This window comes from Chryseobacterium sp. HNCC26DJ240, assembly GCF_057180485.1.
Genome location: NZ_JBXUGK010000001.1, coordinates 346,029 through 403,009, shown reverse-complemented (window position 1 = coordinate 403,009; position 56,981 = coordinate 346,029). Strand labels below are relative to the sequence as shown.

Below are 56,981 nucleotides of genomic sequence, written 5' to 3'. Positions count from 1 at the left end.
ATTCTAAAAGTTTAAAGAAATGGCAGATTGAAAACATTAAAAATGAATATTGTAAAGGTTTAGTTTACGCCAATCATATCGGCTATATAACTCCACTTCAAACTTGGAAAAAATGGAATTTGGCGGGTCTTTCCTATGAAAAATCTATCCATGAAATTGTAAAGAATATTCAAAAGTTTGTACTCCCAATTTTTGAAATCTTTGATTCTAAAGAAACTGCGATAGAATTTTTAAAAAACAAAGGGACAAAATTTAATCCTTATTGTGAAAATTCTTTAGGTTCACTTGATTTTCTTTTGTGCCATTCCGATCACGAAACTTCCGAGTTATTTTTTAACAATTACATTGAAAAAAGCAATTATAAAGAAAAACTCATCAGCTTTTTTGAAAAATTAAAAACCGAAAAAGAAATTGATCTTAATCATTCTGAATTCGTTGGTGCTTCTCAAATAAAATTGGCTTTTATTAATAAACTTTCCATAAAATAATTATTAAGCCTGAAAAAGTTTTTAAGATTACATCAAATTACAGATAACCATTATACTTCCTTATCATAATAATGATGAAAAACCAAAAGCCTTTACTGTATAAACTTCATTTAAAAATTTTTAAAGACAGCATTTTTTCAATATTTTAGATTGACAAAATTCTAAAAATGGTTTTAAAAAAGGCTTTAGCAATGGTTTTCTTTGCTCAGATTGTTTTTGCACAGGAAAAACCACAATACCTGTTCGACGATTTGTACTTCGCAGATCCTTCGGTACATATCTTCGACAAAAAAATTTACATCTATCCTTCTCATGATATTCAGACGGAAGTGACCGATGCTGCAAACGGAGGTCATTTTAACATGAAAGATTATCATGTTTTAACTTTAAATTCACCAACTGAAAAAGCTAAAGATGAAGGAATTGCTTTAAAATTAGAAGACATTCCCTGGGCAGAAAAGCAACTTTGGGCTCCCGACATGGCAAAAAAAGGCAAGAATTATTACCTTTATTTTCCGGCAAAAGACAAAAACGGAATTTTCAGAGTTGGCGTTGCGATGTCAAAAAATCCCGCAGGTCCTTTTAAAGCAGAAAAAAATCCAATCAAGGGAACATACAGTATCGATCCTAAAATTTTGGAAGACAAAGGAAAATATTACATCTATTTTGGTGGTTTAAAAGGCGGACAACTTCAGCAGTACCGAAATAATATTCATTCAGAAAATTATCCTGAATTAAATAAAGAGGAAAACGCTTTGCTACCCAAAATTGCTTTATTGAAAAACAATATGAAAGAACTCGCAGAAGCTCCGAAAGACATCAAAATATTTGATGAAAACGGTAATCTTCTGAAAGCAGGAGACCAAAACCGAAGATTTTTTGAAGGTGTCTGGGTTCACCAATATCAAAACAAATATTACCTCTCCTATTCTACCGGAGAAACGCACAAACTGGTGTATGCAACCGGAGACAATCCTTACGGACCATTTACTTTTCGAGGAGATATTTTGAGTCCGGTAGTTGGCTGGACGACTCACCATAGCATCGTAGAAATCGACAATAAATGGTATCTTTTTTATCACGACAGCAAACCTTCCGGCGGAAAAAGCTATCTCAGAAGTTTAAAAGTGAGAGAACTGAAATATGATGAAAACGGCAAGATAATCCCGATGAATGGGCAGGATTAGAGAAATCTGCATTTAACTTTGATCGTTAAAAACAATCATAAAAGAGGCATTTTTTGTCTCTTTTTTTGTTTTAAAAATTATTCTATGAAGTTTTTCTATTTTCTTGTTACTTTAAGTTTTTTCAATTTTTCCACAGCTCAAAACAAATACATTTTAGTACTTTCAAAGGCAGATCACCAAATGGTTGTTTTGGATTATGAAAATTTAAATATTATTAAAAAAATCCCTGTTGGTGAAGATCCTCATGAGGTAATTACTACCGAAAACGGAGAAAAAGCCTTTGTCGCAAATACTTCCAACGGAACAGCCCATGAAATCAACATCATTGATTTAAAAAATTTAAAACCTGAAAAAAATTTAGACATCAGACCCTTATACGGTTCTCATGGTTTGGCTTTAATTAAAAACAAACTTTGGTTTACAGCACAAGGTTCAAAAGCCGTCGGAAGATTTGATCTCGCAACAGAAAAACTCGAATGGTCGATGGGAACGGGGCAAAATGTAACGCATCTTCTTCACGTAACTTCCGATGCAGACCATTTTTACACTACAAACATAGAATCTGGAACGGTGAGTATTTTTGACCATGTTTTGTTGCAGCCCACCGTTCCGCCAACGGGAGTTTTACCAGCGAATGCAAAACCAAGATGGGACTGGATTCAGACTTTAATTCCTGCAGGAAAAGGCGTTGAAGGTTTCGATGTTTCGCCAGACGGAAAAGAAATTTGGGCAGTAAGACCAGACGGACATATCATCATCATCGATCCAGAAAAAAAGACAATTTTAAACGATGTAAACACAAAAGTTTTGGGGCTTCACCGTTTGAAATTCAGTGCTGATGGAAAAACCGTTTTTGCTGTTAGTGTAAAAACCGGCGAATTAATTTTTATCGATACGAAAACAAGAAAAGAAACAAAGCGAATTCAATCAGGACAAGGTGCAGCAATGTTGGTTGATGCCGAGAAAAACAGACTTTTCGTATCATGTACACCCAATAATTTTATTGCTGTAATCGACCTTCAAACGCAGGAAGTCATCAAAAAACTTGAAATCGGGGGAAGACCTGATGGAATGGCTATTTCAAAGTAAATATTTCAGTTTTTTATTCATTAAAACTAAAATTAAACTCGAGGCAATAAGCGAACTTAAAAAAATAATATCCTCAAATTCTCTGATAAAAATATTTGACGATTTGTAAATATAAAACATCAGCAAAGGATGAATGAAATAGATTGCTGTAGAAATACTCGCAAGAATTTTTGAGTCTGTTTTAAAACTTAAATTTTTAAAGTAAATAAACAAAACCGGACACGCAAAAAGCAAAGAAAAAAGCAAATCTACACTGTCTTTTTTGGGTAAATGTAAAACTTCAATATTGCAATAAGCCTCCAAAACAACTGCCAAAACGGAAATTAAAACCATCCAAACTGACGGATTTCTTTTCACATCAAGTTCGAGTTTTTTAATTAAAAATCCAATCGCAAGGAACGGGAAACAGTCAAAAAGAAAATTTCTGTACATTGGATATTTATTAAACAGAACATCAGTTTCGCCTTCAAAAATGTGCGAATTTCCGAGATACTGAATACTGTATCCACAAAAGAAAAACAGAAGTACAAGAGAAAAAATAAGTTTCGGGCTTTTATTTTTCAGAAAAAACAACAGAATTCCGGCAAACAAAGTTCCGTTGAGATACCATAAATGATGATAACCGAAGATTATATTAGGAAAGGCATCACCCTCTTTCCACAAAGGAATATAAACAACCGTCCAGATTGCATACAAAATAAAAATTCTGAAAAGCCATTTTTTAAGCTTCGCAAAATCATTAATGAAGAAAAAGTAATATCCGCTGATCATCAGAAAAACTGGAACTCCCAAACGGAAAAGTCCATTCACCAAAACATAACTGAGCGTTGGAAAGCTGTCTCTGAGAAAATGAATATGCAACCCGACCACAAATAGAGCGAGTACAATTTTCATAAGATCAATAGCTAAACTTCTCATTGTAAACGAAAAAGTTTACGAATCTGCCCGAAGACTTTTCCGTAAACTTTAATTTTTTATTTAATAGTCTGTTTTATTTTTTAGCAACAAGACTGTATGCTTTTTTTCCTGCTGTGAATAAAACCACACCAATCAAGCCGCCGGCTATGCCGAATACAACCTGTTTAAGTTTTTCGTGCCATGTTGGTAAACTGTGGTGAAGAAAATCAATGTTGTGATCGAAGATTCCTCCCGCAACAAGAATTAAAGCAAGTGTACCTATCACTCCCAAAGATTTAATTACCCAAGGAAGCGCATCAACCAAAAGTTGCCCCAATTTTGAAACAAACCCTCTTCCTTTGCTTTTTTTGATTAATTTAAAACCAGCGTCATCCATCCTAACAATTAAGGCTACAATCCCGTAAACGCCCACTGTAGCGATAATCGAAACTACAGAAACTGTTACCACTTCTACAAGAAAAGGATTAAATTCTGATTTCAAAGCTTCATAACCGTCTTTTGCCGCTGCCAAGGCAATAATTACAATTTCTAACGACAAAATAAAATCGGTTGTAACGGCAGATTTCACTTTAGCCTTTTCAGCTTCCTCGCCATCCTCTACTACATCATTAGCTTCTTCTATAACCTCATGCCCTTTTTTTTCTCTGTGAAAAAGAAATTCAATAATTTTTTCAACTCCCTCAAAAGCCAAATACAAACCACCAATAATCAAAATAAATTTAATTGCCGGCGAGTAAAGCCATTCTAAAAGAAAAACAAAAGGAACAATAATCAATTTGTTGACAAAAGAACCTTTCATAATTTTCATCAACACCGGAATTTCTCTTGAAGAAAGGAAACCTGTTGCCTTTTCGGCATTTACCGCAAGATCGTCACCTAAAATACCAGCAGTTTTTTGAGTAGCAATTTTACTTGTCACCGCCACATCGTCCATCAAAGCAGCAATATCGTCAAGAATTGCAAAAAAGCCTGAAGCCATAAATTTTAATGTATTTTTAAGTTTTGTTAAAATAAAACCAAAGCAAAAATAATTATTTAATTTGGGTTTTAAACATTAAAGAGGTTTAAAAAAATGTAAACTTAAAATTGAACACAAAATATTAGTTTCATAAACTATTGAAAGATAATTTATATGTAGAAAAACTTAAATTTGATCTTTAAGAAATTAAATTCAGATTCAAAAACAGTGTAGAATATGACTGGTAAAACGATACAAATTCGTCCTGAAAAGCATGATTTTATAACATTCACAGAGCATTTGACTGACGGATGGCTTAGTACATTTATTAAACGTGATTCGGAGACTGTAAAAATGATCGACTTCAATGTTACACAAGATTGTGCCGCAAGTATTTTTGCACAAACTGATTTTGAATTAAAGCTAAAGAAATGTATTGATTTTTATCTTCAAAATGAAAAAATTATATTGAATATGGCAATTAGATTTCTTGAACAGTTGCTTTTGATTAATAAAGATTATAAAGGAGAAGATATATTTGAAGAAATAATCAAAGATGATTTACGGCAAGTTACTGTAAAAATTATGAATCTTTACGAATATAAATTTGCTTTGAATTTCAGTTTATATAACGGTTACATAGAGTGTGATGTTATGCTTAATCATTTGAGTGAAAACCGTTTTCTGATAACAGGTCATGAATACAATTGGGCTTATCACAGATTTTAAGAGTTAAAAAATAAATGTTTGCGAAAGGTAATTTCTGAGTATAAAATCATGTTTTTGCAATTTATTTCACACCATCTTTTCATTAATTTTATCTTATGAAAAATCTTATTTTCATCTTCTTAATTCCGGTTTTCGGTTTTGGTCAAGAAGATATTTCAGGAATTGAATGTACCGTAAAATCTTTTAAAACAACTTGTCTTGGAAGTTCAAAACCCATTTCCGAAATACAGTACAAAGTTGAATATTCTCAATATGGAAATGCAAAAATTGGCAGAATTTATGGCAGATTTGAAGATTTGAAACAGGTTTTATCGTTCAGAAATTTCAAGAAAAACACAGTAGAATTTACCTGCAATGAAAAATTGGTTGAGCTGAATAATCCGCCGGTCTATTTTGCACAGAAAAGTGATGATAACAGAACATTTTATTTTCTTCAAAATTATTCTGGCTCTGAGATTTACAGAGGAACAGAAAATTTAGCTAAAACCAAAACCATCAGCCTTACTGACCCCAAAAAGTATCTTCATCTCTACAATCAAGAGCATGAAAATAATGCTGACTTTGAAGCAACTTTTAATTATTATGATGAAAGCGGAAGACTCAATTACAAATTCCACCAAAGAGGCAATGAGTTTGATGAATTCAAATACGAATATGAAAACGGCTCCTTAAATTATTCAGTTTTAAAGAATGAAATCCTTTGGGAAGAACATTCATTTTACTATAATCCTGAAGATGGAATTGAGGAAATCACTATCACTCAATACAATGTTTTTGAATCTTATCAGTTTGATCTGAAGAATCGTGTTTTATTAAAAAAATCAAAGTTTATATCTGATAAAAAGAGTTGCAATTGCGAAGAAGGATATTATACAAAAATAGAATACTGGACCGATAATAAATGTAAAGAACAGATAATTTTAGAGTAAAAAATCATGTTTTTGCGATTGAATTCCAACCATCTTTTCATTAACTTTATCTAATGAAAAAGCTGATTTTCAATTACCATTTTTTTGTTCTCGGTTTAATCAGCTGTGTGCTTAACTCCTGCAACACAAAATTTCGGGTTTGGGTTGGAAATAATTCTCAAAAAGTCTACAATCTTAAATATGGCGAGCATAAACGCCAAAAAATGGATATTTTTCTGCCAGCTGATTATCCGCAAAATTCCCCTGTTGTTTTGATTGTTCACGGTGGTGCCTGGAAATATGGAAATAAAGAGCACATGATTCAAATACAGAAGATGCTTTTTGCTAATAATATTCCGAGTGTGAATATGAATTACCGTCTTGTAAAGAAAGGTATTACTTATCGTGAACAGCTTGAGGATATTGACTTGGCGATTCAAAAATTTAATTCCCTTTCCGAGAAATCAGAATTACTGCCTGACAATTATATCCTCTTGGGCGAAAGTGCTGGTGGGCATTTGGCTTTATTGTACGGTTATAAAAATCCTGATAGAATTAAGAAAATAATTTCTTTGAGTGGCCCGACAGATTTTTATTCTGATGAATATTTAAAATCATTTTACTCAAAATACACCTCCGGAAGTATTCAGAAAATGGTGGGAACGAAATTTAAAAGAAAAAACCTGTCTGAAGAATTTAAAACAGCAAGTCCGATTGCCAATGTTTCTTCGGTTCCAACGCTACTATTTCAGGGAAATACTGATTTTTTGGTGAATCAAAAACAAGGATTGGCATTAGATTCAGTTTTAACGGAGATGAAAATTCCCCATAAACTGGTTTTTATGAAAAACACGGGTCACGCTCCAAGGTTTTTCAACAAAACTAAAAGAGACAGTATTATTTACCCGAATATTTTGGAGTGGATTAGAAATGAGTAATGGGTGATAAGTAATAGGTAATGAATGATGAATGATGAATGATGAATGGCAAATTAAGAAAACGTTTGAACCCTCTTCAAAAAATCTAAAGTTTGCAACCTTAACCTTAACCTTAACCTTAACCTTAACCACTCAAAGCAAAAAAAACCTGCCGAAGCAGGTTGATAATTTATTTTTCTTTGTCTATTAAGTCTTCTAAAACTTCATCTTCCAATTTCGGATTTTCTTTTGGTGCTCCGAATACGAATTTTAAAATTACAGGAACAGTCGTTACCAAAACAATGATAATAATGATGAACTCCAGTTTTTCTTTTAAATTAATTCCAAACTGATCCATAAACAATTTATCCAAATAATGACCTGCAAAGATCAAACTGAAAGACCAAAGTACACCTCCAATAATATTGTCTCTCAGAAATGCTTTTTTGTCCATATTTACAATACCTGCAACAATCGGCATAAATGTTCTTACCACTGGTAAGAATCTCGCCATGATTACTGCCAAAGCACCATTTTTTTCAAAGAAATCATGAGCCTGATAAAGGTATTTTTTCTTGAATAAAAAAGTATCCTGTTTTTTGTATAAAGCCGGACCTGTTTTGCTTCCAAACCAGTATCCAACCTGATTTCCAATGATTGCTGCAATCGCAACAGCGGAGGCAAGGAAAGTTGTATCTAAAAAGTCACTTCCTGTAGAACCAAATGTTTTAGAAATAATATCTACTGCATAAATTCCGGAAACGAAAAGAAGTGAATCTCCCGGCAGGAAAAATCCTACAAATAAGCCTGTTTCGGCAAAAATAATGAACAAGATTACCCAGAATCCACCCATGTTGATGTAAAATTCGGGATTTAATAAATCTCTCCAGCTATTGTATTCCATATATAATGATGATGAACAAAAATAAGCTTAATAAAATTATGCTGAAAATATATTAGCATATTTTAACGTAAATGTAAACATGATATTTTATAGGTCGAGATCGTCATCTGAAACCGCCGTTCCGTCTGCCATTAAAAATGCTTTTAAGAAAGGGGTAAGATTTCCGTTCATGACGCCGTCAACATCTGAAGTTTCATGTCCGGAGCGAACGTCTTTTACCAGTTTATAAGGATGCATCACGTAGTTTCTGATCTGGCTTCCCCACTCGATTTTCATTTTCCCGGCTTCAATTTCGTTTCTCGCTTTCAGTCTTTCTTCCAGTTCCATTTCGTACAATCTGGATTTCAAAAGCTGCATTGCTTTTTCTTTATTCTGAAGTTGGGAACGTGATTCTGAGTTTTCGATGATAATTCCTGTTGGTGCGTGACGGAGACGAACAGCGGTTTCTACTTTGTTAACATTCTGCCCACCAGCACCTGAAGACCTCATCGTTTCAAATGAAATATCGGCAGGGTTGATATTAATTTCGATTGTGTCATCCACCAAAGGATAAACGTATACTGAAACAAAACTCGTGTGTCTCTTGGCATTAGAATCAAAGGGTGAAATTCTTACAAGTCTGTGAACACCGTTTTCGCCACGAAGATACCCGAAAGCAAACTCTCCGTCAATTTCCATGGTCACGGTTTTTACACCCGCAACTTCCCCTTCCTGATAATTGAGTTCACGAATCTTGTAGCCCTGTTTTTCTGCCCACATATTATACATTCTCATCAACATCGCAGCCCAGTCGCAACTTTCTGTACCACCCGCTCCCGCAGTGATTTGAAGTACTGCTGAAAGCTCGTCGCCTTCATTAGACAACATATTTTTAAACTCAATATTTTCTATTTTTTCTACCAGAAGAGGGAAAGTTTCGTCTAATTCTTTTTCAGAATCAGGGTCTTCTCTGGCAAATTCAAGTAAGACCTGCAAATCTTCAAACTGAGTATTGATTTCTTCATAATCTTCCACCCATTTTTTCTTGGAACGAAGCTGTTTCAGGAACACCTCAGCAGTTTTAGGATTATCCCAAAACTCAGGAGAGGCCGTTTTTTCGTCATCGTTGGCGATTTCGATTTTCTTTTTATCAATCTGAAGATATTTCTGAAGATCTTCTATTCTGGACTGAATTTCTTTTATCTGGTCGTTGTTGATCAAAGCTTAAAAATTTGAACTGCAAATTTACGGATAATATCATCACGTTTTGTAATGGTTCAGATATAAAAAATCAGACCTGTATCAATACAAATCTGATTATAAAATCTAACATTAATTCTTATGAAAAATATCTTTTAAAACATTTTACTTCTTGATTACTTTTTTTGAAGTCTGTTTTCCGTTTTTATCTTTAATAATTAGGGTGTAAACGCCGCTTTCAAGAGAAGACAGATTCAGCTGAGATTCCGGTTTAATATCTTTCAGAAGCGTTTTTCCGGAAAGATCAACGATACTCACCGAAGCAACATCAGAAATATCATTAAAATTCAAATACTCAGAGAAAGGATTTGGATAAATTCCTGCTTTTTTCAGTGCTTTTGCATCATCTACAGAAAGAACCAGACCTTGAGCAGAAATTGCAAAAACATTAATCACCGTAACATCCGTAGACGTTTTTTTTACTGTAACCGAAGTAATTACTTTGGCTTGATTTGCCGCAGAAATCGCTAATGGAATCTGATAAATTCTTGGATTCGTTCCACCTCCGTTTTCCAGTGCACTGGAAGATCTGTTGATTCTCCCAATTCCCTGAATCGCAAAATTAGTCCCTCCATACCAATCCTGAAAATTGGTATTAGCAAAAACCTGCGTTGTCGTATCTGCAAAGTTCACCGTAATCTCACCTGTAGAAGGTCCGCTTCCGCTCACAGCCAAAACATAAAGTGTATTTGCAGATCCCGGAGTAGCAAGAGTGAGTGTACCGGTATCATTGGCATTGGGAAGCCTGAGTGAATTATTTGCATCATAAGACGCCAGCTGATAGGTTAAGCCATTTGTGGATGCAACTGCAGAAGTAATCAAGCCGGTTTCCGGCAAGCCGTATGTAAGAGCTGTAGATGTAGCAGTAAGTTTGTAGTCTTTAGACATGTATGCAAAGTTGTCCGTAGGCTTATCCAGACTTGCATTTGTAGAGGCAGACGCAGCGCCAGTTCCGTTAGCAATAACATCAGCATTGAAACCTGATAAAGATAAAGTCTGGTAAGTTTGAGCATTTGCTGCAACAAAAGCTAAGACCAAACCTAAAGAAAGGAGTTGTTTTTTCATAGATTACAGTATTTGTTTAGTGTTTAAAAAACTATTTTTATTTCATTTAAAATTTGATTAAAATTTAGACCGATATTTAAAATTTAGACAATATGAATGTTAATTACTTATCTAAAACCTATTTGAAAATCATATTGCTTAAAAAATAAATATTCACCAATAAAAGATGTTTTACCTTTCAAATATAGATGTAAATCAAATAAATATGGGTACTCACCAGATACTCTATCTTGATCAAAATGCATAAAAAGGGATTTTACTGAAAAAAAATGGTGAAATTTCTTAATTCTGATGTAACCTAATATTTATAAAGAATTTTCTGAGAAAAGAAAAAGATCAGAGCTTGAACCCTGATCTTTTATAATGTATTAAGAAATTTTAGACTTAAACGAAAATTGATGAAATTTAAAAACTATCCCTGACTGTCTTTAACCTCCTCATCTGCACTATGCTGAAAACCAATTGCTCTTCTCGGTTCTTCAACCGCTCTGTAAGACTCCAATTCGTCTTTTAAAGCTTTAATTCTGAATTGAAAATCTTCAAGATTGTTTACGATAGCGTCATGAAGAAATTGAGCAACTTGACCGAGATACTCTTCGGTAAGTTTGGATGCCGCTTCACGCAGAGCCCCGTTGATGAGATTTTGATCAATTACCAACTTCTCATTTCTGGTTTTTTGATACAGATTTTTAATTCTCTTTTTCAAACTCTGACTAAAATCAATGATCATGGTGTTGCTGAACGTCTTCATCTGCGAAGATACACTGTGCCAAAACGGAATTTTATCTGCTTTGTTATTTTTTAAAATTTTAAATAATAAAGAATCAGTATCAAGACCTTTTAACATAGAATAGAGAATGATTTCCGCTCTCTCAGCCGCATTGGGAGGAAAAACCGGAACAAGAACATCAAATCTTCCAGGCGCCAGAACCTCTTCATCAATTTCTGAAACCGAATTGGCAGAACCAAGCATCAAAACGTTGGCAGATGTGAATTTGCTGATGTGGTGCAAAATAACTTCCTGAGTTTCGAGATTGCAGGTTGCAACGCTGTTTTCAGCATTTCTCTCCATCATAATTTCATCAAAATCTTCGAGGAAAAGAGCTGCTTTTCCATCTTTCAGCATGGTGCTGATGAAATCATTAAAATTGGTTTGATTTCCATCTATAAGCGAATTTGAAAGATAATGTTTCTTGATTTCCTTAAATCTAAACCCGATAATTTCAGCAATTTTGTTACCCCAGAAAATTTTTCCGCTTCCCGGGGGTCCGTAGAGAATAATTCCCGCAGGCTTATGAATTCCCCAGTCTTTAATCTGTTGAGGATTTAAAAACGGTTCCAAAACTCCCGAAATATAAAAGAACAAATCCCGATAGCCTATAAAGTCACGCTGTTGCAGACTGGTTTTATTTCCAAAATAATTATAAACGAACTGATAATTTCCACCTAACTTCTGATCTACCCCAAAACTGGATACCGATGAGCGAAAAAAGCCGTTATCAAAAATATTATCCTGAAATTCTTTGATGATTTTTTCTACTTTTTCTTCGGGTTGCTTTATGGTTTCTGCAATTTCTTTTGCCGATTTATTTTCATCTAAATCTTTCTCGTACTGACGCAGAAAATCTGAATTTTCACGGGCAAATTTTTCAAAATCATCTTTCACCTCAAAATTGGTAGAAATACATTCTCCAAGCTCAAGATCGAAATCCTGAATAAATCTTTTTATCGCTTCGGGAGATATGTTGAGTTCGTGGGCTAGTTCTGTAAGCTTCATATTCAAATATACTAAATTTTGCTTTTGCAAAATTTAGATTTGAGATTCAAAATTCAAAATTCAAAATTTGAGATTTGAGATTTGAGATTTGAGATTTGAGATTTGAAGTTCGGTATTTTGAAAACAGATCAAATTATATTTTCTTTTATCTTCCCTCTCCCATCTTCCATCTTCCATCTTCCAACTCCCCGCTCCCCACCAATTCTTTCACTCCCTTTGTAACAAACCCGTGAATTCTTCTACTATTTAAACGTAAAGCAAAATAAACATGGAAAAAGTTTTATCAGTAAAAAATCTGACAAAAAAATTCAAAAGAGTCGTGGTGAACGGAATTTCTTTTGATGTTGAAAGAGGCAACGTGTACGGCCTTCTTGGTCCCAACGGAAGCGGAAAATCTACCACATTCGGAATGCTTCTTTCCACCATCAATCCTACTTCGGGCGAATGGTATTGGTTTGGAAAAAAAGGTACAGATCCGGAAACCCTAAAAAGAATCGGTGCCATCATCGAACAACCTAATTTTTACCCTTACCTAAGCGCAGAAAAAAACCTTAAAATCGTAGCTGAAATCAAGGGAACTCCTCACAGCAGAATTGATGAAGTTTTGGCTACTGTAGGGCTTTTGGAAAGAAAAAAAGATGCTTTTAAAACATTTTCTCTTGGGATGAAACAGCGTCTTTCAATAGCTTCTTCTCTTCTCAACAATCCTGAAGTTTTAATTTTGGATGAACCAACCAACGGACTTGATCCTGAAGGAATCATTCAGATCAGAGAAATTATTTCAACAATTGCAAAACAGGGCATCACCATCATTATCGCCAGTCACCTTTTGGACGAAATTGAAAAAATATGCAGCCACGTGATTGTTTTGAAACAGGGAACTGCCATCTACGGCGGAAGAGTGGATGAAATGACCAGCAATAAAGGCTTTTTTGAACTAAAAGCTGATAATAATGCTGCACTTTTACAAGTACTGGAATCTTTAAACTGGTTCAGTTCGGTGCAATCTGAGGGTGAATTTGTAAAAGCCCACGTACGTGACGATGCTTCGGTATCAGCTTCAATGCTCAACCAAAATCTTGCAGAAAAAGGCATTTACCTTTCACACCTCAACAAGAAAAAACTCTCTCTTGAAACTCAATTCCTTGAACTTGTAAAAAACACTAAATAATCATGACTAAATTATTAAAATTAGAATACTACAAAAATCTGAATTATACACCGTTTAAGGTTTTTACGATTATGTATTTTGCGATACTCGTTATTTTTCTCTGTATTGGTTTGATTGACGTTAAAGTCTTCGGAAGCACCATCAATCTGAAAGAACAGGGAATGTATAATTTCCCCGGAATATGGAATTTCACAACATGGACCGTTGCCCTGCTTAAGATATTTTTAGGATTGATCATTGTTTTTTCAATTTGTCAGGAATTCAGCAACAGAATGTTTAAACAAAATACGATTGACGGTTTAAGCAGAGAAGAATTTATTGGCTCAAAACTTTTGACTATCGGTATTTTTACATTGATTTCCACAATTCTTGTGTTTGCAATCACCCTGTTTTTGGGATATCGGTATTCAAACACAACAGATTCAGCTTTGATTTATGAAGAAATATTTTTCATTGGAAATTATTTCCTGAAACTGTTTACATTTTTCTGTTTTCTGATGTTTTTATCCATATTGCTTAGAAAATCTATCTTTGTTTTCCTTGCTTTTTTTGGGATCTGGGTGGCCGAAGGTATTCTTGGCGGAATTGAAACTTACACTAAAGTTGCCGGTACGCAAGCCGCTGAACGCATGAAAATTTTGCAGAACGACTTTTTCATCAGTAAACTTTTTCCTTTGGAAAGTATGTCGAGTCTAATTCCCAATCCGATGGTAAGAACCAACATGGCAAAAATGATGAATTTAAAATACGAATTCACCTACCCAACAGAAAGTTTAATTGCCTGCTTCGTTTGGTGTGTAATTTTTATCGGTGGGTCTTATTTCATTTTAAAGAAGAGAGATTGGTAAGTTGATTTGAAATTTGATATTTGATATTTGATATTTGAATAAACTTAACACATTAAATATTATAGAAAAGTGATTCTTAAAAAGGATCACTTTTATTTTTTTAATACTTTTAAATAAAATTAAAATTTGGATGAAAACAAAATTCATCAGTAATCTATTTCTGTTTTTACTTCTGATAAGCATTATTTCCTGCTCCAAATCTCAGGAAAAAACTGGATTGCCTGTCGCTTTTGAAAATAATGAGAGGGAAGAAAAACCGGTTTTAGACTCAGCAAAAACTCATAAAAATGCACAGGAAGCATTGGATTTCTGTGAGAAAAATAAATTCAATACAGATTTTGCAATTTTGATTGATATGAGTCTGCATTCAGGCGTGAAAAGATTTTTTGTTTATGATTTTAAAACTGAAAAAATAACCCAGCAACATTTGGTAGGACACGGTTGCGGAAGCAACAGCTGGAGCTCAGATGAGTCTAAAGACAGTCCGGAATTCAGCAATGTGGATGGAAGTCATCTTTCATCTCTCGGAAAATACAGAATTGGAGCACGTGGGGTTAGCGAATGGGGTGTCAAAACAAAATATCTGATGCACGGACTTGAAAGTACCAACAGCAATGCACTGAAAAGAGTCATCGTTTTTCACTCTTGGGAACGAATGAGCGATGAGGAAATCTTTCCGAAAGGTTCTCCCGAAGGTTGGGGTTGCCCTACGCTTTCCAACAATGCATTTCTTCAAGTTGATCCACTTCTGAAAACTTCTTCAAAACCTGTTTTGATGTGGATTTATCAATAAAAAAAGACCGCCTCGCGGCGATCTCTAACCAAACACTAATAAACTATGAAAACGTATTATTTTTTATCTAAAAGAGAAATATAATCTCCGTAACCTTTTGCTTTCATTTCCGCTTTCGGAACAAACTTCAGCGATGCTGAGTTGATACAGTATCTTAAACCGCCTTTATCTTTCGGACCGTCATCAAAAACGTGACCTAAATGGGCATCACCCGTCTTGCTTCTTACTTCAATTCTTTCCATTCCTGCAGAGACATCTTTTTTTTCTTCAATCAGTTTTTGTGTAATTGGTTTTGAAAAACTTGGCCATCCGCATCCTGATTCAAATTTATCTGTTGATATAAAAAGTGGTTCGCCTGTTGTGATATCGACATAAATTCCTTCTCTCGTTTCATCCCAATATTCATTTTCAAAAGGTCTTTCGGTAGCATTTTCCTGAGTTACACTGTATTGTTCTGACGTTAATTTACTTTTTAAAGCCTTTTTATCCTGCTTTTGATATTTCACAGCTTTTGGCGGATTGGCATTTTTTGCCATTTCAAACAATCCCGGTTCAATGTGACAATAGCCTCCCGGGTTTTTTTCAAGATAATCCTGATGATAGGTTTCTGCACTGTAGAAATTTTTCAAAGGAATTGTTTCTACCAAAACCGGTTTTTTATAATTTTTCGCCAGTTTTTCAACCTCAGATTTGATAATCGCTTCAGTCTCTTTATCTGTGGAATAAATTCCCGTTCTGTACTGATCTCCTCTGTCATTTCCCTGCTGGTCTTTGCTTGTAGGATCGATTGTTTTGAAATAAAGATCGATCAGCAACTTTAAATCCACCTGCTCTGGATCGTATTTTACTTTTACAGTCTCGGCAAAACCGGTTGTATGACTGATCACCTCTTCATAAGTCGGATTTTTCTTATTTCCGTTGGCATAACCTACTTCCGTAGAAACCACCCCTCTGATCTGTTGAAAAAAATGCTCAGTTCCCCAAAAACATCCACCTGCAAAATAAACTTCCTTTAAGTTTTTATTATTCATTTCTTCTCTGTTATCAGTTTTTGACATATCATTTCCTTTCTTTGGAGATTTCTCGCAAGAGCTGGCAAAAGCCGAAATACCCAAAACAAAGGCGAACAAAACCAAAATATTTTTCATTTTATTTTTATTGAACATTATTTAAATTATTAATCTTTTTTAAAACCATGAGACTTAATCAAATTTAAGGCAAAATTGATGTGTAGTCAAAAGATAATCTCTATTTGGTTTATATTGATTTACGAGATTTTTTGATGTCTGGATTTCAAAAACTAAGGATTGTTGAGTTAATTAAATGTTAATGTCAAAACAGACACTTATCATCAAAATCACCGTGAATATTAGATAAGAAATTGTGACATAAGTTGGGTCAATAGTAAATTAAAAGTTAACCTAATTTGATTATCATCTTCAATCGTCAATCTTTAGAAAAACTTACCCAAAATTTTTAAACGATGTACCATAAGGCACAACAATTGGTTGTAATGAAAATGATATATTTGCATAATCTTAAAAAATTGAAAAGCCTGAATTATGGGAAAGAAAAAATATAAAAAACAACTGCTCAATTCTCTGAAATCACTAAGCACAACTGAACATTATATCCTTGAAAGCATGACAAACCTGATGCTTCTGGGAGAACTTAAAAAAAATAATGTTGATTTTAAAGATGGTGACACTTTCAGTTTTAAGGATAATATTTTTGATTACAGTGAAGATAAAAACATCAGAAAACTGGCAGAACTGAGAAAGAAAATGATGAAAACGATGAATAAAATTGTCGTTAAAAATAATTTTAAAGATAAAGAAATCAAATTTTTAAGCTAAACAGCTTCTAGCAATTGGCTTTTGGCTAATTACTTTCAATTAAGAAACTTAAAAATGAAAAATTTATGATTTACTTATTGCAAACACTTAATTTTTCAAGTATAAAACAACATTAATACATCAAAAAAGTCTCGAAAATTTCGGGACTTTTACTTTATAACTGAAATTTAAAATTACTTCTTCGCTTTTTCTTTCAATTCTTCTTTATCTTTATCTGAAGGATTCCAAACTTTTACCTCAGCATTTTTGTCGATTCCTGAAAGAATCTGAACGTTGATACCGTCGCTTGCACCTAACTTCACATTTATTTTCTTGAATTTTCCGTCTGCCTGCTTCACTTCCACAAAAGGAACATCTTTTCCGTTCTTTTTATCATATTGAATTAAAGACTCATCCAAAAGCAAAGCATTTTTTGCAGATTTCAAAACAATTTCTCCATTAGCAGAAAAACCGGCTCTGATGTACTCATTATTTGGGTTTTTCACATCGCCTTCCACCGGGAATTTAATCGTTCCGTTCTCATCCTTTCCTTTTGGAGCAATCATGGTTAGCGTTCCCGGGAAAGTTTTATTTTGAAGTGCACCGATCACAATATTCATTCCCATGCCCTGCTTTAGTTTTCCGGCTTGAGCTTCATCAATTTCGCCCTGGAAAATCAGTGAATTTAAATCTGCAATCGAACAGATAGTAGTTCCAGCGTTGAATGAATTGGCTTCAATCACCTGACTTCCCACTTTTACAGGAACTTCAAGTACGGTTCCGGCAGCTTTAGAACGGATCTGCGTTGTCGCCAACCCCTGTAATTCCGGGATAGCACCGGTTTTCACGATCTGTAAAGATTTCTGAGCCGTTACCAATTGCTGATTGGCGTTTTTAAGAGCTTGCTGTTGTGTGTATAATTGCTGTTGACCAGTCAAATATTCCTGTTTTGAAATTACGCCTTGTTTGTACAGTTTTTCTGACATTCCAAACTGCGTCTGCGCATTGGAAAGATTCATTTTAGCATTACTGATCTGAAGTTGTGAATTCTGAACGTTCTGTGTTGCATTATTAACCTCCGCAATGTTTGGAATAATTCTCACGGTGGCAATCAACTGTCCTGCCTCTACTCTGTCACCTTCATCTACCAGAATTTTATCAATAATACCTGCGATATTGGGTTTAATTTCGATTTCCTCTTTAGGAACAATTTTTCCGGTAGCCATCACTTTATCTTCCATATTTTGGATGGTCGGTTTTCTGGTAAGGAAAGCTTCGGTCTGTTTAGAATTTGATTTTACCAAATAGCTGATTCCCATAAAAAGGACACCTGCGAAAACAATTCCGAGGACAATGTAGATTGCTTTTTTCCAGCTGAACTTCTTTTTCATATATAGTTTATTTTTTTAATTTCTATTTAAATTGAATTTTGTTGAATACAATTTATGTTTTTTATTACGCCCTTTCAAGGGTTGATATTTATTTCATCAGGTTTTGCCTCATGCTGATTTAGCCCGTCCCTTTATGACTTATTATCTTTTAAGGTAAACTTCGTAAAAACACTGCATCACACTTGATTCTTTTTATTTTTTCTTGGCTCTTTCCCTTGGTTCTTTTTACTTTTACCTTGGCTCTTCTCTCTGGCTCTTTTTACTTTTGCCTTGGTTCTTATAAAATCTATTCCGATCTTAAAGCCTCAATTGGTCGTATTTTCACAGCTCTTTGTGCGGGAATCATCCCGATAATTAAGCCTAAGAAAACCATCACAGACATCGCACTGAAAACGTTTCCGTAATTAACTGTAGGATTGTAAAATGGAAATTCGTCTTGTCCCTGAGTCGCTAAATCCAAGCCCATGAGCAAAAGAATTCCGAAAATAAAACCTAAAAGCCCCGAGGAGAGAGTGATTACCACACTTTCCAAAAGAATCTGATTTCTAACCTCCGAAGGTTTTGCACCCAACGCTCTTCTGATTCCGATTTCTTTGGTTCTTTCTTTTACCGTAATTAAAAGGATATTTGAAATAGCAATTACACCAGCGAGAATCGTTAAAGTTCCTACGATAATGGTTAAAAGCTGCATTCCATCCAAAAATCCGGTTAGTTTTTTAAATTCTTTTCCGAGATTAAAACTTCCGAATGCGTTGGTATCTTCCGGGGAAACTTTATTTTTAGTTTTTAAAACATCTTTAATTTTAACTTCAACATCACTCACTTCTGCATCAGGCTTACTTACGACTGAAAAAACATCAATTTTATCTCCGTTATTGAATAATCTTGTGAACGAAGAAAGCGGAATGTACGCTGTTCTGTCATTTTCCATTGGTCCACCTCTTTTCACTCTGAAAACCCCAATAACATTGTAGAAAACTCCTTTTACGTTGATTGATTTCCCGAGTGGGTTTTCATTTTTCTTCGCATCAAAAAAGTTTTTATAAATTTCTTCTCCAATGACCGCTACGTTTTTATTTTGAGAAAGATCGGCATCATTCAGATATCTTCCGAAAATCAGTTTTTTCTCTGAAATTTTATTTCCGATGGGTGAATCTCCTGTTAAAGTGTATGTTGCATATTTTCCGTTTCTTGACATCTGCTCACCTGCACTTCCGAAATTTCCCCGTGAATTTTGTGGAGAAATATAATCAACTTCCGAAACTTTTCTCTCTAACAAATCAATATCTGAAAGGTGAAGATTCATTTCCCTACCTTTTGGAAAACCATCGTAAGGAATTGAGGTATTTTGTGCCCAAAGAAAAATAGTATTGGTAGCAAACCCTGAAAAAAGTTTATCGAAACCATTTTCCATTCCTTTTGCGGCGCCGAGAAGACTTACATAAAGGAACATTCCCCAGCCCACACCAATCATGGTAAGGAAGGTACGGAGCTTATTATTCTTTAAAGAATAATAAATTTCCTGCCATGTATCTTTACTAAATAGAATATTCATTTTTTATATCTTTTTACTGGAAATCTAAACTTCCATTTGAACCTTAATCTCAATTGATTCTTATCACTTTTTGCCCCTTGAATCTTTTTACTTTTGCCTTGGCTCTTTTACTCGGTTCTCAACGCTTCAATCGGTTTAATTTTCGAAGCTCTGTATGCCGGAACAAATCCTGCGATTAACCCGGAAAGTACAAGTGCGATAAATGCCATAATAATTTCCGTGGTTCCAACACTTGGATTCTTGATGAAATATTCTTCAAGACTGTCGCCGATAAGATGTAAAGTTAAAATTCCAATTCCTACGCCTACAAGTCCCGAAATCACTGTGATTACAACGCTTTCCTGAACAATTAATGCAACAATACTTTTCGGCTTTGCTCCAATGGCTTTTCTTACGCCAATCTCCTTGGTGCGTTCTTTCACGATGTAAACCATAATGTTGCTGATGCCAATAATTCCTGCCAGGAGAGTTCCCAAACCGATAAATCCTACGATTGCAGTAAGCACGGCAATGAATACGAAAGTATCACTCATGTTTTGGGCATTATTCCAGACACGGACACCGTTTTCGTCATCCGGAGAGACATTTTTTCTTGATTTTAATTTATCTTTAAGTTCATCACCATATTTAATGGCCTGATCGGGAGTCAGCTTTTCATCGTAAGCAATGAAAGTTGTACTTACCGTATCAGAGCCCTTTTTCATTTGTTGGAGTGTAGAAATTGGCACAGAAATATGCCTTTCGTCCCAATCGCCGCCATCATCTGAAAAAACACCGATTACTTTAAACATGGTTCCGTTGATATCGATATCTTTTCCTACAGGATTTCCGTTTTTAATTAAATCCCGCTGCACCATTCTTCCGATAACGGCAACACTTTGCTTATTTTTAACGTCATTCGGTGAAAGATATCTGCCGTCTAAAAGTTTTCTGTTTTCAATGAATTTCTCATCCGTTACCGATCCGTTGATTTGATAATTTCCGCTTTCTTTTCCGTATTTTACCAAAAGATTGGCTGTATATCTCGGACTTGCATAACCTACTTTTTCCTTATCAGCATTGACAAGAAAATTGTAATCGTCATTGTTCATTGTTATCTGACGGTCAGACTGCAAACCATTGTATGCAATAGTTGTCTTTCCTGTCGCAATGGTAATCAGGTTTTGGGCATCTCTTGCAAACCCTTCTGTAAAAGCATTTTGTAAACCTTTACCAATTCCGAAGAGTACAATGAAAATGAAAAGCCCCAATGCTACGGTAAAACCCGAAAGCACCGTACGCAAAACATTGCTTCGGATCGAACTGAATATTTCCTGCCAACGGTCTAAGTCAAACATATTTTTCAAGTTTGAAGCGGGAAGCTGGATGATGGAAGTTTCCAAGCTGACCGCTAATTTTTTTAATTAAAGTAATTTTGATTGTAACAGTGCTCTAACTTCGAGCATCCAGCTTCCAACATCCAGCCTATCTACAACACAATCTGCTTTATAAACTCATCACTTTCAATAATGCCATCCCGTAAAATCACGTTTCTTTTGGTTTGTGCAGCTACGTCATTTTCGTGGGTTACTACGATGATGGTTTTTCCTTCGTTGTTGATGTCCTGAAGGAGTTTCATGATATCGTGAGTGGTTTTTGAGTCTAATGCTCCGGTTGGTTCATCTGCTAAAACGACTTTTGGGTCAGTAATCAAAGCCCGCGCGATGGCGACTCTCTGTTTCTGTCCACCAGAAAGCTCGTTGGGTAAATGGTTTGCCCATTGAGCGAGGCCTACTTTCTCAAGATACTCCATTGCTCTTTGGTTACGTTCTTTTCTTGGAACATTTTGATAATATAAAGGAAGTGCAACATTATCTAAAGCGGTTTTATATCCTATCAAATTAAAAGACTGAAAAACAAAACCCAGAAATTTTGAACGGTACTCCGCAGCTTTTACTTCATTCAAGTGTTCGATCGGAATTCCGTCGAGGTCATAAACACCAGAATCTTTTTCATCCAAAATACCAATTATATTAAGAAGTGTAGATTTCCCGGAGCCAGAACTTCCCATGATAGAGACAAATTCTCCAGCTTCAATAGTAAGGTTAATGCCCTTCAACACGTGAAGTTTGCTTTTTCCTGTATCGTATGATTTGTGTAAATCTTGAATTACTAACATTGAATGATCATTGTTTTTGTACCTAATAAGTAGCTTGCAGAAAAGATTTGTTACAAATACTGCAATTAATTAGAAAAAAAGGTATGTTTAACATTTAAAAATTTAATTACCAATTAATTACAATTAACTGTTTAAATCTATATTCAACAGAAACGGCTTTTAAAAACCATAAAGTACTCTAAACCAATAGCAGAGCGAGTTTGAGGTAATTGTGGAAAACTTTTGAGGTTAAAAGACAGTCAATTAGTCTTTAGCCCTTTCCAAATCGTTTCTTTTTTTCGAACTTTGTGCTTCGCACGGTACAAGAGATGAACGAACATAAAAGTTGATAAGTTGAAAATTTAAACATCAACAAATCAAGAGGTTAAACATCTTTTGAGTTTTATACACAGTGATCATTTTTTTTAATTTTAAAGACATTACAATTCGATATGGGAATTTTTGATAAAAGAGTAAGCTACAAGCCATTTGAGTATCCTGAAGTTCTTCAGTTTACAGAAGCGATCAACAAATCTTTCTGGGTGCACTCGGAAGTTGATTTCACGGCAGATGTTCAGGATTTTCAGTCGCAGCTGGAGCCGCACGAAAAAAATGCGGTAAAAAATGCACTTTTGGCGATTGCTCAGATTGAAGTTTCTGTGAAGTCATTTTGGGGTAACCTTTACAATCACTTACCAAAACCGGAATTGAATGGTTTGGGATCTACATTTGCAGAATGTGAATTCCGTCATTCTGAAGCGTACTCGCGTTTGCTGGAGGTTTTGGGATATAACGAAGAATTTTCTCAGGTTGTAGAAGTTCCTGCGTTGAAAAAAAGAATTGATTTCTTATCCAACGTATTGAAACATGCCAATTCTGCAACTCCGAAAGAATATGTTTCTTCTCTGCTTTTATTCAGTATTTTGATTGAGAATGTGTCTTTGTTCTCTCAGTTTGCCATTATTTTATCATTTACAAGATTTAAAGGTTTCCTGAAAAATGTTTCCAATATTATTGCATGGACTTCTATTGATGAGCAGATTCACGCGAATGGCGGAATTTATCTGATCAACAAAATCCGTGAAGAGCAGCCGGATCTTTTAACTGATTCTGACATTGAAGATATTTATACTTTGGTAGACCAGTCTATCGAACTGGAAGGAGAAATTTTAGATTGGATCTTTGAAATGGGTGAACTGGATAAGTTCTCAAAACAGGATTTAATCAATTTTATGAAATACCGTGTTGACGAAAGTTTAACCAAAATCAACATGGAAAAACGATACAACACTACTGCAGAACAGTACAGCCCGATGAAATGGTTTGAAGAAGAAGTTTTCGCCAATTCTATGGATGATTTCTTCGCAAAAAGACCGGTGGATTATACGAAGCATGATAAGAGTATTACGGCGAATGATCTTTTCTAGATTTAAGATTTAAAATTCAAGGTTTAAGACTATTTGGGCGCCTATTTCCGCCTTCCACTCCCGCTTTTTTGTTATTGCGAACAACGTGAAGTGGTTTGTTGAACTATTTGTGAATAGCAATAACAAAAAGAGCTCCGTTCAAGTCGGGGCGCGAGTGATTCGAGAAACGAAAGATTAGTATTAGAGATGTCATGCTGAGCTTGTCGAAGCATCCGCACAAGAGATGAGATTGCTTCGTTCCTCGCAATGACAGAAAGAAATAATTGGCTTAAAAAAAACCTAACGGGTTTTAAAAACCCGTTAGGTTTGTCTGGAATCGCTTTTTAACGGATTTTCGGAAAAGGCTGTTTCCCGCAATGACAAAAAAAGAAAATATGATTAATGTAATCGTAAGTTATACCGTAAAACCTGAGTTTGTTTCTGAAAATAAAAGCAATATTCAGAAGTTTTTGAATGACTTTAAAACTTTGGATCAGACAAAATTTGAGTATAAAGTTTTTGTAAAAGATGATGGTGTTACGTTTGTTCATTTTTCAAATTATGAAAACGAAGAAGTTCAGAATGAGGTTTTAAATATGCCGTCCTTCAAAGAGTTTCAGAGATTAAGAGACAAAAGCGGACTGAATGATTCTCATAAAGTTGAGTTTTTGAAGTCTATTTGAAATAAAAAAGAACACCAGCGAAGTGAGAGTCGAAAAAGTTAGTATTAGAGATGGCATGCTGAGCTTGTCGAAGCATTTCCGCAAAAAGAAAAGATTGCTTCGTTCCTCGCAATGACAGAGGATTAAATAAAACCTCATAGGTTTTGGAAACCTATGAGGTTTGGCTGGAAACTTCAATAGGAACGGTCTTTAGCCTGTTTACAAAAAGAGGAAGTTCTTTGGCTTTAGCCAAAACTTATGATTGATTGCGCGCAAAGAACCTTGACAAGGTTGATTTAAAAGCGGGAAGGTCAATTGATTGGAAGAGATTGCTTTCCCGAAGGGTCGGGACAGGCTGTTCCTCGCAATGACATTCAGGGTGAAAAAACCTAACGGGTTTTGAAAACCCGTTAGGTTTGGCTGGAATCTAAGGAAAAACGAAACGTCGTCTTAGCCCTGATTGCAGCGGCATCCTTTTTTGTGATTGCGATGGCAGAAAAGTGAAGGTGATAAAATAATGTTGTCCGCAATCACAAAAAAGATATAGCGGAAAGCAGGTAGAACAGTGAGGAGACAGACAAAATTTTCTGCTCCTAAAAAATAATAACATAACAATGTACCTGGTACATTTTACAATATAAAAGATGGAAGAACAAAACAACAATATCTGGTGGCTCAACGAAGAATCTGAGCAAATGCTGAACAGAGGTTACCTTCTGAAAGGGGAAACCGTAGACGGTGCAATCGACAGAATCACGACTGCCGCAGCAAAAAAATTGTACAAACCTGAACTGCAGCCGGCTTTCAAGGAGATGATCATGAAAGGATGGATCAGTTTTTCTTCTCCGGTGTGGGCGAATATGGGAACGCAGAGAGGTCTTCCAATCTCTTGTTTCAACGTGCATATTCCGGACAGCATTGAAGGAATTACCCACAAAATGGGTGAAGTGATTATGCAGACGAAAATCGGGGGCGGAACTTCGGGATATTTCGGGGAACTTCGTAACAGAGGAACTGCGGTAACCGATAACGGAAAATCTTCGGGTGCTGTTTCGTTTATGAAACTGTTTGACACTTCAATGGATGTCGTTTCCCAAGGCGGTGTGAGAAGAGGTGCTTTTGCGGCTTATCTTGATGTTGACCACGGTGATATTGAAGAATTTTTATCAATTAAAGACATCGGAAGTCCGATTCAGAACCTGTTTACAGGAATTTGTGTACCGGATTACTGGATGCAGGATATGATCGACGGTGATGCCGACAAACGTAAAATCTGGGCGAGAGTTTTGGAAAGCCGTCAGCAAAAAGGTCTTCCTTATATTTTCTTTACGGATAACGTGAACAGAAACAAACCGCAGGTGTACAAAGACCTTGGACTGACCGTAAATGCGAGTAATCTTTGTTCGGAAATTATGCTTCCTTCAACCAGAGAGGAATCTTTCATCTGCTGTCTTTCTTCTATGAACTTAGAATTATATGACGAGTGGAAAGATACGAACGCGGTACAGTTGGCGATTTATTTCCTTGACGCTGTTTTGTCTGAGTTTATCGAAAAAACGGAAGGAAATTACTATCTAAAAGGAGCAAGAGACTTCGCGATGCGTCACAGAGCGCTTGGTTTGGGAGTTTTGGGATACCATTCTTATCTTCAGAAAAACATGATTCCTTTTGAGAGTTTTGAGGCGACGCAGTTTAATGCAAGAGCTTTCAAACACATCAGAGCTCAGGCGGATATTGCATCAAAAGAACTGGCCAACATCTACGGTGAACCGGAATTACTGAAAGGTTACGGAATGAGAAATACAACGGTAATGGCGATTGCTCCTACCACTTCAAGTTCGGCGATTTTGGGACAGACTTCTCCAGGAATTGAGCCTTTTGCATCAAACTATTACAAAGCCGGTTTGGCAAAAGGAAACTTCATGCGTAAGAATAAATACCTTGCTAAATTGCTTGAAGCGAAAGGTCTTGACAATGAAGAAACATGGAGAACGATTATGCTCAACCATGGTTCTGTACAGCATCTGACTGAACTGACTGAGGAAGAAAAAGCAGTGTTTAAAACGTTCAAGGAAATTTCTCCGATGGAGATTATTTCTCAGGCTGCACAGAGACAGCAATATATCGATCAGGCGCAGTCATTGAACTTACAGATCCCGTCTACGATGCCTGTAAAAGATGTAAATTACCTTTATATTGAGGCATGGAAGAAAGGTGTGAAAACTTTGTATTATCAAAGAAGTTCGTCTGTTTCTAAGGAGATGATGGTGAATTTTGTGACGTGTTCTGCTTGTGAAGCTTAAAATCTACTGAATATGAATTATTTTAGTAGACTATTCTCAACAAATACACTCAACAATATCTTTACTCCAAACACTGTTGCAAAATTGACATATGTCAACAGGAATAGCATAGAGGAGGATTTAGGAAAGTATTTAGAATTGCCTGGAAAACAAATTATTTTATATGGTCATTCTGGTAGTGGTAAAACGACCCTTTTAACAAATAAACTTAAAAGTCAAAATATTAATTTTATAAAGACACATTGTGAATCTAATACAACTTTTAATGACCTTCTTTTACAAGCCTTTGATGAATTAAACAGATACTACACAATTGAGAAAAGTATTAATTCAACGTATACAATTAATTCTGAAACAAAAGCCGAGTTTAAGTTTATAGGTTCAAAAATTGGTGAGAGTAATTCTGATTCATATGGAACCAAATCCCAAAAAATTGTTCCAATGCAATTAACCCCTCAAAAATTAGCTAAATTTTTGGGCGAAATCGAAAGTGTATGGATAATTGAGGATTTTCATAAAGTTTCAGACAATGAAAAAAAGAGAATTGCTGATGTTGTAAAAATTTTTATTGATAGTGCAAACGAATTTTCCAAGGTCAAAATAATATGTATTGGTGCTGTAGGGACAGCGAGGGAGTTGATAGAACTTGACAACAATTTAAATAATAGAGTTGCTGAGTTATTTGTCCCGTTGTTGACAAATGAAGAAATAAAATCTATCGTAAAAAAGGGTTTTGATTTGCTTAATGTAAGAATTGATAATGAACTACAAGAAAAGATAGTTTACTACTCTAATAATCTAGCTTCAATAACTCATCAAATCTGTTATGATATATGTTTTCATAGTGGAATTAAGAAGTCCAGATTCTTTTCTGATTTATTAAACAATAATGCATTTAAAATTGCAATAAATTCTTACGTTAGAAAAAACTCGGATACTTTCACAAAAATTTATGATAGTATTGTCTGTCAGAGTTATGGTTGGAACGTATTAAAAACTTTTGAATATTCTGAAAAAGAATATTTGTCATTTAATGAAATAAAAAATAGAATCCCTGCCAAAAAGAGACCGTTAGATGAAGAATTGATTAACTACATGAGTCAGTTAGGCTCATTAGAATACAAAGAAATCATTAGATATGACAAAAGCTCACAAAAATATTCTATTTCCAGTCCATTCTTTAGTGCATTTTTAAAAATGAAATTTGCCCTTGAGAGGAATGAGCAAAAAGATGTCAAAAATAAAAGACGAAATAAGAGAGACAATAAATATACGATTGAAAGAAATATGCCAGAAAGAAGTTTAATGTTCGACGATAATTTTTTTGTTAGATATAATGATATTCTTGATAAGCTATTAGAGAATCAAATAAAATTGAAAACTCAAATATCACAAATCGAAAATGACAGGTGATTGAAATTAATTAATGAACCATGCTCATGCATGGTTTATTTTTTCTATAAAAAGTAAAATAAACTTTACATATTGTAAAATATTCTTTACATTTGTTTCATCAAAAATTACAAACATGACTACATTACAACTTTTACCCAACCGTTTTAAGATGATTGGTTGGTTTATTTTTCTTCCGTCATTGATTTTGGGATTGATTTCTCTTTCGGGAGTGATGAGTTTTGAAATCTCATTGCCGGTTGTCTACAATTCGGGATTTTTCAATGATGAAAATCAAGGTTTTCTTAAAACTGCAGAGATTGATTTATTTCCAAATCTCTTTGGGATTTTAATTATCATCGGAGGAATTCTGGTGGGATTTTCAAAAGAGAAAATTGAAGATGAATATATTTCGAGCTTAAGATTAAAATCGGTTTTCTGGAGTTTGATTGTCTCCTACTCTATTGTTCTTATTTTGTTTCTTACTATTTTCGGAAGCGTATTTCTTACCGTGATGATTCTCATTATGTTTTTGCCTTTGGTTTTATATGTTTTCAGATTTAATTATTTACTGATTAAAAAATGAAAAATACCATTAAAATCGAAAGAGCTTTAAAAAGCATTACGCAGGAAGATTTAGCGAAAATAATCGGTGTATCGAGGCAGACGATCAATGCCATGGAAGCGGGAAAATATGTTCCGTCAACGGTTTTGGCCTTGAAGATTGCGGGATATTTTGGGAAGAAGGTGGAGGATATTTTTGAGTTGGAGGATGGGGATTGAATGTAAATTTCCTTAAATTAGTTTTATTTAAAATTGATGAACAAACTTTTTATAATCTTACTGATTTCGGTAATACATTTGTCCTATTCCCAAACTAAAATTTATGCATTTGTGGGCAAGAAAATTTCTGTAGAAAGAGTGAAATCTGAAAACAATTTCTATTTAAAATATAAAAATGTTTACAAGGTGGAACAAAGTTTCGATGATGAGATCAAGACAGATACGCTCGTTTTTAATTCATACACACATATGAATCAAATTCAATACTCAGTTTACGATTACGCAATCATCTACCTTGTTAAAAATGAAACCGGTGAATTAATTCATCGAAGAACCTATTACGAACCAATCATCTTAAAGAAAGATGGAATATGGTATGGATTTGACAGGTCAGATAAAACCATCGATGATTACGAAATTGCTCATAATGAACATCTTAATATCAGAAAAAATCTCTCAATCGGAAAGGCAGTTTTTCAAGAGAAAATCAAGAAAAGATGGCTTATTAACGCTTTTTATCCAAAGCAATTCTTTTCGCCAATCGGTAGAAACAGAGTTGAGATTAAATATCTTAAATCAGCAGAAAAACTTTTGAAATCTAATTAGATTTACTATTTTTAATATTCCACAAAACTAAATAAACAGTTATGAAATTCGGACAAGTAGAAGACCCGTCAAAAATAGATTTTACATTACCAAAAGATCATTCAAGAACCAAGGAAATTTTAAAGCAAAATAAAAAGGGACTTGAAAATATCTCGATCGGTTGTGCAAAATGGAACAAAACTGATTTGAAAGGTTTTTATCCGAAAGGTACAAAGGACGAATTGGGCTACTACTCTACGCAGTTTAATTCTATCGAACTGAACGCTACTTTCTACGGAATGCCGACTTCAGAACAGGTTTTGACATGGAAGGAAAAAACTCCCGCAGATTTTAAATTCTTCCCGAAAATCACCAATACAGTTTCACATTTCAGAAGACTTTTGAATATTGATGATGTCGTTACTCAGTTTGCAACAGCAGTATTGAATTTTGATGAAAAACTGGGAATGGTTTTCCTTCAGCTTCACGATAATTTTAAACCGAAAGATTACGAAAGACTGGAGCAGTTTGTAAATAAATGGCCGAAAGAGGTACCCTTAGCCATCGAACTCAGAAATACGGAATGGTTTACTGATGAAGAGGTTTTCGATAAAACCTGCCAGCTTTTTGAGAATAATCAGATTACAAATATTATCGTTGATACAGCCGGAAGAAGAGATATGCTTCACATGAGATTAACGACACCAAATGCTTTCATAAGATACGTTGGAGCCAATCATGAAAGTGATTACGAAAGATTAGACGACTGGTTGAAACATCTGACAAAATGGAAAAAAGAAGGTCTACAAAATCTCTATTTTTTCGTGCATCAGAATCTTGAAAAAGCTTCCCCACTGCTTTCTTCTTATCTTATCAAAAATATGAATGAACAATGGAAAACCGACATCCACATTCCGGTAATGGGACAGGAAAATATGCCGAGTTTGTTTTAATTTTTCTTTCGCAAAATAAGAACGAGATTCAGAAAGATCAAAAGTAGGTTTAAGGTGACCCAAATTCCTGAAAACATATTTTTGTAGTTGTCTTCTTCAATTTCTTTTTTTGCAATGGCTGAAAGCTTTTCACTCTGATTGATGTAATTCTGAACTTCAATCATTTGATCCATATTTTTATTGGGAACAGCATGTTGTGAGAAATAAACGAGATTTTTTTTGCCTAAATATCCTGCAATCCAGTATTCATCGGAGTTTTTCATAGCCAAATATTCTACACGGTAATATTCGGGGCGAATTTTTCCGATATGGCTGGTTTCTAATACCTCCGAAGTCGCACTTTTATTCACTTTAATCAAATAAAAATCCAAAGCCTGCGGAAGCTTATTGATTAACTGTAGCGAAACTGAATGATCTACAATCCGGATTGTACTTTTTTTGATAAACCAATAAGTAAAAAGAGAAATGGCGAAAACTAGACTTAGAACTCTGAATAATTTAGACAATTCTCCCGCTCGTCCTTTACGTATTTTTGACAGAAAAAGCGAGAGTACAAGAATCACAAAAACCAATGAAAGAATAAATCCCATGAAACAAAGATATGAATAGATTTTTTAGCCTAAAACATTAATCTACATTCCATTCTTTATAAAACTGGTCGAGGAAAGCAAGCATAAACTGATGTCTTTCTTCAGCTATTTTTTTACCTTCATCGGTGTTCATTAAATCTTTCAACAGCAAAAGTTTTTCATAAAAATGATTGATCGTAGTGCCGTCTGATTTTTTGTATTCTTCCTTTGACATATTGAGTTTTGGTTGAATATCAGGATGATACATCAGATTATTTTTAAAACCTCCGAAATTGAAAGTTCTCGCAACCCCAATCGCACCAATGGCATCGATTCTGTCGGCGTCCTGAACAATTTTTAATTCAATTGGTAAATCTTTTGGTGCTTCTCCCCTATTTTTAAACGAAATATTCTGAATTACAAACAAAACCTGCTGAATTACGTTCTCATCGACCTTTAAATTTTCCAATAATTCTCCTGAAATTTTTAACGCCAAAGTTTCGTCGCCATCATGAAATTTTGGATCAGCAATATCGTGAAGTAAAGCAGAAAGTTCAACCACTTCAAGATTGCACTTTTCAGTTTGGGCAATTTTTTTTGACAATTTCCAGACTCTTTCGATGTGAAACCAGTCGTGACCGGCTTCTGCGCCTTCAAGTTTTTGCTTTACGAATTGGATTGTTTTTTGGATTGTGTTGTTCATTTTTTAGTTTAATTTAGTTATTCGCGGAAAACCACCCCGTCAAAAATTCTAGCGAATTTTCGCCACCCCTCTATTGGAGGGGAATTATGACGATTACATTTTATAATACTTTAATATCTTAAAGTACAGTTATTCAATCTCATTCAAAACAATATCCCAAAGATTCTCATTATAGCTTCTGAAAAAATTGATGTGACCTATTTTTCCTCTTTCAGATTCTGAAGTTTTTAGAATTTTGAATTGAGGTTTTAAATTGGAGTAAGTTTCATTCATTAAAGACTTCACTCCTTTTTCCGTCAGCCAGACGTCATCTTCAGCATATAAAACCAAAACATTTTGATTTAAATCTTTAGAATAATCAATCGTTTTTTCTAATAATTTGTCGGTAGATTTCCGGTTCAAAATTAAGGTTCTCCAGTCATAAGCGCAATTTTTTGGAAGACTTTCTCCAAGTCCAAACCAATGTGCTGGAAAATAGCCTAGTAACTCTGTAAAAAACGGCTGAACAACTCCGAAACCAAAAAAAGCTTCAATTTTTGTCTTCCATTTCAGGTTTCCGATAAAGGCATTTTGAGTTGCAACGAAAATCAACTTTTCAAATACTTTAGAATCTTCGTTCATCCCAACAATCAAGGCTCCGACTGAATGTCCGAGGCAAAATTTGGTATGATTTGGAAAGTTTTGAATTAAAAAATCCGTTATCGTTTTAAAATCAGAATTTCCCCAAGAGCGCATTGATGCTTTTGATTTTTTAAGATTTGCAGGTTTTGAAAGCCCGATTCCTTCGTAATCATAGGTAATTACAGTGATATTATTTCTTTTGGCAAATGCTGCAAAGGAAAAATAAATCTGCTGCCGAACGCCTGTAGCTGAATTAATGAGCAAAAGTTTTTTGCTGTCATCTTCCGGTTTGAAAATATGCAGACAAATTTTCGCACCATCAAGATTGGTAAGATACATTCTTTCCATAAAGAAAAATTCCACCTCAAAGGTGGAAAAATTATGTGATTATAAAAACTCCGAAAAGCTTTTTAAATATGCATTAAATAACGTTTAGAGAAGTTCTTTCAATTGAGGAAGTCCCGTTTGAGCGCCTGTTTTCAGAGATACTTTTGCAGAAACTTTATTTCCGAGATTTACGCAGTCTTTCAGATCATTTCCATGTGCAAAAGCGTATGCAAATCCGCAAGTAAAGCCATCTCCCATCCCAATCTGATACTTCATCGCTTCATTTTCCTCTCTCTGGTACTTCATTTCCGTTTTATCGTGATAAACTGTAGTATTGGTTTCATCACGTACAAACAGTTTATTTGAATATTTTTTTACAATAGATTCAAGATTTTCACTGTCGAAAAGCACAGAAAGCTCATTGCTTCTTGCAATAATAAAATCCGACTGTTCCAAAATGATCTGATCAATTTTTCTTGCCGGAGAAGCATATAAACCTACAATTTTCCGATGAAGTTTGGCTTTTAAAACGGCATGTTTCAGAAGTTCATCAGAAATTTCAAGCTGTATGAGAACCATATCACTTTCGCGGATGTACTTGTCTGCAGCATCAATATTCTGCGTTGTCAAACATTGGTTTGCAGCGGGAATGACTACTACAGAATAGTCGTTATCTGTTTTTGTAATGAATGCGCTTCCTGTAGTCTCAAGATCAGTCTCTGAAACAAAACCCACGTTTACATTTTCTTTTACCAGATTTCTCATGATCTGCTGACCCGCAGGATCCATCCCCACACAACCGATAAAGTAAACATGAGCTCCCAAACGGGACATCCCTACCGCCTGATTGGCACCTTTGCCTCCAAAAAAGTATTCAGATTTCCTTGCAGAAACAAATTCATTGGGCTTCGGCAGTCTGTCTGTTGTGACCATCTGATCAATAGAGCAGCTTCCAATCACAATTACTCTGGGTTGAGATTTTGAAAATTTCATTTATATGTGAATATGCCGACTAATTTAGTTCAAAAAACTATATCTTTTACTGAATTTCAATAAATTCTGTAACAATCTTCACAGGCTTATGATTTTTGTCGAATCCAATGTAACTTGCATAAAATCCTTCGCCATATCCTGTTTCAAAGGCGAAAATATTTCCCGGTTTACTGTCAAAGGGTTTTAAGAAAGCGTACTGATCTATCGCACCATTTTCATCAAAGAAATGCTCATGGAAAAACTCCTCATAAATTCCCATAAAATCTGCTCCTTTGCTGTGATACAACTTTTGCTCAAGCTCATTAAGGCTGTCCTGAGTTTCAAAATCCATAAAGCATCCCATACCGCTTTCTACGGGGTAACCAAAGACTTCCTCATCAGCTAAATCCTTTAGATTTTGCCCTTCCGTGGTTGCCATTTCCCAATTAACAATCTCAGTTTTGCCAAAAACAATTTCGCCGTACGCCACGCAATTGCTTTCTCTTTCTTTGTGAAGCAAAACCTGAAATTCACCCTTCGGAAATACTGAAGTAAAAGGCTTCATATCATTAGTCAAAACAGGATCACAAGCGACAAGTTTTCCGCTCGACAGATAGATTTTCCCGACTTCAAAACTTTCTAATAGCGGACTTTCTACAAAGTCTTTTGAGAAGAGTTTTGATATGTTTTTTATGTGTGTCATTATTTTGTTGGATGTTTGATGTTGGAAGCTGGGTGTAGAAAACATCTCACATCCAGCATCCAGCATCTTACAATGTTTTTAATTTCTCTTCCAGCAACGCAATTTTATCCTGAGCATCTTTTTGCTTTTTACGCTCTACTTCTACGATTTCTGGTTTTGCGTTGGCAACAAATTTTTCGTTTGAAAGTTTTTTATCAACCGAAATCAAGAATCCTTTCAGATATTTCAATTCTTCTTCGGTTTTAGCTTTTTCTTCAGCTAAATCTAAGTTTTCACTTAAAGGAATTGAAACTTCTGTAGATCCAACTAAGAATGTGAAACTTGGTTTATCTGTTTTTGTTCCAAAATGAATTTCAGAAACATTGGCTAGTTTTCTTACAACTGCTTCATTCGGAAATTCTGCAGCATTGGTGAAAATCTCAACTGCTTCTCTTGGCGAAATCCCTTTGGTCTGACGGTAATTTCTTACACCTGAAATCAATTCTTCTGAAGTTTCAAAATTTTTGATAATATCTTCACTGAAAGCATCTGCTTTTTTCTGCTGAGCGATTACCAAAGCTTCCTGTGTACTTCTTTCGGAAATTGCCTGCCATAATTCCTCCGTTAAGAAAGGCATAAATGGATGTAGCAACTTCATCAATTCTTCAAAGAATTCAATAGTTTTGGTATAAACATCTTTAGAGATTCCTTCTCCGAAATTTGGTTTGATTGCTTCTAAATACCATCCGCAGAAATCGTCCCAAATCAATTTATAAATCAAATGCAAAGCATCAGAAATCCTGAATTTTTCAAACTGATCGTTGATTTCAACAATGGTTTTGTTGAGCTTATTTTCAAACCATTCGATAGACTGTTTGTCGGAATCATTCAAAGGTTTGTCTTCGTGATTCCACATATTGATCAAACGGAAAGCGTTCCAGATTTTTGTAGCAAAATTTCTTCCCTGCAACATCAAATCCTCATCAAACAACAAATCGTTTCCGGCAGGTGCGCTCAACAAACTTCCTACACGTACACCATCTGCACCGTATTTTTCAATTAAATCTATCGGATCCGGAGAGTTCCCTAATTGTTTAGACATTTTTCTTCTCTGCTTATCTCGTACGATTCCTGTGAAATAAACATTCTGGAAAGGAACTTTTCCTCTAAATTCCAACCCTGCCATAATCATTCTTGCTACCCAGAAGAAGATAATATCCGGACCTGTTACCAAATCTGAAGTCGGGTAATAATAGCTGATATCTTTATTATCAGGATTATTTAATCCATCAAAAACCGACATCGGCCACAACCAAGAAGAGAACCAGGTATCAAGAGCGTCTTCGTCCTGACGCAAATTTGAAATTTGAAGGTTTGAAATTTGAGATTTTTCTTTCGCAAGTTCCAGCGCTTCTTCAATGTTTTCTGCAACAACGAAATCATTTTCACCTTCACCATAATAGAATGCTGGAATCTGCTGTCCCCACCAAAGCTGGCGGGAAATATTCCAGTCGCGGATGTTTTCCATCCAATGTTTATAAGTATTTTTAAACTTTTCAGGATAGAATTTCACTTCGTCATCCATCACAACGTCTAAAGCAGGTTTCCCGATTTCAGACATTTTTAAAAACCACTGTACAGAAACTTTTGGCTCAATAACAGCGCCCGTTCTTTCAGAAGTTCCTACTTTATTTACATAATCTTCAGCTTTCAACAAAAGATTGTTTTCTTCTAATTCTTTTGCGATTTGTTTTCTTACCTCAAATCTGTTTTTTCCTGCATAATGCAATCCATGCTCGTTCAGATTTCCGTCATCATCCAAAGAATCGATGATTGGTAACTGATGTTTTTGTCCGATTTCGTAGTCGTTAACATCGTGAGCCGGTGTTATTTTCAAGGCACCTGTTCCGAATTCGATATCCACATATTCGTCTTCGATAATCGGAATTACTCTGTTTACAATGGGTACAATTACGTTTTTACCTTTCAGATGAGCATATCTTTCGTCATTTGGGTTGATACAAACTGCAGTGTCACCAAAAATAGTTTCAGGACGAGTTGTTGCAACCGAAAGGAATTCCTCAGTTCCCTCAATTTTATACTTTAGGAAATATAATTTTCCGTTTTGCTCTTTAAAAATAACTTCTTCATCAGAAATATTGGTTTTTGCTTCAGGGTCCCAGTTTACGATTCTTGAGCCTTTATAAATAAGACCTTTATTGTACAGATCCACAAAAGATTTAATCACCTGCTGGGACATTTTATCTTCTAAAGTGAATCGTGTTCTGTCCCAATCGCAAGAGCAACCCAATTTTTTCAATTGTTCAAGAATAGTTCCGCCGTATTTATCTGTCCAATCCCAAGCGTGTTTCAAAAATTCCTCTCGTGTAAGATCAGATTTATTGATGCCTTCAGATTTCAGTTTGGCAACAACTTTTGCTTCCGTAGCAATCGAAGCGTGGTCTGTGCCGGGAACCCAACAAGCGTTGAAACCCTGCATTCTTGCTCTTCTTACCAATACATCCTGAATGGTATTATTTAACATGTGCCCCATGTGAAGAATTCCAGTGACGTTTGGCGGAGGAATTACTATCGTATAAGGCGGTCTGTTATCTGGTGTTGAATTAAAATACTTGTTTTCAAGCCAGAAGTTGTACCATTTCTGTTCTGTTTCCTGAGGATTATATTTTTCTGAAATCTGCATAAATTCTAATTTCTTTATCTTACAATTTGCAAAAATAGTTTAAAGTAAAAAAATGTAAGCACTAATTAAAATAATTTTTAACTTTGTTCTTCAAAATTATCTAACATACATATCAACTTTAAGAATATGAAAAATTTATTAGCTGGAATTGCTCTCTTCGGAACATTCGCTTTTGCATCTGCGCAAACTATCACTTTTGACAATACTACTTTCGATTACGGAACAATCAAACCAGGATCTGACGGCACAAGATTTTTCACCGTTACCAATACAGGAGATAAGCCTTTGGTGCTTTCAAATGTAAAGCCATCTTGCGGATGTACAGTTCCAGAGTGGAGCCAGGATCCAATTTTACCCGGGAAATCTTCAAAAATAAAAGTGGGATATAATACTGCTCTGGCAGGTGGATTCCAAAAGATGATTGAAGTATTCTCAAACGACCCTGTAAATAGCAGAAGTATTATTTACATCAAAGGAAACGTAGACGCTAATGCTGCAGAAGTAGCTCCTGAGCCAATCGTTGAAGTAAAACCTCTTACCCCAGAAGAAGTGAAAGCTCAACAGGCTGCAGAAAAAGAAGCAGCTAAAATGGCAGCTAAAGAAGCTAAAAAGGCAGCTAAAGAAGCTAAAAAAGCAGCAAGATTAGCAGAAAAGGCAGCTAAATAATTTTAAGAAAACAAATTTTATATTAAGCCATCTCACATCGGGATGGTTTTTTTTGCTATTTTAGTTTTAAATATAAAATAATGAATACTGATTTTTCAGAAGATTTTAAAATAAAAGGTAAATTCTCAATCAAGAAAACCGAAACTTCTTACAAAGGAAAACTAACGAAAGAAGAAGGCCTTGAAATCATCACACAGGAGAAAGAGAAACTGCGCGAGCTGCAGGAAAAACTGTATGCCGACGGCAGCAAATCTTTATTGGTCGTACTTCAGGCAATGGATGCCGCAGGAAAGGACTCGTTGATTGAGCATGTTTTCGGAGGTGTAAATCCTCAGGGCTGCAATGTGACGAGTTTTAAAACTCCAAGTTCTAAAGAATATTCGCATGATTTTCTGTGGAGACATTATTTGGCAGTTCCTCAGAAAGGAATGATTGGAATTTTTAACAGATCTCACTACGAGAGTGTTTTGGTCTGCAAGGTGCATCCCGAATATAATTTAAGCGAAAAAACCTGGGACGATGTGAAAGAATTCGACGATAAATTTTGGAAAAACCGTTACGAAAGCATTGCTAATTTTGAGAAACATTTAGCTAATAATGGCACCACAATCATAAAAATTTTTCTGAATGTTTCTAAAGACGAGCAAAAGAAAAGACTTCTCGACCGCATCAACGAACAGGAAAAAAACTGGAAATTTTCTGCTTCAGACCTTCCCGAAAGAGCTTTGTTTGACAAATACATGGATTGCTATGAAACCGCAATCAATGAAACTTCAAAAGATCATGCGCCCTGGTACGTAATTCCTGCAGACAATAAGTGGTTTGCAAGACTGGCAGCGATTCAGATTATTATAGAAACTTTAGAAAAAATGGATTTGAAATTCCCTCAGCTTTCTGAAGAAGACAGAAAAGGTTTGGATGAGGCTAAAAAACAGCTAGAAAGCGAATAGGAAGAGCCAAGGAAAAAGTGAAAAGAGCCACGTGGAATACCACAAATGTATAAATTTTTAAAATTTTAAAGGAGTCAAGTTAGAAGTAAGACATGAAAGGAAGATGTGTGATTTAGACACCCGACATCCAACACCGAGCTTAAAAAAAATCACGAGAAAACCTGTAAGCCGGATTCTGTATCCCGAAGAATCGGAATGCCTGTTATTTATCTACGTTGTACATTGCTGCACAACTTGAGCTGATTACCCCTCGGTTTTCGGGACGGGCAGCCCCTATTTTCATTTCTGAAAAGCACCGATATACTTACCATTGCACCGCAAAGAGTTTACCTGGTTTCACTACAGCCGAACTGTACCTGCTTTCTGTTGCACTTGTCCTATCTTCACAGATGACGGATGTTATCCGCTTTGCTGCCCTATGGTGTCCGGACTTTCCTACCCTCAAAAAAAATGAGAATCAACAGGCCGGTTTTCTCGTGGGCGCAAAGATACGATTTAATCTAACAATGGAGCAGTGTAACAATTTACAATGAATTTAATCTTAAAATGAAGCGATGTAACATTCTACCAATGTAATTTAGCAAAATTATATGTCACTTATAATAAGAAACAAATGTGTTTTTAATTGTTACACTGCTACATTGATAAATTGTTACATTAAATTATTATCTTCGTGCAGTTGAAAAACTAAATTGGTGACCAAGGAAAAAGAATTTGCGCAGCTGATCAAAAATAATCAGGGATTGATTATAAAAGTGTCGCGTCTTTACACCAATTCCCTTGAGGATGAGGAAGATCTCTTTCAGGAGATCGTTCTTCAACTTTGGAAAAGCTATGATTCATTTAAAGGAAACTCAAAAATTTCTACCTGGATGTACCGTGTGGCACTGAATACAGCCATTACTTTATTCAGAAAAAAAAGCAAATCTTTACAGACCAACGAGCTCGATATCAACCTCAGAGATTATGAGGATGATCAAGACGATAAGCAACAGCAAATCTCACTTCTATATCAGGTTATAAAAACGTTACCCAATGTGGAAAGAGCTATTGTGATGATGTATCTGGACGACCTTCCGTACAGAGATATTGCAGAAAACCTTGGTATTACGGAGGTAAATGCCCGGGTAAAAATGAACAGACTGAAAAAAATTCTTAAAGAAAAGATGGAAAAATATGCCTGATTTTGATTTAGACAGCTTTAAAACCACCTGGCAAAAGCAACCCGTTGAGAATAAATATAATGACAGTGAGATCCTGAAGATGCTCAATAAAAAATCGCGCAATTACATGAAATATATTTTCTGGATCAGCGCGGCAGAGTTTATATTTATTACATTATTTGGATTTTATTACATTTTTCAAGGTCAGGAATCCAGCTCCTTTATGTCTTTACTACAAAAACTAGGGGTCGAAAAAAATGCGGGCTTAAAAACCAATCTGGAAACTATATATCTCACTATTAAAATCACTACTCTTGTTGTGACTGGTTTTTTCGTTATTAAATTTTATCAGAATTACAGAAAAATTAAAATCCAAGAAGATTTGAAAGCTTTCATTACAAGAATTATTGGCTTCAAGAAAACGGTAAATGCATTCATTTTAACCAATATCGTTGTATTTATAACCTTTACCACAGTTTTTACGGCATTTGTATTTTATGTCATCAACCATCAGAATATACAGCTCGACTCATCTACAAAAAACGGTTTCCTCGTAGGAATTATCGTAAGTACAGTTTTATGTGTAGTTCTAATCTGGCTTTATTACAGATTGGTTTACGGAATTATCATGGGAAGATTAGATAAAAATTTAAAGCAACTCAAAGAAATAGATTCTCAGGAAAATTAACCTTTTTTAAGCCTTCGTTTAAAGATATAATAGCTAATTTTATTCTTTAAAATTCCTTTTTATGTCTTTATCCTACGTGTTTGGCTCTTCAAACATTCCTTTATTGGGAGAAACCATTGGTTTAAATTTAAAGAAAACTGCAGAAAGATTTCCTCAAAATGAAGCTTTAATCTGCAGACATCAAAACTACCGCGCTACCTATTCTGAATTTTATAATCAGACAACCACTGTTGCAAAAGCACTTTTAGCTTCAGGAGCAAAGCCGGGAGATCGTGTCGGAATATGGTCTACAAACCGCTACGAATGGGTTTTACTGCAATATGCCACCGCAAGAATTGGAGTAATTCTGGTCAATATAAATCCTGCATACCGAACGAGCGAATTGATTTTTGTTATCAATCAGTCTGAAATCTCTTTCATTTTTTCGTCTTTAAATTTTAAATCCAGCGATTATAAAAAGATGATTACCGATGCCAGAGAATTTTGCTCCACTTTAAAATCTGAAATTTTCTTTGATGAAAACTGGAATGATTTCTTAGCTAAAGCAACAATAATTTCAGACGAAAAACTTGAAGAAACTGAAAATCTGGTTCAATTTGATGATCCTGTAAATATTCAATACACATCAGGAACTACGGGTTTTCCGAAAGGTGTTACCCTTTCACATCATAATATTCTCAATAACGGATATTTCATTGGAATTCGTTTAAAATACACCGAAAAAGACAGAGTTTGCATTCCTGTTCCGTTTTATCACTGCTTCGGAATGGTGATTGGGAACCTTTGCTGCACCACGCACGGAGCCTGTATGGTGATTCCGAATGATAGTTTTGACCCAGAAATCACACTTCAGACAGTCTCTGAAGAAAAATGCACTTCTCTTTACGGAGTTCCCACCATGTTTATCGCCGAATTAGCCGTGAAAAATTTTAATCAATATGATTTTTCAAATTTAAGAACAGGCGTAATGGCCGGATCGGTTTGTCCACCGGAGATTATGAAAAAGGTGGAAAACTTAATGAATATTAAAGAAATGAGCATCTGCTACGGGATGACTGAAACCTCGCCCGTTTCAACTCAGACTTTAATTGGAACACCTCTTGAAAAACAGGTTTCTACAGTGGGAACCGTTCAGGATCATTTGGAAGTAAAAATTGTGGATGATAACGGAAAAATTGTAAAACGAGGTGAAGCCGGCGAACTTTGTACCAGAGGATATTCCGTTATGTTAAAATACTGGAACGACCCCGAAAACACCAAAAAAGTTCTCGACAACGCAAGATGGATGCACACCGGAGATCTTGCCGTGATGGATGAAGAAGGCTTTGTAACCATTTCGGGAAGGATAAAAGACTTGATCATCCGCGGAGGCGAAAACATTTCCCCAAAAGAAATTGAAGATTTTCTTTATACCTATCCTAATATTTTAGATGTTCAGATTATTGGAATTACCAGCGAAAAGTTTGGTGAAGAAGTGATGGCCTGGGTAAAATTAAGACCCGAAACACAAGTTTCAGAAGACGAACTGCTTCAATACTGCAAAGGGCAAATCGCACATTACAAAATCCCGAAATACTGGAAATTTGTAGAAGAATTTCCCATGACCATTTCCGGAAAAGTAAGAAAAGTAGAAATGAGAGAAATTTCTATAAAAGAACTTGGATTAGTGAAAAACTAAGGTTTAAACGACATAAAAAAAGCATTTCGGTTGAAATGCTTTTTCGTTTTATTAAAGTTCTTTTCTCAATCTCGCTACCGGAATATTGAGCTGTTCACGGTACTTAGCGATTGTTCTTCTTGCAATATTATACCCCTGTTCTTTCAGCATTACCACTAAAGCATCATCTGTGAGAGGCTTTCGTTTATTTTCTTTGCTGATAACTTCCTGAAGGTGGTTTTTAATTTCTTTTGTAGAAACTTCCTCCCCATCGTCGTTGGTTAATGAATCCGAAAACAGATCTTTCAGATATAAAATTCCGTTCGGAGTATCTGCATATTTGCTTTTTACAACCCTTGAAATGGTGGAAATATCAAAACCTGTAATATCAGCAATATCCTTTAAAATCATTGGTTTTAAAGATTTTTCATCCCCAGAAAGGAAATAAGCTTTCTGAAATTTTACAATGGCATTAATAGTTTGCAATAAAGTATTCTGACGCTGGTTAATGGCATCAATATACCATTTTGCAGCGTCCAGTTTCTGTTTGATAAATAAAGCTGCCTGCTTATGCTCAGAGGATTTTTTGTCATGAGAATAAGTAGATAAAATATCCTTGTATTCCTCACTCACACGCAAAGTTGGTGCATTTTTACTGTTCAGCATCGGGATCACCAACCCGTCTTTTACCTGAATCACAAAATCCGGAATAATTTCCTGATTAATGGTAATGGTTTGAGTATCGAAGTTTCCACCAACTTTTGGAGACAGTTTAGAAATTTCTTCCAGAGCTGCCTTCAAATCTTCTTCTTCAATATCGTATTTCTGAATGATTTTGTTGTAATGCTTGTTGGTAAGCGCATCAAACTGATTTCTAAGAATATTCGCAGCCAAAGAAACCGCTTTGTCGGAGCTTACTTTCTTTTCAATCTGCAAAAGAAGACATTCCTGTAAACTTCTGGCTCCAACTCCTGGCGGATCCAGCTTCTGAACATAGTTTTCAAGCACATCTTCTACCTTTTCTTTCGTTGTATAAATTCCCTGAGAAAACGCCAAATCGTCAACAATAGCTTTAATTTCTCTTCTTAAATATCCATCAGTATCCAAATTCCCGATGATGTACTCTGCAATTTTAAGATCTTCTTCAGCAATATTACTCAAATGAACCTGCTCGTTAAGGTAATCATACAGAGACTGACCTTCTGTAAGCAAACTTTCGTTGTCAAAATCATCATCGTCTGCAGAATAATTGCTTGATGCGGTTTTGTAGCTTGGCTCATCATCATATAAATACTGATCTACATCGAAATCGGTTTCTATGCTTTCGTTACCTTCGTTTTCATAAGTTTCGTCTGCAGAAGAATATTCATCTTCTGTATTATCTTCTTTGGCAATTTCAAGAGCAGGATTTTCTTCAAGCTCTCGTTCAAGCTCTTCTTCAAACTCCAGAGTGTGAAGCTGAATCAACTTCATCAACTGAATTTGTTGTGGTGCTAATTTTTGTCCTAGCTTAAGTTGTAAATGTTGTTTTAGCATATTGTTATCTGGTGTATGTAAATGTTATTCTACGAATTTATAAAAAATTTTTGACAAAAAACATTTTTAGCACGATTTTTGATATAAAGACATCATAATAAACTATTAGGAACTTTAAAAGCTTTAATGATACGTCATTAGGGCTTTTTTATATTTAAAATTTCAAGGTATTTTGATTTAAATCTTAATAAATAATTTTAGACAGTAATTTATTTATATTTATTAAAAAAATATTATGCTGTTGTTGGGAATTTTTTATCTGCTGCCTTTTATCCTGATCTTTATTATTTTCGGAAATCTATGTGATCATTATCAGGAAAAAAGAGGACTTCGGATATTTGTTGCTCTTTTCATTTTTTTTGGACTGAAGTTTTTGGCAACACTCTTAATTTCATATCTCACAATAACCTTCAGTGATTCATTAAATCCAAGACAGATTATTTTAGAAAACATTTTCGTCGTTCATATTGCTTCATTTTTAGCAGGATTTTCATCAGTATTTATTTACTACCGATATTTAAAAATTAAATTTGATCAAAATCATCACCTTAAAAATTCGGAAATAGAAACTTTGGGGGAAAAATAAACCGCTGAAAATCAAATCTTCAGCGGTTTTCTATATAAATTTATTTGAATTTAAAACTCTGCATTCTTCGGAGTTCTCGGGAAAGGAATTACGTCTCTGATGTTGGTCATTCCAGTTACGAAAAGCACTAATCTTTCCAAACCTAAACCAAAACCAGCATGAGGAACTGATCCGAATCTTCTTGTATCTAAATACCACCAAAGCTCATGCTCATCTACGTGCATTTCTGCCATTTTTGTCTTCAGAACATCCAATCTTGCTTCTCTTTCAGAACCACCGATGATTTCTCCGATTCCAGGGAAAAGAACATCCATTGCGGCAACGGTTTTATTGTCATCGTTAAGTTTCATATAGAATGCTTTGATTTCCTTTGGATAATCAAATAAAACTACCGGACACTCGAAATGTTTTTCAACTAGGAATCTTTCGTGCTCTGATTGCAAATCTGCTCCCCATTCCTCAATTGGATAAGCAAATTTCCCTTTTTTATTTTCTTTAGAATTTAATAAAATCTCAATAGCTTCTGTGTAAGAAACTCTTTTGAAACGCTTAGCAATTACATTTTCCAGCTTTTCGATCAAGCCTTCTTTTGCTCTTTCCTTTTCAGGTTTTGATTTTTGCTCTTCTTCAAAACGCTTATCTAAGAATTCCAAATCGTCTTTGCAGTTGTCTAAAACATACTGAATAACATATTTTAAGAAATCTTCCGCCAAATCGATGTTGTCTTCCAGATTATTGAAAGCAACTTCCGGCTCAATCATCCAGAATTCTGCCAAGTGACGCGTCGTATTAGAATTTTCAGCACGGAAAGTAGGTCCGAAAGTGTAAATTCTCCCCAATCCCATCGCTGCAGTTTCACCTTCAAGTTGTCCTGAAACTGTTAGGTTTGTCTTTTTCCCAAAGAAATCCTGAGCAAAATCGATGTCGCCCTGCTCATCTCTTGGAATGTTGTTTAAATCAAAATTGGTCACCCCAAACATTTCGCCAGCTCCTTCTGCATCAGCACCTGTTACAATTGGAGTATTGATATAAAAGAATTGGTTTTTGTTGAAAAATGAATGAATTGCAAAACTCACCGCGTGACGTACTCTGAAAACTGCCCCAAACAAATTTGTTCTAAATCTTAAATGAGCCTGATCTCTCAAGGTTTCCAAAGCATGTTTTTTAGGCTGAAGGATTGTTTTTTCTCTTTCTTCCGTAAAATTATCGCCTAAAATGATAATTTTTTTAGCGATAATTTCTACAGCTTGTCCTGCTCCCTGGCTTTCTACCACCTCTCCTACTACTTTTAGAGATGATGCGGTGCTGATTTTATTGATAATTTCTTCGTCAAAATTTTCAAAATCAACAACGATTTGCAAATTATTAATTGTAGAACCATCATTTAGCGCAATGAAGCGGTTTGCACGGAAAGTTCTTACCCAACCGTAAACTGTAATGTCATGATGTAATACTTTTTTGTAGTCCTGAAGGACTTCTCTAATCGTCTGCTTTTTCATTTGTTGATGAATAAATTTCTCTGTAAAAATTAATGTCTGCAAAGTTACAAAAAAACGGGGCAAATGAAACTTTACACCGTCTTTTTAAGAAGAATATCAATTATTTAATCTAAAATTTAAAGTTTAGTGAAAATTTAATTAAAAAATAAAGACTTTTTTCTCTGCTTTCCCTTTCTGATTTTCCAGGCGTGAATTGAACTTGGAACATCATATTGCCATTTGGGAAGAATTAAAATGATTAAAATAACATCTAAATGAGAGATAAAACCTAAAATCACAGTGAGATAAAAAGCCCACCCCGTTTCATGAAAGCCAATTAAATACGTAAAAGCAATTACCAAACTCACACCCCATAATTTTGAAAGCCACGCATGAGTGCAGGTTTCTTTACCAAATTTCAGCCAACTGACAATGTAACAAAGCGCTTCCATAATAAAAATTAAAGCAATTCCTTTCCATTCATTTTTAATGAGCTCGGGATTTAAAAAGTAGGTAGCAAAACCAAGTGCCAACCAAAAAACCAAATCGGTCTGACTGTCAAGTCTTCTTAATTTTTCTGATGAAACACCTGCTTTTCTGGCGATAATTCCGTCGAAAATATCCGTGAGTAATCCGAAATACATCAAAAAAACAATTAAAAAAGAGGAACTTTCAGGTTTAAAATAAGCTAAAGCGATGATGACTGGAGCCAAAAGAAATCTTATGACTATTAATATATAAGGTATATTTTTCATGATTTAAATATTTAAAATTAAAAGACGAGATTGATTCCGAAAGAAAACCGAAAACCTTCTGTAGGGAAATATTTGTAAGTTCTGTATTCGAAATTATATCCCAATTCAGCGGTAAAAAAGTAGTAGAAATTGACTCCAAATTTGGGGGAAACTGCATTCGGCGTAATTCCCGCTCCTGCATACAAATGTTTTATCATGTTTTTGTCGCCTTCAAATGTTGCTGCTTTTCGAAAATAATCCAGTTCCGGAATAACAATAAATTTTCTATCAGGAAGATCCCACCAATTAAAATGCCCACGTAAACTCACATAATTATTTTCATTAATCGGAATTTTAGGACCAAAAGAAAAGAATGCTTTATTATCAATTGATGTCGCTTCGATTCTTGTACTCAATATTAATCCTATAATTTTCCAGTCTTTATCACTACCATATTGTGATTTAAAAAAAGGACAGAGAAGCACTGTGATTCCTATAATTAAGTTTTTCATTTCTTATTATTTTAATGATTTAATCTAAAATTTAAAGAGTAAACTTGCTTCAATCGAGAAAGAATTGAAACCATCAGGAGCCGTATGTTTATACCAAAGTCTGTAAGGGAGGTAAGAAGCCTGCACGCCAATTCCCACGTTATTCTTCCAGAATCGGATTCCTTGACCAATTTTCAGAGATGAAAAGCTTGCAGTATGTGAATTGATGTGTATCGTATTTTCATTTTCAGAAGTTCTCTCTGGCTTATCTTTAGGTATATTTCCCTCATCAAAAATCAAATTGTGAAGACTCAATTCTGACACCCACTCTATTGTATTATTTTTCACAGGACAGGCTTTAATCATCCTTGCGCCGAAATTCCACATAAATTCTTCAGAGCGAATTGGATATAGAACACCATTTTTACCATAATTAAATTCATAAAAGCTTTTGCTGTAACCTAAATTTGTACCTAACTCCAAACGTGTTTGGGTTTCATCAACATGAAATCTGTACCAATATCCTCCATAAAATCCTGCACTTTGATTTGTTTTAAACTTATTAAAATTCAAAAAAGAGCCGACTTCAATTAAAGATTTTTCAGAATGTTTAAGCTCTGTACTTTGTGCAGAAAGATTCAGATTCAAACACAAAAACGTGAATATTACAACTGTTCTCATGGCTTAAAAGTTTATTAGTGGAAGTGTACGTTTTCCGTTTTTGTTCCAAAACCCAATTTGAAGACCTTTCATTTTACCTGATTTATTGACCAGACCAAACTGAACACCCTTTGTATAAACACTTTTATTGACAAAGCCTATCTGAACACCTCTCAAAGTTTGAGTACTGTTGAAAGCAGAAAAACTTAAGCCTTTCATTTCATGGGACGAGACAGCAAAAGGTGCTACGAAAATTCCTTTTCCTTTTTCAATATCAAAGGAAGTGAGCGAACCCATTACCCCATTCATCGTATGACCGTAATTATAAAGAGAAACGCTTACTCCATTGTGACTTACTCCTCGTAAATAGCCTGCCACAGAGATATTGAGACCATTAACTTTAATCAATTCTTCATTTTGAAACCTGGAAGGATCATAAAAAAGAAAATAAATCAATCCAAAGGGATTAACTTCTACATTTAACCCGTTTACTTTCTGTAATCCTGTAAGATCATCATCTTTGAAGAGATATTTAGGGTCGTAACCTAACCCGAACGCCAGTCCGTTTACTGTTCCTATTTCATAATTCAATGGGGTCACAGCGATAACTCTTGTCTCTTGACTATTTACCCGCAAACTGTCTTGACTAAACATCAAACCATTCAAGAGAATAGCGATTATTAAAAAGAAATTCGTTTTCATAACATATTGTTTTAAAATTATAAGTCAAAGCTAGATTTGAAAACACCTTTCACGAATGCGATAAAAAATTAAAATAAATAGCTACATTTGTGAAAATCGCAAAAACGATGAATCAGGAAGTTTTATTGAAACAAATCAGAAAGAAAATTGGTGACAAATCTTTGAATGATGAAATTGCAAACATTCTCAACATCAGTTATGATGCAGCACACCGACGAACTTCCCTCAAAGCAAAATTCAGTTTTGAGGAAGCTTTAGAATTGGCAAAATATTATCAGATTTCTCTGGATCAGTTTTTGGGAACTGAAAATCAATTGGTAGTAAAAAGGACACAACCTGTAAAAACTCAGGAAGATTTGCTGTACTTTTTTGAAAGTTCACTGCAGATTCTGAATGTTTTTCAGAGTATCAATCAGTCAAAAGTATATTATTCTGCGAAAGATATTCCGTTTTTTTATACGATTTCGAATACTATTCTGTCACGCTTCAAATTTTATGTTTGGATGAATTTGCTGAATGAAGATAAATTCCTGGGTCCATTTGAGGATTTTGATTTGCCTTACCATTCTCCAAAAAACGAAATGCTGAAAGATTTATACGAAAGTCAGAATGTTACCGAAGTTTGGAACGACACAACCATCATGAGTATTTTAATGCAAATCAATTTTTATTCAGAAATGGGACTTTTGAAGTATAAAGATATTGTTTCGATTTTGGAGGAAGTGAGAAGTGTTTTAGAAAATATTGAACATAAAATTCAGCACAATCCGAATTTCAGTTTTTATGTAAATGATTTGGTCATCTTAAGCAATAATATTTTGTTTAAAAATGAATTTCAATCGTCGTTTTTTATTCCTTTCAATATGTTTGGATACATGATGACGAATGATGAAAATACCTGCAATGATACCGTAATTTATTTCGAACATGAAATTAAAAACTCAAAATCATTAAATACTTCAGGAAACAGAGAACGAAAAGTGTTTTTTAATAAAATGTATCAGGAAATTGATAATTTACAGGAAAAGCTTAAAATTTAGTCTTCGTCTTAAATAAAAAACGTTCTTATTTTAAAATAAGAACGTTTATATATTGTTAAAAAAATTTACTCATCCTTCTTCGAAGGCACTAAAAACACATCAATCAAACCTTCCGGAAGTTGCATTTTGATGAATCTTTCTTCACGGTTCACTTGAAGAATCCAGTCTTTAATCAAAGGAATCACCACTTCTTTTCCATCAAGATTCGTTACGAAATAATTTTGTGCAGTCTGATCATTCACAGATCTGATAACACCGCAGCTGTTATCCTGTTCATCAAAAATTTCATAACCGATGATTTCGTGGTAATAAAACTGTTTTCCAGTCAGTTTTGGTAAAGACGCAAGCGGCAAATACACATTTTTTCCCAAAGACTGATCAACCAATGCTTCAGAAGAGTTTTTAAAAGCAATATTGAGCGCATCAAGCTTACTGAATGAAGTTTTCTCAATAAAAAAAGGCACTAATAAACCATTGATTTCTACAAAAATAGAATCCAGTTTTTTGTACAGTTCAGGCTGGTCTGTATCCAATTTAAGAATAACATTTCCTGCAAGACCGTGTCTGCGTGTAATTTTTCCTAATAAATAACAGTCTTCTTTTTTCATGTTGCAAAATAATAAAAATTCTGAATAATTTCTTGTTTTACCCCAACCCTAAATGGAGGAAGAAATCCAGAGAAGTAGTTTGATAAAGTCTAAAATAAATTTGCACCCTTTAGGGGCGGGGAAACTAATTTATTTTTTAAAACAACAAAGACACGAAAAAATCGTGCCTTTGCTTTGTATTTTCTTAAAAGAATTAAGCCTGAGTTTCTTCAGTTCCTTCTGCTTCTGCAGTTGGTTCTTCAGTAGTTTCAGCAACTTCTTCAGCAGGTGCATTTGCAGCCTCTTCAGCAGCTTTAGCATCAGCTTCAGCTTGTGCAACAGCAGCTACTCTAGCTTCGTTTACTTTTTGCTCAGCTTCGAAAGCAGCTTTTTTAGCATCAGATTTAGCCGTAGCCAAACCTTCCACTTTACCTTGAACTTTAGCATCTTTAGCGTCAACCCAAGCAGCAAATCTCTTTTCAGCTTCAGCCTCATCAAAAGCACCTTTAGCAACACCACCTTGTAAGTGTTTTTTGTAAAGAGCACCTTTATAAGAAAGAATCGCTCTGGCCGTATCAGTTGGCTGAGCACCGTTGTTTAACCACTTTACAGCAGAATCAACGTTCAAATCAATTGTAGCAGGGTTAGTAATTGGGTTGTAAGTTCCGATCTTTTCGATGAATCTACCATCTCTTCTAGATCTTGAATCTGCAACTACGATGTGAAAAAAAGGTCTTCCTTTTGATCCGTGTCTTTGTAATCTGATTTTTACTGACATAATGTTTGAATTTTATGGGAACTCGTCCCGATTTAATATTTAAGTGTGCAAAGATAGTAAAAAAGTTCAATATTCAATATTTAAAATTCAAAATTCTACTACATATTAAATTTCAAATCACAAATTTCAAATTTCAAATCTTCGGGAGCCGGAAACCTGCTTTCACTACTCGCTTTTTGCGTCAAATCTCTTCCCTCCGCGTACAAAAAGAGCTCAAACAGGCCGTTCAATCAGGGCTAGTTACAAGTTGGCTTCCAAATTATTTGTATTACCACTTTTCCTGAAATTTATCTACAGCTTCCTGACCTATCGGAGTGAAAAAGTTTACCAAATTTCCATCCGGATCACGAAATAAAAAAGACTTATTCCCCCAAGGCATTACAGTCGGTTTTTGCACGACAGAATCTTTCAGAAAATCAAATAACCTTTCATAATCCTTATCCACATCATCAGTCAAAAATTCTATGATGACACTTTTATTATAAGACGCTCTTGCCACCTTATCACCTCCCAAAAACTGAAGCGTTTTTGTACTTCCAATCGCCAAAGTCGCCGTTTTAGTCTTCAACTCAACAAAATCCGGAGTATATCGAATGACTTCCATTCCGGTAAGTTTCTCATAAAAACTTGCTAATCTTTCAACATTTTCTGTAATAATCCTTGTAGATACTAAATTCATGATATAAAATTTTAATACCACAAAGATATTCCGACCGTGTGACAGCTATTTGTCAGTAGTTTAAAAAATTGTTACACTGTTATATTGGTAGATTGTTACACTGTTACACTGTTGCATTATTATATTAGTCAACCCTTCCCAAATAAAACAGCCCCAAACATTTTTGATTTTCCTCAATCGTCAAAGAATCCTTCAAATGATCAACAATCTTTGGTGAGCTCCAGTAACAACCGATATTGTTTGCTGTACAGGTTAAATACATATTCTGAACTGCCATGGAAACCGCCGCAATCTCCTCCCATTCAGGAACCATTCCGCTAAAGTTGACAACAATTGAAATAATTGCATCCGCTTTATTGATTTTAAAACCGATGTCGGTATATTTCTTCTCTAAAAAAGTCTGTGGAGCGGTATTGGATTTATAGATTTCCTGCATTTCCAAAGCCAGTTTTGCTTTTTCTTCGCATTTAAAAATTTTGAAACGCCAAGGTTTTGTACGTTTGTGATTAGGAGCAAAAGTTGCTGAATTTAGAATTTCATCAAGAATTTCCTGAGAAATTTCATTTTCAGAATAATCTTTAGGAAAAATACTTCTACGTTGCTCTATAATTTGTTTTAAAATTTCTGATGTATTCATGGTAACAAAAATACTGAAAAATGCGGTAAGCTGGAGGATGTAAGTTTTTTGGGATGCGGGATGCGTAGCAAAATTAAATTGTATTGATTCTGTTACAAATTTTCATAAATAATTCTCCGTGAATTTTTTTAATGCCACGAATAAACGATTACAACATTTTAAACCTGAAAAAATTTGTGCATTCGTGGCATTCCACTTGGCTCTTTTTACTTTTTACTTGGCTCTTTAAAAAACCTCTTCAATCTTCTGATGAATTTTATTCAACACAAACTCATCACCGGCTTTCATGCCCATCATTTTTTTTGCCATAGGACTTTCGGCAGAAATAGCGTAGAAACGGTCTCCTTCAAAGAAAAACTCTCCTAAAGAAACAGAAATATAGAAACGTGCTTTATTGGTAATCACCAAAGATCCAAGCACAACACGGTCTGATTTGGTGTTCAAAACCTTTTTCATTTGCTCCTGCATGGTTTTAAGGTTGGCCATCTGTTTATCTAAATGATAAATTTCCTCCTGCATTTCTTCCCGAATAGAATCATATTTTGACGTCTTTTTCACCTCACGGCTGGCCTCCAAGGTAAAATTGAGATAAAACTCCAGCGTTTTTACCTTCCCGGAAATCATATCTCTTACAAACACCCGCAAATTACTTTTATCATACATCGCCTTCTGCATACATCAAAATCTTTTACATAAAGATAATGTTTTAAATTAAATGACGGGTTTATCCCATGTATATTTATACGTATTGAAACCAAGATTGAACTCCTCCGGAGTTCTGTTTATGCTGGGGTCATTTTATCTGCACAGATATTGCTCCTCTGGAGCAGCTATCTAAGCAATGGTTTCAAAGATAAAAACGGCAGTATTTAAAAGTTAAACAGACTCAGACTATTCACCAAAATAAAAATAACTGCTTTCCAAATTGAAAACAGTTATTCTTCTATGTAAAGCTAAAGGCTACAAGCAATCCGTCATAAGCCAAATTTATTCCACCAGTTTCTTCAGATTCTCCAAACCTTCGCCATAAGATTTCCCCATTTGGTAATCCATCATTGGCTTCATAATTTTCATCCATGTTTCCTGCTCGGTATCCATGCTCCAGGTAACTTTTGTAGCGTTACCTTCGGAAGTCAAAACAATATCTGATAGGGCTTGTCCGGCAAATGGTCTTTTGAAAGTCATTTCCGTGGTTTGTTTTTCGTTTGGAACTAAAGCTTTAATTTCCTGACATCCGGCTCCGGCATCATCATTTTTACTGTCCCAGCAATATTTGTCGCCTACTTCTCCGGAAGTTCCGCTGTATTCAATTTTCATATTCTTATCAAGTTTCATCCACGGATTCCATTGGTTGAAGCCCTTCATTGTGTTCATTTGCTGCCATACTTTTTCTTTTGGAGCATTAATCACCATTGATTTTTCATAATGATACGTATTATCAAATACCAACAAGGCAATGATTGCATAAATACCTAAAAGCAGAACGAGCCCGCCGATAATTTTTAAAATTGTTTTCATAGCTAGATTTTTAATTTTTCTTAAGAGGTTTGCGCCAAAAATATAAATTTACTCAACATTTACTCTTTTCTTATGACAAGATTGCTGCAATCTGTCAGAAAATATGTCAAGGCATTCTTTTTGAGCAGGTGAATCGGTAAAATTTAATTACCTAAATTTACTTAAAAAGATAAAAAAATGAACATTTTAACAGAAAAATTCACTACTCCATATCATTCAGCACCATTAAACGAAATTAAAAATGAATATTACCTTCCTGCTTTTAAAGATTTAATTGAAAAATCTCAAGCCGAAATCGACGCAATCGTCAACAATTCATACGAACCCACTTTTGAAAACACCATCGAAGCTTTGGCTTTTTCGGGCGAACAGCTGGACAGAGTTTCCAATATCTTTTTTAATTTAAATTCCGCGGAAACCAGCGATGAATTACAGCAAATCGCTCAGGAAGTTTCACCAATTTTAACAGAGTATTCTTCAAAGATTTCTCAAAACGAAGCTTTATTTAATAGAATTAAAAAAGTTTACGACGAACGTGGAAAATACAATCTGAACGAAGAGCAGCAAATGCTTTTGGATGAAACCTACAAAGGTTTTGTAAGGAGCGGCGCACTTTTGAATGAAGAAGACAAGGAAAAATTAAAGAAAATCAGCATGGATTTATCTTTAAAATCGCTTCAGTTCGGACAAAATGTGTTGGCTTCAACCAATAATTATTTTAAACACATCACCAATAAAGAAGATTTAGCCGGAATTCCCGAAGCGATTATCGAACAATATGCGGAAGATGCCAAAGAAAAAAATCTCGAAGGTTGGGTGGTCACTTTGCAGTATCCAAGCTATATTCCGTTCATCACTTATGCTGAAAACCGTGAATTAAGAAAGGAAATCGCATTAGCGAACGGCAAAAAATCTTTTGACGGTGGAGAATTTGACAATCAAAACCTTATCAAAGAATTGCTGAATTTAAAACAGCAGAAAGCTGAACTTTTAGGTTATTCAAATTATGCAGATTACGTTCTGGAAGAAAGAATGGCAAAATCTCCAACGAAAGTAATCAACTTTCTGAATGAACTTCTGGAAAAAGCAAAACCGTTCGCAGAAAAAGAAATAGAAGAATTAAAATCTCTGGCAAAAGCTGACGGAATCAACGATATGCAGGGTTACGACCACGCTTTTTATGCAGAAAAACTCCGAAAAGCAAAATATGATTTGAATGATGAAGAACTGAAACCTTATTTTCCATTAGAACAGGTTCAGGAAGCCGTTTTTGGACTATCAAAACAACTTTTCGGGCTGACTTTTGTGGAAAGAAATGATGTTCCGAAATATCATGAAGATGTGAAAGTTTATGAAGTTTTTGAAGCAGGAAGCGGGGAGATGGAAGATGGAAGTTGGAGCATGGAAGATGGGGGCAAAACGCAAGACGCCAATAGCCAAAAGCCAGCGGCATTTAAAGCCTTGCTTTACGTTGACTATTTTCCAAGAAAAGGCAAAAGAGCCGGAGCGTGGATGACGAGTTATAAAAATCAGTATCAGAAAGACGGTGAGAATTCCCGTCCGCATATTTCGATTGTCTGTAATTTCAGCAAGCCAACGAAAGATACACCGAGTCTGCTGACGTTTCAGGAAGTGACGACTTTATTCCACGAGTTTGGTCATGCTTTGCACGGAATGATGGCGAATACGCAATATCCGAATCTTTCAGGAACTTCTGTGAAATGGGATTTTGTGGAATTACCTTCTCAGTTTCTGGAAAATTTCTGCTACGAACCTGAATTTTTGAAAACGTTTGCCAAACATTACAAAACCGGCGAAGTTTTACCGGACGAAAAAATCGAGAAAATTGCTCAGTCTAAAAACTTTATGGAAGGTTATCAGACCATGAGACAAATAGGTTTTGGATTGTTGGATATGAATTATCATTCTAAAATTGAAGAGTTGGAGAATATGAGTGTGAAAGAGTTTGAGGACAATTATACCAAAGCAACTCAGCTTTATCCTGCGAATCCTGAAACAGCGATGAGTCCGAGTTTCTCACATATTTTCCAAGGTGGATATTCTGCGGGATATTATTCTTACAAATGGGCAGAGGTTTTGGATGCCGATGCCTTCCAGTATTTTAAGGAAACCGGAATTTTCAATCCTGAAACGGCAGCGAAATTCAAAGTATTACTTTCTTCGGGAGGAACAAAAGATCCGATGGAATTGTACAAAAATTTCCGAGGAAGTGAGCCAAAAGTGGAAAGTTTGCTGAAGAGAGCTTTTGGGTAGGATTTTTCTCAAATATATAAATGTCCGTTCTAATTATTAGGCAAAAATCAGCAGTCACTTTGTCATTCCAGAGGAATCTCAACACACTGAAATTTAAATAGTGTAGATTCCTACGCAAATCGAAGATACGACGTAATCAATCACAAACAAACCGTTTAGAACTAAGTTATCAAGTATTACCGACATTCAATAAAAATATTGTAAACTCCATGAAGCAAAATGCTTTCTGGAGTTTTTCTTTGAAAATTCACCAAAGCTCCAAACACATTAGATATTTATAGTCAGTTATTTAATAATTGCGTTGAGCAGAGTGGTTTTTGAAAGTCTATGATTTTCATCTTAAATACTTCAAACTTTATTATTTTTGACAAAACTATCGATTATGAAAACACTGTCAATTTTGTTACTACTTTTTTCCATTAAAAGTTTTTCACAAAGAAGAAATTATTTTCCCGATTCAGATAAAATCCCCAATTGCAATTTAATTGATCATGGAAGCTTTACCAGAGATGATAAAAAAACTCTAAAAATAAAATTTCGCAAAAATAAGATGATTGAAATTTGGGGAGACCGAGAAATTATCGTTGAGAGTTCCCTAAAAATGAATGACAAATGTAAGTTTGAAACTGAGATAATAAAAATTAAAACACAACTTACATCCCAAGACAACTTTCTTTACATCGGTAAAAAGACAAAATATGAAATTGTGGAAACAGGAAAAAAATATATCGTTTTAGAATATTCTTGTAATGAAGACCGAAATACTTGCACTGAAATTTTAGATAAAGTAAAATGAAATACCTCCTCACCCACCAACAAACCTCCCGCCTCCGCTTCCGAAAACTACAACCTTCCGATTTTGAAAACTGGCTCGAACTATTCAAAGACGAGCACACCGCAAAAATGCTCGGAATGGATGATTTTAAAACTCCAGAAGAACGCTGCGAAAAATGGTTTGACTGGACTTTCCACCGCTACGAAAACAATCTTGGCGGACAAAATGTTTTGATTTCAAAGGAAACTGATCAGCTCATCGGACAATGTGGATTATTGGTTCGTGAAGTTGAAAACGAGTTTGAACTGGAGATCGCCTACTCTATTCTTCCACAGTTTCGTAGACGGGGTTTTGCGTCTGAGGCAGCAAAAAAATGCAGAGATTTTGCTTTCGAAAATGATTTTCATAACCGCTTAATTTCTATCATTCATCCTGAAAATCAAGATTCTAAAAACGTTGCCTTGAAAAATGGAATGACTTTCAAAAAACAAATTGAATATTCCGGAAATACGATGGATTTGTTTCAAATTGAAAAATCAGATTGGCAAAAATCAAATTAATTTGTACATTGTGAAAAATCAATTCAGGAAAACGATACAATGAAGAGCATCACTCAAAGATTAGAAAACGTAGTTAAGCTTCAGGCGAAAAGGTGGGAAAATGAAGATTATTGGGATGATATTAATGATTTGCTGATCAAAGAACTGGAAGATATTTTAACCATTGAACCACAAAATACTTCAGCTTTAATCAATCTTGGCGCCGTTTTATCTGATTCTGGAGAAAATGAAAATGCACTAAAAGTTCTTAA

Annotated in this window: 57 protein-coding genes and 1 other RNA gene (2 of these 58 cut by a window edge); 28 read left to right on the top strand and 30 right to left on the bottom strand. The window is 35.0% G+C overall.

The window, feature by feature from the left end; genetic code table 11:
- The 3 genes from AC2A1G_RS01920 to AC2A1G_RS01910 form a co-directional block, all read left to right on the top strand.
- A protein-coding gene (locus AC2A1G_RS01920) for a hypothetical protein (protein ID WP_484045268.1) crosses the window boundary here: on the top strand, positions 1-488 show its 3' portion. The gene continues 193 nt to the left of window position 1, outside the view; 488 of the gene's 681 nt are visible here — the last part of the coding sequence; the start codon falls outside the window, past its left edge; its stop codon occupies positions 486-488.
- A gap of 167 nt (positions 489-655) precedes the next feature.
- On the top strand, positions 656-1,675 hold the full coding sequence (locus tag AC2A1G_RS01915; RefSeq protein ID WP_484045267.1) for a glycoside hydrolase family 43 protein: 1,020 nt from the start codon (positions 656-658) through the stop codon (positions 1,673-1,675).
- Between the two features lie 84 nt (positions 1,676-1,759).
- On the top strand, positions 1,760-2,764 hold the full coding sequence (locus AC2A1G_RS01910; protein ID WP_484045266.1) for a YncE family protein: 1,005 nt from the start codon (positions 1,760-1,762) through the stop codon (positions 2,762-2,764).
- Here AC2A1G_RS01910 and AC2A1G_RS01905 read toward each other — a convergent pair.
- Together AC2A1G_RS01905 and AC2A1G_RS01900 are read right to left on the bottom strand one after the other, a co-directional pair.
- A complete protein-coding gene (locus AC2A1G_RS01905; protein WP_484045265.1) occupies positions 2,756-3,658 on the bottom strand; it encodes an acyltransferase family protein in 903 nt (300 codons plus the stop codon). The genes AC2A1G_RS01910 and AC2A1G_RS01905 overlap by 9 nt on opposite strands.
- 97 nt (positions 3,659-3,755) lie before the next feature.
- Positions 3,756-4,661, bottom strand: a complete 906-nt coding sequence (locus tag AC2A1G_RS01900; RefSeq protein WP_484045264.1) for a DUF808 family protein — start codon at positions 4,659-4,661, stop codon at positions 3,756-3,758.
- Between the two features lie 216 nt (positions 4,662-4,877).
- Between AC2A1G_RS01900 and AC2A1G_RS01895 the strand changes: the two genes are divergently transcribed.
- The 3 genes from AC2A1G_RS01895 (at position 4,878) to AC2A1G_RS01885 (ending at position 7,215) form a co-directional block, all read left to right on the top strand.
- Positions 4,878-5,369 (top strand): hypothetical protein, encoded by a 492-nt coding sequence (locus AC2A1G_RS01895; protein ID WP_484045263.1) that lies wholly within the window; start codon positions 4,878-4,880, stop codon positions 5,367-5,369.
- 95 nt (positions 5,370-5,464) lie between these two features.
- Positions 5,465-6,298, top strand: coding sequence for a hypothetical protein (locus AC2A1G_RS01890; protein WP_484045262.1), 834 nt, complete (start codon positions 5,465-5,467; stop codon positions 6,296-6,298).
- A 53-nt stretch (positions 6,299-6,351) separates the two neighbouring features.
- The gene (locus AC2A1G_RS01885) at positions 6,352-7,215 is read left to right on the top strand and encodes an alpha/beta hydrolase (RefSeq protein ID WP_484045261.1); all 864 of its coding nucleotides are present in this window, start codon (positions 6,352-6,354) and stop codon (positions 7,213-7,215) included.
- A 169-nt stretch (positions 7,216-7,384) separates the two neighbouring features.
- On the opposite strand, the gene AC2A1G_RS01880 is transcribed toward AC2A1G_RS01885, so the two are convergent.
- From AC2A1G_RS01880 to AC2A1G_RS01865, 4 genes are all read right to left on the bottom strand, one after another.
- Positions 7,385-8,098, bottom strand: coding sequence for a DedA family protein (locus AC2A1G_RS01880; protein ID WP_484045260.1), 714 nt, complete (start codon positions 8,096-8,098; stop codon positions 7,385-7,387).
- Positions 8,099-8,185: 87 nt separating this feature from the next.
- Positions 8,186-9,298 carry a peptide chain release factor 2 gene (prfB, locus tag AC2A1G_RS01875; RefSeq protein WP_484045259.1) on the bottom strand — a complete coding sequence of 371 codons (1,113 nt, stop codon included), beginning with the start codon at positions 9,296-9,298 and terminating at the stop codon, positions 8,186-8,188.
- Between the two features lie 144 nt (positions 9,299-9,442).
- Positions 9,443-10,402: a T9SS type A sorting domain-containing protein gene (locus AC2A1G_RS01870; protein WP_484045258.1), complete on the bottom strand. Its 960-nt coding sequence runs from the start codon at positions 10,400-10,402 to the stop codon at positions 9,443-9,445.
- Between the two features lie 412 nt (positions 10,403-10,814).
- On the bottom strand, positions 10,815-12,179 hold the full coding sequence (locus AC2A1G_RS01865; protein ID WP_484045257.1) for an AAA family ATPase: 1,365 nt from the start codon (positions 12,177-12,179) through the stop codon (positions 10,815-10,817).
- A gap of 268 nt (positions 12,180-12,447) precedes the next feature.
- On the opposite strand from AC2A1G_RS01865, the gene AC2A1G_RS01860 reads away from it, so the two are divergent.
- The 3 genes from AC2A1G_RS01860 to AC2A1G_RS01850 all read left to right on the top strand — a co-directional run bounded on the left by AC2A1G_RS01860 (position 12,448) and on the right by AC2A1G_RS01850 (position 14,991).
- Positions 12,448-13,350 carry an ABC transporter ATP-binding protein gene (locus AC2A1G_RS01860; RefSeq protein WP_484045256.1) on the top strand — a complete coding sequence of 301 codons (903 nt, stop codon included), beginning with the start codon at positions 12,448-12,450 and terminating at the stop codon, positions 13,348-13,350.
- Between the two features lie 2 nt (positions 13,351-13,352).
- Entirely contained in the window at positions 13,353-14,198 is an 846-nt protein-coding gene (locus tag AC2A1G_RS01855; protein WP_484045255.1) for an ABC transporter permease, read from the top strand.
- Positions 14,199-14,328: 130 nt separating this feature from the next.
- Positions 14,329-14,991, top strand: coding sequence for a murein L,D-transpeptidase catalytic domain-containing protein (locus AC2A1G_RS01850; RefSeq protein ID WP_484045254.1), 663 nt, complete (start codon positions 14,329-14,331; stop codon positions 14,989-14,991).
- A gap of 56 nt (positions 14,992-15,047) precedes the next feature.
- Here the strand turns inward: AC2A1G_RS01850 and msrB are convergent, their stop codons facing one another.
- Positions 15,048-16,139: a peptide-methionine (R)-S-oxide reductase MsrB gene (gene msrB, locus AC2A1G_RS01845; protein ID WP_484045253.1), complete on the bottom strand. Its 1,092-nt coding sequence runs from the start codon at positions 16,137-16,139 to the stop codon at positions 15,048-15,050.
- Between the two features lie 414 nt (positions 16,140-16,553).
- On the opposite strand from msrB, the gene AC2A1G_RS01840 reads away from it, so the two are divergent.
- Positions 16,554-16,847: a hypothetical protein gene (locus AC2A1G_RS01840; RefSeq protein ID WP_484045252.1), complete on the top strand. Its 294-nt coding sequence runs from the start codon at positions 16,554-16,556 to the stop codon at positions 16,845-16,847.
- A gap of 173 nt (positions 16,848-17,020) precedes the next feature.
- On the opposite strand, the gene AC2A1G_RS01835 is transcribed toward AC2A1G_RS01840, so the two are convergent.
- The 4 genes from AC2A1G_RS01835 to AC2A1G_RS01820 form a co-directional block, all read right to left on the bottom strand.
- Positions 17,021-18,217, bottom strand: coding sequence for an efflux RND transporter periplasmic adaptor subunit (locus AC2A1G_RS01835; RefSeq protein ID WP_484045251.1), 1,197 nt, complete (start codon positions 18,215-18,217; stop codon positions 17,021-17,023).
- A 286-nt stretch (positions 18,218-18,503) separates the two neighbouring features.
- A complete protein-coding gene (locus AC2A1G_RS01830; RefSeq protein WP_484045250.1) occupies positions 18,504-19,772 on the bottom strand; it encodes an ABC transporter permease in 1,269 nt (422 codons plus the stop codon).
- A gap of 107 nt (positions 19,773-19,879) precedes the next feature.
- Complete coding sequence (locus AC2A1G_RS01825) at positions 19,880-21,109, bottom strand: ABC transporter permease (RefSeq protein ID WP_484045492.1); 1,230 nt, start codon at positions 21,107-21,109, stop codon at positions 19,880-19,882.
- A gap of 131 nt (positions 21,110-21,240) precedes the next feature.
- Positions 21,241-21,930, bottom strand: coding sequence for an ABC transporter ATP-binding protein (locus tag AC2A1G_RS01820; protein ID WP_484045249.1), 690 nt, complete (start codon positions 21,928-21,930; stop codon positions 21,241-21,243).
- Between the two features lie 431 nt (positions 21,931-22,361).
- On the opposite strand from AC2A1G_RS01820, the gene AC2A1G_RS01815 reads away from it, so the two are divergent.
- The 8 genes from AC2A1G_RS01815 to AC2A1G_RS01780 all read left to right on the top strand — a co-directional run bounded on the left by AC2A1G_RS01815 (position 22,362) and on the right by AC2A1G_RS01780 (position 29,993).
- The gene (locus tag AC2A1G_RS01815; RefSeq protein ID WP_484045248.1) at positions 22,362-23,336 is read left to right on the top strand and encodes a ribonucleotide-diphosphate reductase subunit beta; all 975 of its coding nucleotides are present in this window, start codon (positions 22,362-22,364) and stop codon (positions 23,334-23,336) included.
- A gap of 374 nt (positions 23,337-23,710) precedes the next feature.
- On the top strand, positions 23,711-23,998 hold the full coding sequence (locus AC2A1G_RS01810) for a hypothetical protein (protein WP_484045491.1): 288 nt from the start codon (positions 23,711-23,713) through the stop codon (positions 23,996-23,998).
- A 623-nt stretch (positions 23,999-24,621) separates the two neighbouring features.
- On the top strand, positions 24,622-26,280 hold the full coding sequence (locus tag AC2A1G_RS01805) for a ribonucleoside-diphosphate reductase subunit alpha (protein ID WP_484045247.1): 1,659 nt from the start codon (positions 24,622-24,624) through the stop codon (positions 26,278-26,280).
- 12 nt (positions 26,281-26,292) lie between these two features.
- Positions 26,293-27,693 (top strand): AAA family ATPase, encoded by a 1,401-nt coding sequence (locus tag AC2A1G_RS01800; protein ID WP_484045246.1) that lies wholly within the window; start codon positions 26,293-26,295, stop codon positions 27,691-27,693.
- Between the two features lie 115 nt (positions 27,694-27,808).
- A complete protein-coding gene (locus AC2A1G_RS01795) occupies positions 27,809-28,258 on the top strand; it encodes a hypothetical protein (RefSeq protein WP_484045245.1) in 450 nt (149 codons plus the stop codon).
- Positions 28,255-28,455: a helix-turn-helix transcriptional regulator gene (locus AC2A1G_RS01790; RefSeq protein WP_484045244.1), complete on the top strand. Its 201-nt coding sequence runs from the start codon at positions 28,255-28,257 to the stop codon at positions 28,453-28,455. The genes AC2A1G_RS01795 and AC2A1G_RS01790 overlap by 4 nt, the downstream gene beginning before the upstream one ends.
- A gap of 36 nt (positions 28,456-28,491) precedes the next feature.
- Positions 28,492-29,061, top strand: a complete 570-nt coding sequence (locus tag AC2A1G_RS01785; protein WP_484045243.1) for a hypothetical protein — start codon at positions 28,492-28,494, stop codon at positions 29,059-29,061.
- Between the two features lie 41 nt (positions 29,062-29,102).
- Positions 29,103-29,993: a DUF72 domain-containing protein gene (locus AC2A1G_RS01780; protein WP_484045242.1), complete on the top strand. Its 891-nt coding sequence runs from the start codon at positions 29,103-29,105 to the stop codon at positions 29,991-29,993.
- Here AC2A1G_RS01780 and AC2A1G_RS01775 read toward each other — a convergent pair.
- The 6 genes from AC2A1G_RS01775 to AC2A1G_RS01750 all read right to left on the bottom strand — a co-directional run bounded on the left by AC2A1G_RS01775 (position 29,990) and on the right by AC2A1G_RS01750 (position 36,571).
- Positions 29,990-30,583, bottom strand: a complete 594-nt coding sequence (locus AC2A1G_RS01775) for a hypothetical protein (RefSeq protein ID WP_484045241.1) — start codon at positions 30,581-30,583, stop codon at positions 29,990-29,992. The genes AC2A1G_RS01780 and AC2A1G_RS01775 overlap by 4 nt on opposite strands.
- 37 nt (positions 30,584-30,620) lie before the next feature.
- Positions 30,621-31,265: an HD domain-containing protein gene (locus AC2A1G_RS01770; protein ID WP_484045240.1), complete on the bottom strand. Its 645-nt coding sequence runs from the start codon at positions 31,263-31,265 to the stop codon at positions 30,621-30,623.
- Positions 31,266-31,394: 129 nt separating this feature from the next.
- Positions 31,395-32,234 (bottom strand): alpha/beta hydrolase family protein, encoded by an 840-nt coding sequence (locus tag AC2A1G_RS01765; protein WP_484045239.1) that lies wholly within the window; start codon positions 32,232-32,234, stop codon positions 31,395-31,397.
- An 84-nt stretch (positions 32,235-32,318) separates the two neighbouring features.
- On the bottom strand, positions 32,319-33,206 hold the full coding sequence (locus tag AC2A1G_RS01760; protein WP_484045238.1) for a PfkB family carbohydrate kinase: 888 nt from the start codon (positions 33,204-33,206) through the stop codon (positions 32,319-32,321).
- A 46-nt stretch (positions 33,207-33,252) separates the two neighbouring features.
- A complete protein-coding gene (locus AC2A1G_RS01755; RefSeq protein WP_484045237.1) occupies positions 33,253-33,888 on the bottom strand; it encodes a DUF4241 domain-containing protein in 636 nt (211 codons plus the stop codon).
- A 67-nt stretch (positions 33,889-33,955) separates the two neighbouring features.
- Positions 33,956-36,571, bottom strand: coding sequence for a valine--tRNA ligase (locus tag AC2A1G_RS01750; protein ID WP_484045236.1), 2,616 nt, complete (start codon positions 36,569-36,571; stop codon positions 33,956-33,958).
- Positions 36,572-36,697: 126 nt separating this feature from the next.
- Here AC2A1G_RS01750 and AC2A1G_RS01745 point away from each other — a divergent pair, with 126 nt between their 5' ends.
- On the top strand, positions 36,698-37,237 hold the full coding sequence (locus tag AC2A1G_RS01745; protein ID WP_484045235.1) for a DUF1573 domain-containing protein: 540 nt from the start codon (positions 36,698-36,700) through the stop codon (positions 37,235-37,237).
- An 80-nt stretch (positions 37,238-37,317) separates the two neighbouring features.
- A complete protein-coding gene (locus tag AC2A1G_RS01740) occupies positions 37,318-38,187 on the top strand; it encodes a polyphosphate kinase 2 family protein (RefSeq protein WP_484045234.1) in 870 nt (289 codons plus the stop codon).
- Positions 38,188-38,335: 148 nt separating this feature from the next.
- On the opposite strand, the gene rnpB is transcribed toward AC2A1G_RS01740, so the two are convergent.
- Positions 38,336-38,664: RNase P RNA component class A (gene rnpB, locus AC2A1G_RS01735), an RNA gene on the bottom strand.
- A gap of 215 nt (positions 38,665-38,879) precedes the next feature.
- Between rnpB and AC2A1G_RS01730 the strand changes: the two genes are divergently transcribed.
- The 3 genes from AC2A1G_RS01730 (at position 38,880) to AC2A1G_RS01720 (ending at position 41,716) form a co-directional block, all read left to right on the top strand.
- Positions 38,880-39,371, top strand: a complete 492-nt coding sequence (locus tag AC2A1G_RS01730) for an RNA polymerase sigma factor (protein ID WP_484045233.1) — start codon at positions 38,880-38,882, stop codon at positions 39,369-39,371.
- Positions 39,364-40,038 carry a beta-carotene 15,15'-monooxygenase gene (locus tag AC2A1G_RS01725; RefSeq protein ID WP_484045232.1) on the top strand — a complete coding sequence of 225 codons (675 nt, stop codon included), beginning with the start codon at positions 39,364-39,366 and terminating at the stop codon, positions 40,036-40,038. The genes AC2A1G_RS01730 and AC2A1G_RS01725 overlap by 8 nt, the downstream gene beginning before the upstream one ends.
- Before the next feature lie 61 nt (positions 40,039-40,099).
- Entirely contained in the window at positions 40,100-41,716 is a 1,617-nt protein-coding gene (locus tag AC2A1G_RS01720; protein ID WP_484045231.1) for an AMP-binding protein, read from the top strand.
- A 51-nt stretch (positions 41,717-41,767) separates the two neighbouring features.
- Here the strand turns inward: AC2A1G_RS01720 and rpoN are convergent, their stop codons facing one another.
- The 6 genes from rpoN to AC2A1G_RS01690 all read right to left on the bottom strand — a co-directional run bounded on the left by rpoN (position 41,768) and on the right by AC2A1G_RS01690 (position 47,882).
- Positions 41,768-43,231, bottom strand: coding sequence for an RNA polymerase factor sigma-54 (gene rpoN, locus AC2A1G_RS01715; protein WP_484045230.1), 1,464 nt, complete (start codon positions 43,229-43,231; stop codon positions 41,768-41,770).
- A gap of 636 nt (positions 43,232-43,867) precedes the next feature.
- Entirely contained in the window at positions 43,868-45,316 is a 1,449-nt protein-coding gene (gene asnS, locus AC2A1G_RS01710; protein WP_484045229.1) for an asparagine--tRNA ligase, read from the bottom strand.
- Between the two features lie 134 nt (positions 45,317-45,450).
- Entirely contained in the window at positions 45,451-46,050 is a 600-nt protein-coding gene (locus AC2A1G_RS01705) for a CDP-alcohol phosphatidyltransferase family protein (protein ID WP_484045228.1), read from the bottom strand.
- 17 nt (positions 46,051-46,067) lie between these two features.
- Positions 46,068-46,541, bottom strand: coding sequence for a hypothetical protein (locus tag AC2A1G_RS01700; protein WP_484045227.1), 474 nt, complete (start codon positions 46,539-46,541; stop codon positions 46,068-46,070).
- Between the two features lie 24 nt (positions 46,542-46,565).
- Complete coding sequence (locus tag AC2A1G_RS01695) at positions 46,566-47,201, bottom strand: hypothetical protein (RefSeq protein WP_484045226.1); 636 nt, start codon at positions 47,199-47,201, stop codon at positions 46,566-46,568.
- A 3-nt stretch (positions 47,202-47,204) separates the two neighbouring features.
- Positions 47,205-47,882: an LA_2272 family surface repeat-containing protein gene (locus AC2A1G_RS01690; RefSeq protein ID WP_484045225.1), complete on the bottom strand. Its 678-nt coding sequence runs from the start codon at positions 47,880-47,882 to the stop codon at positions 47,205-47,207.
- Positions 47,883-47,971: 89 nt separating this feature from the next.
- On the opposite strand from AC2A1G_RS01690, the gene AC2A1G_RS01685 reads away from it, so the two are divergent.
- The gene (locus tag AC2A1G_RS01685; protein WP_484045224.1) at positions 47,972-48,922 is read left to right on the top strand and encodes a helix-turn-helix domain-containing protein; all 951 of its coding nucleotides are present in this window, start codon (positions 47,972-47,974) and stop codon (positions 48,920-48,922) included.
- Between the two features lie 65 nt (positions 48,923-48,987).
- On the opposite strand, the gene rimM is transcribed toward AC2A1G_RS01685, so the two are convergent.
- From rimM to AC2A1G_RS01655, 6 genes are all read right to left on the bottom strand, one after another.
- Complete coding sequence (gene rimM, locus AC2A1G_RS01680) at positions 48,988-49,530, bottom strand: ribosome maturation factor RimM (protein WP_484045223.1); 543 nt, start codon at positions 49,528-49,530, stop codon at positions 48,988-48,990.
- A 193-nt stretch (positions 49,531-49,723) separates the two neighbouring features.
- Positions 49,724-50,287, bottom strand: coding sequence for a 30S ribosomal protein S16 (locus tag AC2A1G_RS01675; protein WP_484045222.1), 564 nt, complete (start codon positions 50,285-50,287; stop codon positions 49,724-49,726).
- Between the two features lie 268 nt (positions 50,288-50,555).
- Positions 50,556-50,966, bottom strand: coding sequence for a VOC family protein (locus tag AC2A1G_RS01670; protein ID WP_484045221.1), 411 nt, complete (start codon positions 50,964-50,966; stop codon positions 50,556-50,558).
- 124 nt (positions 50,967-51,090) lie between these two features.
- Positions 51,091-51,603: a nitroreductase family protein gene (locus tag AC2A1G_RS01665; protein ID WP_484045220.1), complete on the bottom strand. Its 513-nt coding sequence runs from the start codon at positions 51,601-51,603 to the stop codon at positions 51,091-51,093.
- A gap of 225 nt (positions 51,604-51,828) precedes the next feature.
- Positions 51,829-52,278, bottom strand: coding sequence for a hypothetical protein (locus tag AC2A1G_RS01660; RefSeq protein WP_484045219.1), 450 nt, complete (start codon positions 52,276-52,278; stop codon positions 51,829-51,831).
- Positions 52,279-52,590: 312 nt separating this feature from the next.
- Positions 52,591-53,121 (bottom strand): SRPBCC family protein, encoded by a 531-nt coding sequence (locus AC2A1G_RS01655; protein WP_484045218.1) that lies wholly within the window; start codon positions 53,119-53,121, stop codon positions 52,591-52,593.
- Between the two features lie 177 nt (positions 53,122-53,298).
- Here AC2A1G_RS01655 and AC2A1G_RS01650 point away from each other — a divergent pair, with 177 nt between their 5' ends.
- From AC2A1G_RS01650 to AC2A1G_RS01635, 4 genes are all read left to right on the top strand, one after another.
- The gene (locus AC2A1G_RS01650) at positions 53,299-55,395 is read left to right on the top strand and encodes a M3 family metallopeptidase (RefSeq protein WP_484045217.1); all 2,097 of its coding nucleotides are present in this window, start codon (positions 53,299-53,301) and stop codon (positions 55,393-55,395) included.
- Positions 55,396-55,945: 550 nt separating this feature from the next.
- Complete coding sequence (locus AC2A1G_RS01645; protein ID WP_484045216.1) at positions 55,946-56,191, top strand: hypothetical protein; 246 nt, start codon at positions 55,946-55,948, stop codon at positions 56,189-56,191.
- A complete protein-coding gene (locus AC2A1G_RS01640; RefSeq protein ID WP_484045215.1) occupies positions 56,188-56,730 on the top strand; it encodes a GNAT family N-acetyltransferase in 543 nt (180 codons plus the stop codon). The genes AC2A1G_RS01645 and AC2A1G_RS01640 overlap by 4 nt, the downstream gene beginning before the upstream one ends.
- A 39-nt stretch (positions 56,731-56,769) precedes the next feature.
- On the top strand, positions 56,770-56,981 hold the 5' portion of the coding sequence (locus tag AC2A1G_RS01635; RefSeq protein ID WP_484045214.1) for a tetratricopeptide repeat protein. It continues 172 nt past the right edge of the window; only the first 212 of its 384 coding nucleotides appear in the window; the start codon lies at positions 56,770-56,772; the stop codon falls past the right edge of the window.

Excerpts from the sequence above, each read along its gene's own strand:
- AC2A1G_RS01720 (WP_484045231.1), top strand. The coding sequence starts at position 40,100 with ATGTCTTTATCCTACGTGTTTGGCTCTTCAAACATTCCTTTATTGGGA.
- AC2A1G_RS01655 (WP_484045218.1), bottom strand. The coding sequence starts at position 53,121 with ATGAAAACAATTTTAAAAATTATCGGCGGGCTCGTTCTGCTTTTAGGT.
- AC2A1G_RS01775 (WP_484045241.1), bottom strand. The coding sequence starts at position 30,583 with ATGGGATTTATTCTTTCATTGGTTTTTGTGATTCTTGTACTCTCGCTT.
- AC2A1G_RS01805 (WP_484045247.1), top strand. The coding sequence starts at position 24,622 with ATGGAAGAACAAAACAACAATATCTGGTGGCTCAACGAAGAATCTGAG.
- AC2A1G_RS01895 (WP_484045263.1), top strand. The coding sequence starts at position 4,878 with ATGACTGGTAAAACGATACAAATTCGTCCTGAAAAGCATGATTTTATA.
- AC2A1G_RS01865 (WP_484045257.1), bottom strand. The coding sequence starts at position 12,179 with ATGAAGCTTACAGAACTAGCCCACGAACTCAACATATCTCCCGAAGCG.
- AC2A1G_RS01855 (WP_484045255.1), top strand. The coding sequence starts at position 13,353 with ATGACTAAATTATTAAAATTAGAATACTACAAAAATCTGAATTATACA.
- AC2A1G_RS01670 (WP_484045221.1), bottom strand. The coding sequence starts at position 50,966 with ATGAATTTAGTATCTACAAGGATTATTACAGAAAATGTTGAAAGATTA.
- AC2A1G_RS01790 (WP_484045244.1), top strand. The coding sequence starts at position 28,255 with ATGAAAAATACCATTAAAATCGAAAGAGCTTTAAAAAGCATTACGCAG.
- AC2A1G_RS01695 (WP_484045226.1), bottom strand. The coding sequence starts at position 47,201 with ATGAGAACAGTTGTAATATTCACGTTTTTGTGTTTGAATCTGAATCTT.
- AC2A1G_RS01705 (WP_484045228.1), bottom strand. The coding sequence starts at position 46,050 with ATGAAAAATATACCTTATATATTAATAGTCATAAGATTTCTTTTGGCT.
- AC2A1G_RS01645 (WP_484045216.1), top strand. The coding sequence starts at position 55,946 with ATGATTGAAATTTGGGGAGACCGAGAAATTATCGTTGAGAGTTCCCTA.
- AC2A1G_RS01675 (WP_484045222.1), bottom strand. The coding sequence starts at position 50,287 with ATGTCAGTAAAAATCAGATTACAAAGACACGGATCAAAAGGAAGACCT.
- AC2A1G_RS01750 (WP_484045236.1), bottom strand. The coding sequence starts at position 36,571 with ATGCAGATTTCAGAAAAATATAATCCTCAGGAAACAGAACAGAAATGG.
- AC2A1G_RS01850 (WP_484045254.1), top strand. The coding sequence starts at position 14,329 with ATGAAAACAAAATTCATCAGTAATCTATTTCTGTTTTTACTTCTGATA.
- AC2A1G_RS01640 (WP_484045215.1), top strand. The coding sequence starts at position 56,188 with ATGAAATACCTCCTCACCCACCAACAAACCTCCCGCCTCCGCTTCCGA.
- AC2A1G_RS01825 (WP_484045492.1), bottom strand. The coding sequence starts at position 21,109 with ATGTTTGACTTAGACCGTTGGCAGGAAATATTCAGTTCGATCCGAAGC.
- AC2A1G_RS01885 (WP_484045261.1), top strand. The coding sequence starts at position 6,352 with ATGAAAAAGCTGATTTTCAATTACCATTTTTTTGTTCTCGGTTTAATC.
- AC2A1G_RS01740 (WP_484045234.1), top strand. The coding sequence starts at position 37,318 with ATGAATACTGATTTTTCAGAAGATTTTAAAATAAAAGGTAAATTCTCA.
- AC2A1G_RS01860 (WP_484045256.1), top strand. The coding sequence starts at position 12,448 with ATGGAAAAAGTTTTATCAGTAAAAAATCTGACAAAAAAATTCAAAAGA.
- AC2A1G_RS01660 (WP_484045219.1), bottom strand. The coding sequence starts at position 52,278 with ATGCAGAAGGCGATGTATGATAAAAGTAATTTGCGGGTGTTTGTAAGA.
- AC2A1G_RS01905 (WP_484045265.1), bottom strand. The coding sequence starts at position 3,658 with ATGAAAATTGTACTCGCTCTATTTGTGGTCGGGTTGCATATTCATTTT.
- AC2A1G_RS01900 (WP_484045264.1), bottom strand. The coding sequence starts at position 4,661 with ATGGCTTCAGGCTTTTTTGCAATTCTTGACGATATTGCTGCTTTGATG.
- msrB (WP_484045253.1), bottom strand. The coding sequence starts at position 16,139 with ATGAAAAATATTTTGGTTTTGTTCGCCTTTGTTTTGGGTATTTCGGCT.
- AC2A1G_RS01780 (WP_484045242.1), top strand. The coding sequence starts at position 29,103 with ATGAAATTCGGACAAGTAGAAGACCCGTCAAAAATAGATTTTACATTA.
- asnS (WP_484045229.1), bottom strand. The coding sequence starts at position 45,316 with ATGAAAAAGCAGACGATTAGAGAAGTCCTTCAGGACTACAAAAAAGTA.
- AC2A1G_RS01770 (WP_484045240.1), bottom strand. The coding sequence starts at position 31,265 with ATGAACAACACAATCCAAAAAACAATCCAATTCGTAAAGCAAAAACTT.
- AC2A1G_RS01795 (WP_484045245.1), top strand. The coding sequence starts at position 27,809 with ATGACTACATTACAACTTTTACCCAACCGTTTTAAGATGATTGGTTGG.
- AC2A1G_RS01880 (WP_484045260.1), bottom strand. The coding sequence starts at position 8,098 with ATGGAATACAATAGCTGGAGAGATTTATTAAATCCCGAATTTTACATC.
- AC2A1G_RS01870 (WP_484045258.1), bottom strand. The coding sequence starts at position 10,402 with ATGAAAAAACAACTCCTTTCTTTAGGTTTGGTCTTAGCTTTTGTTGCA.
- AC2A1G_RS01665 (WP_484045220.1), bottom strand. The coding sequence starts at position 51,603 with ATGAATACATCAGAAATTTTAAAACAAATTATAGAGCAACGTAGAAGT.
- AC2A1G_RS01725 (WP_484045232.1), top strand. The coding sequence starts at position 39,364 with ATGCCTGATTTTGATTTAGACAGCTTTAAAACCACCTGGCAAAAGCAA.
- AC2A1G_RS01700 (WP_484045227.1), bottom strand. The coding sequence starts at position 46,541 with ATGAAAAACTTAATTATAGGAATCACAGTGCTTCTCTGTCCTTTTTTT.
- AC2A1G_RS01830 (WP_484045250.1), bottom strand. The coding sequence starts at position 19,772 with ATGAATATTCTATTTAGTAAAGATACATGGCAGGAAATTTATTATTCT.
- AC2A1G_RS01745 (WP_484045235.1), top strand. The coding sequence starts at position 36,698 with ATGAAAAATTTATTAGCTGGAATTGCTCTCTTCGGAACATTCGCTTTT.
- AC2A1G_RS01650 (WP_484045217.1), top strand. The coding sequence starts at position 53,299 with ATGAACATTTTAACAGAAAAATTCACTACTCCATATCATTCAGCACCA.
- AC2A1G_RS01835 (WP_484045251.1), bottom strand. The coding sequence starts at position 18,217 with ATGAAAAAGAAGTTCAGCTGGAAAAAAGCAATCTACATTGTCCTCGGA.
- AC2A1G_RS01760 (WP_484045238.1), bottom strand. The coding sequence starts at position 33,206 with ATGAAATTTTCAAAATCTCAACCCAGAGTAATTGTGATTGGAAGCTGC.
- AC2A1G_RS01890 (WP_484045262.1), top strand. The coding sequence starts at position 5,465 with ATGAAAAATCTTATTTTCATCTTCTTAATTCCGGTTTTCGGTTTTGGT.
- AC2A1G_RS01820 (WP_484045249.1), bottom strand. The coding sequence starts at position 21,930 with ATGTTAGTAATTCAAGATTTACACAAATCATACGATACAGGAAAAAGC.
- AC2A1G_RS01910 (WP_484045266.1), top strand. The coding sequence starts at position 1,760 with ATGAAGTTTTTCTATTTTCTTGTTACTTTAAGTTTTTTCAATTTTTCC.
- AC2A1G_RS01810 (WP_484045491.1), top strand. The coding sequence starts at position 23,711 with ATGATTAATGTAATCGTAAGTTATACCGTAAAACCTGAGTTTGTTTCT.
- AC2A1G_RS01755 (WP_484045237.1), bottom strand. The coding sequence starts at position 33,888 with ATGACACACATAAAAAACATATCAAAACTCTTCTCAAAAGACTTTGTA.
- AC2A1G_RS01840 (WP_484045252.1), top strand. The coding sequence starts at position 16,554 with ATGGGAAAGAAAAAATATAAAAAACAACTGCTCAATTCTCTGAAATCA.
- AC2A1G_RS01815 (WP_484045248.1), top strand. The coding sequence starts at position 22,362 with ATGGGAATTTTTGATAAAAGAGTAAGCTACAAGCCATTTGAGTATCCT.
- AC2A1G_RS01915 (WP_484045267.1), top strand. The coding sequence starts at position 656 with ATGGTTTTAAAAAAGGCTTTAGCAATGGTTTTCTTTGCTCAGATTGTT.
- AC2A1G_RS01800 (WP_484045246.1), top strand. The coding sequence starts at position 26,293 with ATGAATTATTTTAGTAGACTATTCTCAACAAATACACTCAACAATATC.
- AC2A1G_RS01765 (WP_484045239.1), bottom strand. The coding sequence starts at position 32,234 with ATGGAAAGAATGTATCTTACCAATCTTGATGGTGCGAAAATTTGTCTG.
- rimM (WP_484045223.1), bottom strand. The coding sequence starts at position 49,530 with ATGAAAAAAGAAGACTGTTATTTATTAGGAAAAATTACACGCAGACAC.
- AC2A1G_RS01690 (WP_484045225.1), bottom strand. The coding sequence starts at position 47,882 with ATGAAAACGAATTTCTTTTTAATAATCGCTATTCTCTTGAATGGTTTG.
- rpoN (WP_484045230.1), bottom strand. The coding sequence starts at position 43,231 with ATGCTAAAACAACATTTACAACTTAAGCTAGGACAAAAATTAGCACCA.
- AC2A1G_RS01785 (WP_484045243.1), top strand. The coding sequence starts at position 28,492 with ATGAACAAACTTTTTATAATCTTACTGATTTCGGTAATACATTTGTCC.